The sequence below is a fragment of the Stecheria intestinalis genome, assembly GCF_009696165.1.
GTDB classification, from domain to species: domain Bacteria; phylum Bacillota_I; class Bacilli_A; order Erysipelotrichales; family Erysipelotrichaceae; genus Bulleidia; species Bulleidia intestinalis.
In genome coordinates this window covers 1-40,796 of record NZ_VUMN01000027.1, presented here as the reverse complement: position 1 = coordinate 40,796, position 40,796 = coordinate 1, and the positions used below count along the sequence as shown (strand labels likewise).

Annotated in this window: 36 protein-coding genes, 4 tRNA genes, 1 other RNA gene and 1 pseudogene; 26 read left to right on the top strand and 16 right to left on the bottom strand. The window is 48.6% G+C overall.

Annotated features, from left to right (window positions below):
- The first annotated feature begins 142 nt into the window (after nucleotides 1-142).
- The 5 genes from rnr (at nucleotide 143) to FYJ51_RS10500 (ending at nucleotide 5,616) form a co-directional block, all read left to right on the top strand.
- On the top strand, nucleotides 143-2,422 hold the full coding sequence (gene rnr / locus FYJ51_RS10520; protein WP_154505529.1) for a ribonuclease R: 2,280 nt from the start codon (nucleotides 143-145) through the stop codon (nucleotides 2,420-2,422).
- The gene (gene smpB / locus FYJ51_RS10515) at nucleotides 2,400-2,867 is read left to right on the top strand and encodes an SsrA-binding protein SmpB (protein ID WP_154505528.1); all 468 of its coding nucleotides are present in this window, start codon (nucleotides 2,400-2,402) and stop codon (nucleotides 2,865-2,867) included. Before rnr ends, smpB begins: the two co-directional genes overlap by 23 nt.
- 68 nt (nucleotides 2,868-2,935) lie before the next feature.
- Nucleotides 2,936-3,295, top strand: a transfer-messenger RNA (tmRNA) gene (gene ssrA, locus FYJ51_RS10510).
- Between the two features lie 150 nt (nucleotides 3,296-3,445).
- Nucleotides 3,446-4,921, top strand: a complete 1,476-nt coding sequence (locus FYJ51_RS10505) for a C69 family dipeptidase (RefSeq protein WP_154505526.1) — start codon at nucleotides 3,446-3,448, stop codon at nucleotides 4,919-4,921.
- 215 nt (nucleotides 4,922-5,136) lie between these two features.
- Nucleotides 5,137-5,616, top strand: a complete 480-nt coding sequence (locus FYJ51_RS10500; RefSeq protein ID WP_154505524.1) for a helix-turn-helix domain-containing protein — start codon at nucleotides 5,137-5,139, stop codon at nucleotides 5,614-5,616.
- Between the two features lie 27 nt (nucleotides 5,617-5,643).
- Here FYJ51_RS10500 and FYJ51_RS10495 read toward each other — a convergent pair whose 3' ends face one another.
- Nucleotides 5,644-6,816: an MFS transporter gene (locus FYJ51_RS10495; RefSeq protein WP_154505522.1), complete on the bottom strand. Its 1,173-nt coding sequence runs from the start codon at nucleotides 6,814-6,816 to the stop codon at nucleotides 5,644-5,646.
- 313 nt (nucleotides 6,817-7,129) lie between these two features.
- Between FYJ51_RS10495 and FYJ51_RS10490 the strand changes: the two genes are divergently transcribed.
- The 5 genes and pseudogenes from FYJ51_RS10490 (at nucleotide 7,130) to FYJ51_RS10465 (ending at nucleotide 10,768) form a co-directional block, all read left to right on the top strand.
- On the top strand, nucleotides 7,130-7,486 hold the full coding sequence (locus FYJ51_RS10490) for a ubiquinone biosynthesis protein COQ7 (RefSeq protein WP_154505520.1): 357 nt from the start codon (nucleotides 7,130-7,132) through the stop codon (nucleotides 7,484-7,486).
- Between the two features lie 5 nt (nucleotides 7,487-7,491).
- Entirely contained in the window at nucleotides 7,492-8,265 is a 774-nt protein-coding gene (locus tag FYJ51_RS10485; protein WP_154505518.1) for a family 1 encapsulin nanocompartment shell protein, read from the top strand.
- A gap of 58 nt (nucleotides 8,266-8,323) precedes the next feature.
- Nucleotides 8,324-8,734: pseudogene (locus FYJ51_RS13760) on the top strand (Mbeg1-like protein); the annotation flags it as partial.
- 236 nt (nucleotides 8,735-8,970) lie between these two features.
- Nucleotides 8,971-10,098 carry an alanyl-tRNA editing protein gene (locus tag FYJ51_RS10470; RefSeq protein WP_154505514.1) on the top strand — a complete coding sequence of 376 codons (1,128 nt, stop codon included), beginning with the start codon at nucleotides 8,971-8,973 and terminating at the stop codon, nucleotides 10,096-10,098.
- A 4-nt stretch (nucleotides 10,099-10,102) separates the two neighbouring features.
- Entirely contained in the window at nucleotides 10,103-10,768 is a 666-nt protein-coding gene (locus tag FYJ51_RS10465) for a class II aldolase/adducin family protein (RefSeq protein ID WP_154505512.1), read from the top strand.
- 178 nt (nucleotides 10,769-10,946) lie between these two features.
- Here the strand turns inward: FYJ51_RS10465 and FYJ51_RS10460 are convergent, their stop codons facing one another.
- The 3 genes from FYJ51_RS10460 to FYJ51_RS10450 form a co-directional block, all read right to left on the bottom strand.
- Complete coding sequence (locus tag FYJ51_RS10460; RefSeq protein ID WP_105302820.1) at nucleotides 10,947-11,408, bottom strand: GNAT family N-acetyltransferase; 462 nt, start codon at nucleotides 11,406-11,408, stop codon at nucleotides 10,947-10,949.
- 147 nt (nucleotides 11,409-11,555) lie between these two features.
- The gene (locus FYJ51_RS10455) at nucleotides 11,556-12,488 is read right to left on the bottom strand and encodes a carbohydrate kinase family protein (protein ID WP_105302821.1); all 933 of its coding nucleotides are present in this window, start codon (nucleotides 12,486-12,488) and stop codon (nucleotides 11,556-11,558) included.
- Between the two features lie 17 nt (nucleotides 12,489-12,505).
- Complete coding sequence (locus tag FYJ51_RS10450) at nucleotides 12,506-13,447, bottom strand: D-2-hydroxyacid dehydrogenase (protein WP_205946300.1); 942 nt, start codon at nucleotides 13,445-13,447, stop codon at nucleotides 12,506-12,508.
- A 41-nt stretch (nucleotides 13,448-13,488) separates the two neighbouring features.
- On the opposite strand from FYJ51_RS10450, the gene FYJ51_RS10445 reads away from it, so the two are divergent.
- The 4 genes from FYJ51_RS10445 to FYJ51_RS10430 all read left to right on the top strand — a co-directional run bounded on the left by FYJ51_RS10445 (nucleotide 13,489) and on the right by FYJ51_RS10430 (nucleotide 16,477).
- Nucleotides 13,489-14,250 (top strand): DUF308 domain-containing protein, encoded by a 762-nt coding sequence (locus FYJ51_RS10445; RefSeq protein WP_154505508.1) that lies wholly within the window; start codon nucleotides 13,489-13,491, stop codon nucleotides 14,248-14,250.
- A gap of 79 nt (nucleotides 14,251-14,329) precedes the next feature.
- Nucleotides 14,330-15,235: a prolipoprotein diacylglyceryl transferase gene (locus tag FYJ51_RS10440; protein WP_105302824.1), complete on the top strand. Its 906-nt coding sequence runs from the start codon at nucleotides 14,330-14,332 to the stop codon at nucleotides 15,233-15,235.
- Nucleotides 15,213-15,665 (top strand): ribose 5-phosphate isomerase B, encoded by a 453-nt coding sequence (gene rpiB / locus FYJ51_RS10435; RefSeq protein ID WP_105302825.1) that lies wholly within the window; start codon nucleotides 15,213-15,215, stop codon nucleotides 15,663-15,665. Before FYJ51_RS10440 ends, rpiB begins: the two co-directional genes overlap by 23 nt.
- Complete coding sequence (locus FYJ51_RS10430) at nucleotides 15,662-16,477, top strand: hypothetical protein (protein ID WP_154505506.1); 816 nt, start codon at nucleotides 15,662-15,664, stop codon at nucleotides 16,475-16,477. Before rpiB ends, FYJ51_RS10430 begins: the two co-directional genes overlap by 4 nt.
- Before the next feature lie 280 nt (nucleotides 16,478-16,757).
- Here FYJ51_RS10430 and ftsH read toward each other — a convergent pair whose 3' ends face one another.
- The 6 genes from ftsH to FYJ51_RS10400 form a co-directional block, all read right to left on the bottom strand.
- Complete coding sequence (gene ftsH / locus FYJ51_RS10425; protein WP_328597273.1) at nucleotides 16,758-18,749, bottom strand: ATP-dependent zinc metalloprotease FtsH; 1,992 nt, start codon at nucleotides 18,747-18,749, stop codon at nucleotides 16,758-16,760.
- Between the two features lie 92 nt (nucleotides 18,750-18,841).
- Nucleotides 18,842-19,501, bottom strand: a complete 660-nt coding sequence (locus tag FYJ51_RS10420; RefSeq protein WP_105302827.1) for a potassium channel family protein — start codon at nucleotides 19,499-19,501, stop codon at nucleotides 18,842-18,844.
- A 7-nt stretch (nucleotides 19,502-19,508) separates the two neighbouring features.
- Nucleotides 19,509-20,942 (bottom strand): TrkH family potassium uptake protein, encoded by a 1,434-nt coding sequence (locus tag FYJ51_RS10415; RefSeq protein ID WP_154505504.1) that lies wholly within the window; start codon nucleotides 20,940-20,942, stop codon nucleotides 19,509-19,511.
- A 242-nt stretch (nucleotides 20,943-21,184) separates the two neighbouring features.
- Nucleotides 21,185-21,261, bottom strand: a tRNA-Pro gene (locus tag FYJ51_RS10410).
- A gap of 3 nt (nucleotides 21,262-21,264) precedes the next feature.
- Nucleotides 21,265-21,339: transfer RNA gene (locus FYJ51_RS10405), tRNA-Arg, on the bottom strand.
- Between the two features lie 93 nt (nucleotides 21,340-21,432).
- Nucleotides 21,433-22,326 carry a DegV family protein gene (locus FYJ51_RS10400; protein WP_154505502.1) on the bottom strand — a complete coding sequence of 298 codons (894 nt, stop codon included), beginning with the start codon at nucleotides 22,324-22,326 and terminating at the stop codon, nucleotides 21,433-21,435.
- 424 nt (nucleotides 22,327-22,750) lie between these two features.
- Here FYJ51_RS10400 and FYJ51_RS10395 point away from each other — a divergent pair, with 424 nt between their 5' ends.
- From FYJ51_RS10395 to FYJ51_RS10350, 10 genes are all read left to right on the top strand, one after another.
- On the top strand, nucleotides 22,751-23,317 hold the full coding sequence (locus FYJ51_RS10395; RefSeq protein ID WP_205946298.1) for a manganese efflux pump MntP: 567 nt from the start codon (nucleotides 22,751-22,753) through the stop codon (nucleotides 23,315-23,317).
- An 18-nt stretch (nucleotides 23,318-23,335) separates the two neighbouring features.
- Nucleotides 23,336-23,899 carry a TetR/AcrR family transcriptional regulator C-terminal domain-containing protein gene (locus FYJ51_RS10390; RefSeq protein WP_154505498.1) on the top strand — a complete coding sequence of 188 codons (564 nt, stop codon included), beginning with the start codon at nucleotides 23,336-23,338 and terminating at the stop codon, nucleotides 23,897-23,899.
- Nucleotides 23,900-24,035: 136 nt separating this feature from the next.
- Nucleotides 24,036-24,112, top strand: a tRNA-Arg gene (locus tag FYJ51_RS10385).
- An 81-nt stretch (nucleotides 24,113-24,193) separates the two neighbouring features.
- Nucleotides 24,194-25,852 (top strand): arginine--tRNA ligase, encoded by a 1,659-nt coding sequence (gene argS / locus FYJ51_RS10380; RefSeq protein WP_154505496.1) that lies wholly within the window; start codon nucleotides 24,194-24,196, stop codon nucleotides 25,850-25,852.
- A 305-nt stretch (nucleotides 25,853-26,157) separates the two neighbouring features.
- Entirely contained in the window at nucleotides 26,158-27,387 is a 1,230-nt protein-coding gene (locus FYJ51_RS10375; protein WP_154505494.1) for an arginine deiminase, read from the top strand.
- A gap of 23 nt (nucleotides 27,388-27,410) precedes the next feature.
- Entirely contained in the window at nucleotides 27,411-28,403 is a 993-nt protein-coding gene (argF, locus tag FYJ51_RS10370; protein WP_154505492.1) for an ornithine carbamoyltransferase, read from the top strand.
- A 3-nt stretch (nucleotides 28,404-28,406) separates the two neighbouring features.
- The gene (arcC, locus tag FYJ51_RS10365; protein WP_154505490.1) at nucleotides 28,407-29,345 is read left to right on the top strand and encodes a carbamate kinase; all 939 of its coding nucleotides are present in this window, start codon (nucleotides 28,407-28,409) and stop codon (nucleotides 29,343-29,345) included.
- A gap of 30 nt (nucleotides 29,346-29,375) precedes the next feature.
- A complete protein-coding gene (locus tag FYJ51_RS10360) occupies nucleotides 29,376-30,821 on the top strand; it encodes a YfcC family protein (protein ID WP_154505488.1) in 1,446 nt (481 codons plus the stop codon).
- A gap of 94 nt (nucleotides 30,822-30,915) precedes the next feature.
- Nucleotides 30,916-32,223 (top strand): AraC family transcriptional regulator, encoded by a 1,308-nt coding sequence (locus FYJ51_RS10355; RefSeq protein WP_154505486.1) that lies wholly within the window; start codon nucleotides 30,916-30,918, stop codon nucleotides 32,221-32,223.
- Nucleotides 32,220-32,945: a B3/B4 domain-containing protein gene (locus FYJ51_RS10350; protein ID WP_154505484.1), complete on the top strand. Its 726-nt coding sequence runs from the start codon at nucleotides 32,220-32,222 to the stop codon at nucleotides 32,943-32,945. Before FYJ51_RS10355 ends, FYJ51_RS10350 begins: the two co-directional genes overlap by 4 nt.
- A gap of 267 nt (nucleotides 32,946-33,212) precedes the next feature.
- Here the strand turns inward: FYJ51_RS10350 and FYJ51_RS10345 are convergent, their stop codons facing one another.
- From FYJ51_RS10345 to FYJ51_RS10325, 5 genes are all read right to left on the bottom strand, one after another.
- Nucleotides 33,213-34,154, bottom strand: a complete 942-nt coding sequence (locus tag FYJ51_RS10345; RefSeq protein WP_154505482.1) for a TIGR03943 family putative permease subunit — start codon at nucleotides 34,152-34,154, stop codon at nucleotides 33,213-33,215.
- 4 nt (nucleotides 34,155-34,158) lie between these two features.
- Nucleotides 34,159-35,229 (bottom strand): CobW family GTP-binding protein, encoded by a 1,071-nt coding sequence (locus tag FYJ51_RS10340; RefSeq protein WP_154505480.1) that lies wholly within the window; start codon nucleotides 35,227-35,229, stop codon nucleotides 34,159-34,161.
- 66 nt (nucleotides 35,230-35,295) lie between these two features.
- A complete protein-coding gene (locus FYJ51_RS10335) occupies nucleotides 35,296-36,084 on the bottom strand; it encodes a hypothetical protein (RefSeq protein WP_154505478.1) in 789 nt (262 codons plus the stop codon).
- 9 nt (nucleotides 36,085-36,093) lie between these two features.
- Nucleotides 36,094-36,585: a GNAT family N-acetyltransferase gene (locus tag FYJ51_RS10330; RefSeq protein ID WP_154505476.1), complete on the bottom strand. Its 492-nt coding sequence runs from the start codon at nucleotides 36,583-36,585 to the stop codon at nucleotides 36,094-36,096.
- Nucleotides 36,586-36,663: 78 nt separating this feature from the next.
- A tRNA-Leu gene (locus FYJ51_RS10325) sits at nucleotides 36,664-36,747 on the bottom strand.
- 60 nt (nucleotides 36,748-36,807) lie between these two features.
- Here FYJ51_RS10325 and FYJ51_RS10320 point away from each other — a divergent pair.
- Nucleotides 36,808-38,121 carry a D-alanyl-D-alanine carboxypeptidase family protein gene (locus tag FYJ51_RS10320; protein WP_154505474.1) on the top strand — a complete coding sequence of 438 codons (1,314 nt, stop codon included), beginning with the start codon at nucleotides 36,808-36,810 and terminating at the stop codon, nucleotides 38,119-38,121.
- A gap of 66 nt (nucleotides 38,122-38,187) precedes the next feature.
- On the top strand, nucleotides 38,188-40,029 hold the full coding sequence (gene typA / locus FYJ51_RS10315; protein ID WP_408022621.1) for a translational GTPase TypA: 1,842 nt from the start codon (nucleotides 38,188-38,190) through the stop codon (nucleotides 40,027-40,029).
- Nucleotides 40,030-40,523: 494 nt separating this feature from the next.
- Here the strand turns inward: typA and FYJ51_RS13580 are convergent.
- Nucleotides 40,524-40,796 (bottom strand): hypothetical protein (locus FYJ51_RS13580; RefSeq protein ID WP_205946297.1); only part of this gene is annotated, 273 nt, incomplete at its 5' end.

Genomic DNA, 40,796 nt, shown 5'->3' with positions numbered 1-40,796 from the left:
TTTACCTTGGTACATGTAACAGTGATGTAATTTGTTGGTGCTTCGAACCGCCGGACGCCGAACGGCTTCTCCGGTGGTGTGAGAGGAAAAAAGATGAGAGCTCACGCTCTCATCCTCCTACTCGATTCTGCAGGAGTGAAAGATGGAAGAACTGAAGAAACAGATACTTGAACTGCTGGAATCTGCCAAGGGCGGTCTGGATCGGGAAAGACTGAAGAATGGCCTGAAGCTGACAGCATCAGCAGAGATTGTGGAACTCGGAAAGACTCTGGATCAGATGGAAGAAGACGATGATCTGATCCGGACTTCAAATAATCGTTACAAGACGCTGGAACAGGCTGGCTATGTAAAGGGCATTCTCAAGATCAACAAGCGCGGCACGGGGTTTGTGGACCGGCCGGATCAGCCATCCATTCTGATCCGTGTTCCGGATCAGAAAGATGCACTGAACGGCGATACGGTTCTGACAAAGCCGATTCCGGATCTGAATCCGGAAACCGGAGAAGTCAGCTATACCGGAACTGTAATCAAGGTTCTGAAGCGTGCGCATACGCATGTGATCGGGACCTATGTGGATACGGTTTACGGACTTCGTTTCCTGCCAGATGATATTCATCTGCAGAGTGTCAGAATGGATATCACTGCTCCTTCTGACTTTCGCCCGATTCCTGGCCTGAAAGTCATGATGCAGGTGGTGAAATACGGTTCACCGCTTCATCTGGAAGTGGTGAAGACTCTGGGCAATAAAGACGATCCGGGGGTAGATATCCTTTCGGTTCTTCTGGACTATGACATCGTCATGGAATTTCCGGAAGATGCGATGAAGCAGGCAGAAGCAATTCCTCAGGAAGTTCAGCCTTCTGAAATGGAAGGAAGAGTCAATCTGACAGAAGATACCATCGTCACCATCGATGGCAATGATTCCAAGGACTTCGATGATGCAGTGGGAGTTCAGGAGAATGAGAATGGCTGGCTGCTGAAAGTCAGCATCGCAGATGTTTCGCACTATGTGACAGAAGGAAGCCCGCTGGATCAGGAAGCCGAGAAGAGAGGCTGTTCTACTTATGTGACGGATCGGGTCGTGCCGATGCTGCCGCATATTCTGAGCAATGGCATCTGCAGCCTGAATCCGCATGTGGTTAGACTTACCAACACCTGTGAGATGCAGGTCAGGAAAGATGGCTCTATTGCATCCTATAAGCTCTATCCATCCTTCATGCGGTCTGCTGAGCGGATGACTTATGATCATGTCAATGAAATCCTGCAAGGAAATGCAGAGAGAAAAGCACAGTATGAACATCTTGGAAATCTCTTTGAGACTCTGGCAGCGTGTGCAGATGCGATCCGTGCTCACCGGAAGCAGAAGGGTGCGATTGATTTCGATACGACGGAATCCGAGATTCTCTGCGATGAAAAGGGACATCCGTATGAGATCCGCCCGAAGCATCATGGTCATGCCGAAGAGATGATCGAAGACTGCATGATTGCGGCAAATGTCTGTGTTGCTGACTTCATGCATAAACATGAATTTCCATGCGTGTACCGGATTCATGAGGAACCTCAGAAAAAGAAACTTCAGGATTTCATGAAGCTTTCGTACCTGCTTGGCGTTCCGTTCTCTTCTAAGGATCTGAGCCCGAAGAGTGTTCAGCAGTATCTTCTCGGCTGCAAAGATTCGGAGGAATATCCGGTTCTTTCCCAGCAGTTGCTGAGAACGATGGCGAAAGCTAGGTATGACAGTGTGTGTGCAGGACATTTCGGATTGGCAGAACCGGAGTATCTGCATTTCACTTCTCCGATCCGCCGTTATCCGGATCTGATCGTGCACCGCATGCTGCGGAAGTATGACTATGAACATTTCCAGGGAAATCCTTCAGCAGATCAGAAGAAGATGCAGGCCTATTCCGAGAGTTCCAGCGAACGGGAACGGGCAAGCCAGAATGCAGAATTCGACTGCGACGATATGAAGAAAGCAGAGTACATGATGGATCATATCGGCGAGACTGCCGAGGGTATCATCACGACGGTGACCAATTTCGGCTTCTTTGTGCAGCTTCCGAATACCGTGGAAGGCATGGTCCGCGTGAATACGATGTCTGATGACTTCTATCACTTTGACGAGAAAAAGATGTGTCTGCGCGGTGAGCGTACACGAGCCGAATATCGGGTAGGCCAGACGGTCAAGATCAAGGTGCTTGGTGCTTCTAAAGATGCGAAGACCGTAGACTTCGGCTTGCAGAATATGAAGGCTGTCAGAAAGCCTGCTCCGGTTTCTGCCGGCAAGAAATACACTGCCAGGTCCAGAGCGGCACGGAAGTCAGAACAGGTTGAGGAACCTTATTCCTCTTACGATTATGGCAAGCATTTCCGCTATGGCAGAGATGCGAGAAGGAAACAGAATGGCAGAAAAAAATACCGGTGAGAAAAATGTAGCGGTCAATCGCAGAGCAAGACATGATTATTTTCTCGAAGAGACCTATGAAACCGGCATTGAACTGACTGGAACGGAAATCAAATCCGTACGGGCAGGACATGTGCAGTTCAAGGATGCATATATCTCAATCTATAAAGGTGAAGCATGGATCAAGGGCATGCATATTTCTGCATACACGTATGGCAGCATCTTCAATGTTGACGAAGAGCGAGACCGGAAGCTGCTGCTGCATAAGTATGAGATCCGCAAGCTTTATGACAAGGTGCGTCTGAAGGGCTATACGTTAGTGCCGGTACGTATGTACCTGAAGAATGGCCGCGCAAAGATGGAGATTGCCCTAGCAAAGGGCAAGAATCTCTATGATAAGCGCCAGAACCAGAAGCTTCGCGATGCAAAACGGGAAATGGAAAAGGCTCTGAAGTTTCATCGCTAGTCCGCTTCTTGCAAAATCAAGATGCAGATGCTATAAAGATAACGCATCTTAGGATGCGTTTCTTACATGGGGCTGTCATGGTTTCGACAGGTTTATGTCTGATTCAGGATGCAGTGGAGCGGTGACCTAATCACTACTAAATTTAAACGCTAATAACAATAGCACAAGCTTTGCTTTCGCTGCTTAATTGACGCTAGACGCGTCTGCAGCGCCCGATCCGTGTATTAGCCGTTCTGCCCGGATTGTGTAATCAAAACGGATAAGGTGATCCTGATGCCTGTAGGGGGATCCCGACAATTTACAGGCAGATTCAGCAGATGATTCGTGTACTGTTCTGTCTGCTGTCTTATCTTACAGTGCAATAAACTGTAGATTCCTGAATGTGGGACTATTCTTGGACACGGGTTCGACTCCCGTCAGCTCCACTAACGAAAAAGAGGCTTAGAATCGTTTGGTTTCAAGCCTTTTTTATTTACTATGGCTTATATTCAGATCGGTTTAACGCTCAGAGTTCAGAAACCACGGTTCAGCACGGAATGGGAGTATGATGGTTGAGGAATAGGGAGGTAGATAAGATTATGTCATGTACTACAATTCTGGTTGGTAAAGACGCGAGCTATGATGGTTCAACAATGATTGCACGTAATGATGACGGAGGCTATACGCTGAAGCATCTGAAGATCTTTGAACCAAAGGACCTGCCTCAGGTCTATCATTCTGTTATTTCGAAGGTTTCGATTCCGCTTCCGGAAGAAGCGCTTCGCATCACGGCAATGCCGAATGCATCAAAAGAGTCTCTGAAGAAAGAAGGCCTCTGGGCAGCAAGCGGCGTGAATGCAGCGAATGTAGGAATCACTGCAACGGAGACGATCACCAGCAATCCGCGTGTTCTCGGTGCAGATCCTTATGTGGTCTATCAGCCTGCCAAGGGGAATCAGAAAGAAACTCCAGGTGGTATCGGCGAAGAAGATATCGTGATGCTGGTGCTGCCGTATATTCATTCTGCCCGGGAGGGTGTGCTTCGTCTTGGAAATCTTCTGGAGCAGTATGGTACCTATGAGCCGAATGGCATCAGTTTCAATGATGCGGATGAGGCTTGGTATATGGAGACCATCGGCGGTCATCATTGGATTGCTTCGAGGGTTCCGGATGATAAGGTGATTATCATGCCGAATCAGTTCGGCACGGATACGTTCGATCTGGATGATGCGCTGGGTGAGGGAAAGAATTTCCTGTGCTCCCGGGATCTGAAGGAATTCATTACGGATAATTTCCTGGATCTTTCCCGAGATGGCGTACTGAATCCCAGAAAGGCTTTCGGAAGTCATTCAGACGCGGATCATGTTTACAATACCCCGCGGGCGTGGTTTATGGGGAGATACCTCTGCCCGCATACGTACCGCTGGGATGGTGAGAATGCGCAGTTCACGCCGGAGTCCGATGATATTCCATTTGCTGTGATTCCGGAGAACAAGGTGACACCGGAGGATGTGAAGTATCTTCTGTCTTCACACTATCAGGGAACTCCTTATGATCCGTATGGAAGCTATGGTGATCCGGAGCAGAGGGGAAAGTATCGCTCCATCGGAATCTCACGTACGGACTTCATGTCCCTGATTCAGATCCGTCCTTATCTCCCGGAGTCTTACCGGGCATTAGAGTGGGTATGCTATGCCTCGAATGTGTTCAATGTCATGATTCCGCTGTATGCCAATGTCGATGCAGTTCCGAAGTATGTCGGCAGAGCAGATGACCGGGTGTCGACTGATAACTTCCACTGGACAAGCCGTCTGATTGCTGCGCTGGCAGATGCTTCTTTTGCGGGATCGGTGCAGGAGATTGAACGCTATCAGGGGAAGACAGATGCGAGAACTCGTGCACTGATTCATACCTTTGATGCAGAGTTCGGATCTGAAAAACCTGCTCATACGCGTGAGCAGGCCAATGAGGAAATCGCTAAGGCAGTGCAGAAAGAAGCTGATGATGTGCTTGCGAAAGTCCTCCGGATCCGTACGATGGATATGAAGAACAACTATTCCAGAGCGGATAATTAGGGATCACACCTGAGGAGAGGGTAGCATCACGTTTCTCACAATACGGCAGAAAGAGCAGAAATCAGCCTGCTTTCATCTCAAAATCAGATCATTGAATGGCCTGATTCCATGCTTGTAAAGCACTGCTTGCGTGGCATAATTCTCACTGCAAGCACGGCTTTCTTGAAGAGCCTGACTGTGTCGAGTAAACCGTAAGAGCCGGAAGGAGAAAAGGCATGGAATTTTCAGAACAGATCAGAGAAATCAGAAAAGAAAATCATCTGACTCAGGAAGAGATGGCTGCCCGGCTGCATGTGACTCGTCAGGCAATCTCCAACTGGGAGAACGGAAAGAATCTTCCTGATATTGAGATGCTGATGGAAATCTCTAGGACCTTTCAGGTCTCCCTGGACCGGCTCATATTCGGAGGAGAAGAAACGATGAATGACATGGCAGAAAAACTGATTGATGACGGCAGCGAGGGAAAACGTGCAAAAAGAAATATGGCAGCTTCTTTGTCGGGAGCAATACTTGTGATTGCCGGAGTACTGCTGTTCCTGATTAAAGGTGCTAGCGTGGAATATGTGGATGAAGCTGGCATCCTGCATGAGAATTTCTGGATGATCGGAATCGGCTGGCTGCTGATTTTCGCTGGAATCATTACCTTGGCGGTCAATCTGGTTCTGAATCTGCGCAGCAGAAAGAAAACTCATTGATGTGATGGGAAGCGAGGAAGCAGCGATTCAGGAAGCTGCTCCCTTTTTGCGTTCCAAGTTCAGAGAGCTGCTGATGATCAGTGTTCCTGCTGCTGCGTATCCGATGCAGAGCAGAATCATGCTGGAAAGGCCAAGGCCTTCATAGATCCATCCCGATGTCAGATTGCCAAGCACAGCCCCGATCATGGTGCAGGAAGTCATCATTGCCTGAGCACCGGAAAGATATCCTGGGGCAATCCGTTCATTGGCATAATATGGCGCTGCACCGGAATAGAATGCATAGGAGACGATTTCAAGCAGCTGGGAAAGATAGATGACAGCGACACTTCCTGCTGCTAGATACATGATTCCCTTGAAGAAGAATCCGAAGCCTGAAATCAGCAGCAGCTTATCTGCAGAAATCTTCTTCAGGATTTTTTCGATGAATATTTCCACCGGAACTTCCGTGATTGCCGAGATTGCAAAAGCAGTACCGAGTGACCGGGTATCTCCGCCGACCCGTTCCAGAATCGGCAGGAGATAGGTATTGGTTCCATTGTGGAATGCAAACAGCAGAACTAGGCCAATCGTCATCAGAAAGAATGCCGGATACCGCCTGCGAATCTCATTCACTCCGACTCTCTTTTCTGCTTTTTCTGAGGTTCTCTGCTGCCCAGATGCTTTCATCGTCATCAGTACCACTCCTTCGGCAATGCAGAGAATGATTCCGGAAACCGGCACCATGAGCGGGCCAGCTTTCTCGGTCAGAACGCCGATCAGATAGACTGCAATGGCATAGAACAAAGATCCGCCAGCTCTGGCTTTTCCATAATCGACCGGGAAGCCGCTGTTATAGTATTCGAAGCAGATGATGACTGTGAATGGCATCATGCCGTTTCCGGAAATCATTGCCAGGATGAATATCGTCCCTGCAATCACTGGCTGATGGATGATCGTCAGACATACGAGCAAGAGGATAGTAAGTCCCAGCATGAGACAGAAGATCCGCTTCCAGTTCCACCAGCCGCCTTTGTCATTCAGAGTTCCGAGAACGTTCTGCGTCAGAGCAGAAAGGATGCTTCCGATTGCGGTCATGATGCCGATCTGGGCACTGGAATACCCGATCGATCTCAGGTAATACGTTAAATATCCGTAGAAGATGGCCATGATTGCCCAGAACAGGCCATCCATCAGAAAACACTGGATTGTCTCTTTTTTCATAGAATCTTCTTTCTGAAGCTTAAGCGCTTTCTTATATTCTATTACCTAGAGATGATTCATGCGGGAAGAGGAAGGATTTTTTTCTCTGGTGCTGAGCAGGAAAATAAATTGCATAGAATCTGTTTCTGAGGAAGATCATGCATTAAAATCGGACAATAATTATCCTAAAATGAATTAATCAGGTAAATAAGATAAAAAATGAAGTAATTTTCGCAATTCATGGTCTGGCTTCCATGCTATAGTGTTATTGCAAGATAAGGAGAGCAGACTGGAATATTGCAGATCTGCTTCTCATTCTCAAAGGAGGTAATGAATGATGTTTGGCAATCCGTTTTCAGCAAATGTAGAGCGCAAGATGACAAAAGAGGAACTGGTGCAGGCAATTCGGGCAGATCTCTCCGGAGAACTGGAAGCGATCTATGGGTATGATGCACACGTTCAGGCAACCGATGATCCGGTTGCGAAAGCAGTGCTCTCTGACATTCGTGATGAAGAAAAGACACATATGGGAGAACTTCTGACTCTGCTGAAGTATCTGGATCCGAAAGAGGGAGACCTGTATGCGTCTGGTGAGAAGGAAGTATTAGAAATGCTGGAAGAACTTGGCATCAAGCCGGCAGAGATTCCCGGCGTGAGTCAGGTGACAGTAGGAAGCATGAAGGAGGAATAAATCATATGGAATTCCTGATGAGAAGTGACAGCAAGCTTTCAGAGGCACAATGGAAAGCAATTGATGAAAAAGTAGTAGCAGCAGCACGTTCTGTGCTGACAGGCAGAAGATTTCTGAATATCTATGGCCCGCTTGGGGCAGGGGTACCGGCAGCTGAGATCGTAAAAGATGGAAAAAAGCAGTTTGCAATGCTGACGGAGCTCTCTTCTGATTTCACGCTGGGCTGGAGAGAACTGGAGACTTCAGAACGGCTCAATGTGCCGATGTCTTATTCCGAGGCAGTTTCTGCGGCAGTGAATACGGCTCTGAATGAGGATAAGCTCATTTTCCTCGGAGACGAAGAGACGGGTGCGGCTGGTCTTGTCAGCAAGCCTGGCAAGACGATCAAGATGCAGAATTGGGATAAAGATGAACATGCATTTGCGGCAGTCTCTGCCGGCCTGCAGTTCATGCTGGAACATCGTACCTATGGTTCAAAGGTTCTGGTGGTGAGTCCGGATGTCTTTGCAATGCTGCAGCGGATTCAGCCTGGCACCGGTACCCTGGAAAGTCAGAGAATCAGTGCGCTGATTGAAGGAAAGATTTATCAGTCACCGGTACTTCCGGCAAAGACTGCTCTGCTGGCAGCGCCGGATGAGCAGAACATGGATCTTGCGATCGGACAGGATCTTGTGACCGGATACCTCGGATCTTCAGAAATGAATCATGATTTCCGGGTATTCGAGACGGTTCTCCTGAGACTGAAAAATCCGAATGCAGTAGTTGTTTATCAGGGATAGAAGACACGGATCGGTCTATGACAAAAGGACTGCGGGAAGCAGTCCTTTTCATGTTAAGATGGTCCTGGGCGAAAGAAGGGCTATTATGGATACGCTGAAGGATTACCTGCTCTGGCACCGGAATATTCCGCTTGCAGAAGATACATTCAGCGATACTGATCATTTCATGCTTGCAGCTGATACGGAAAGGTCCGGAAGACTGGTTCTCAGAAACTATGAGGATCATTTTGATGAGAAGCATGCATGTCAGTTCGGAGCAGTTGAAATAGTTCTGAATGAGCGGTGCCCTTATCTTTCTTTCCGGGGAACAGATACTTCTATAGCGGAGTGAATGGAAGATTTCATGATTCCCTTTGCAAAGACCATTTCCCAGCAGTACGCCCTGAGCTATGCAGAACATGTGATGAAACCGGAACGGCGATATCTGATCGGAGGACATTCCGAAGGCGCAAATCTGGTGCTGTACTGTTCTGCAATGCTAGGCAGGGAAAAACAGAATCAGATTGTCAGAATCTGTATGAACGATGGCAGGCAGAGCAATTCTGATCCTGGCTGCAGGGATTCTGTTCGGTGTTTCCGGAGGGGATATTCTGGCTGCTATGGACCGGGGAATCGACTGATATATGGTTTCGCTCGGATCAATTCTGATTGCAGATGGCGGAGTTCGGATGATCCAGATTGCAAGATCAGCAAAGGAGGATATGAATGCAGGGAAGGTATGATCATTATGAGCGTGTTTCCTGTGTAACGGAAATCGCTGACGAGAAGGATGGGTGGTATCGCTTTGCCGATACGGTGTTTTATGGCGAAAAAGGCGGGATGCCTGATGATCGTGGAACGATCAATGGCTTGAACGTGGATGGACTTTACTGGGAGGGAGAGGAGCTCTGGCATCATGTGAATGGAATTCTGCATAATCCGATTGTCATGGAATTGGATGCAGAATACCGGCTGGCGGTAACTGCTCCCCAGACAGCGCTTCATATTCTGGATACGTATTACCGAAAGAAAGGAATTCTGATTTCATCCACAAATGTGAATCCGGAGAATTCCTACTATGACATCAATACAAGAGATCTGCCTCCATCTCATCTGGAAGAAGTGCAGAGCTATATCAATCACGCAATCGAAATGGATGTGCCGGTGACCTTTTCGTATGTGAAGGGAAGAGAGTATCCGGATCCTGAATATGCGAAATATGACCAGGTGCGGATCGTTACGATCAAAGGGCTGGATCAGCAGCCATGCGGAACGCCGCATGTAAATCATACGGGAGAGATCGGAAGCTTTGTGCTGCTTCACAGCGAGCATATCAGCTCAGGTACCAGAATCTATTTTGCCTGCAGCAGAGCAGCTGACTGGATGCTGGTCAGGGAAGACCGTCTTCTGCATGAGCTTGCCGGAATTCTGAATACCGGCATCAGTGAGCTGCCAGAGAAACTGGAGAAGCTCTTTGAAAACAATAAGAAGCAGAAGGCAGAGCTTCAGGATCTGACCAGGAGTCTCTGCAGATATGAAGCAGCTGAATATGCAGAGAAAGAGCCTCTGATCATTGACCTCGGAAAGAATCAGAGTCAGAAGCTGAGAGTGTTCTCACAGGAATATGGAAGGGTGGCAAAGTACACGACGATGATCTATTCCGCAGGTAGTCTGATTGACTTTGCTATCGTGTCACCAGACCAGAAAGCACGTGACTTTCTGGAAATTCTGAAGCAGAAGACAGGATGTTCAGGAGGCGGAAGCCCGAAGATCGTAAGCGGAAGAAGCGAACTCAGCAAAGCGGATTTTGCGGCTGCGGCAGAAGCAATTATGAAAGAAAAGAGAGGACAGTAACAGGATGCTGGAAGAACTGAAAGAACAGGTGATGGAGGTCGCAAAGACGGCTCAGAGAGATGGACTATGCAGGCATAAGTCTGGGAATTTCTCTGCCAGAGACCTGGAGAGCGGCCTGGTTGTGATCACGCCGACCGGAGTGGATCGGGAGAAGATGGTGCTTCAGGATATGGTAGTCATGAATATGGATGCAGAAGTGGTGGAATCGGTCAATGGACTTAAACCGACCAGCGAAGCGATGATGCACCTGGCGATCTACCGCACAAGGAAGGATGTAACCGCAATCGTGCATACGCATTCCAAATTTGCTACGGTATTTGCAGTGCTGAATAAGCCGATTCCTGCATTGGTGTATGAGATGTTCCATCTTGGCAATGCGGATGAAATCATCCCGGTCGCTCCCTATGCAAGACCGGGGACTATGGCATTAGCAGAATCGGTCATTGAGCCGGTGAAGCATCATGATGCGTTCCTGCTGCAGGCTCATGGTGATGTGACGGTCGATGAAGCAAGTATTGAAGAGGCATATCTCAAGGCATGCTATGTAGAAGAGATTGCAGAATTGTATGAACATGCCCTGCTGCTGAATCAGGGAAAAGAACCTGAGGTGCTTCCTGCAGAGGAACTGCAGAAGTGGGGCTATCCTGCAGAAATCCATCTTGGAAAGTAAAAAAAGAGGCTGCAGATTTGGCAGGTGTCCATAAAACAGTAAATCGACCTATGATTACGATCATAGGTCGGTTTTTCGTGTTATGCACCGGCGCAGTGCATAATCGTACTCAACGCACTACACCGGGCGGCGTATAGAAGTGCACCCTTTATCTGTTCAACAAATTGGAATTGGCTGCTCACAATTCCTTTTTTACTAAAACGTACTCGGTGGTTCGCAGAACTTCCACAAACCCACATTTAAGGAATAGTGCAACAGAAGAATTGTCTATAGCAATATCGTCATAGAGTTCCATGATGCCGTTGTCTTTTGCCGTTTCACATAAAAGCAATAGTCCGTTGCGGCCGTATCCCTTTCCTCGGTACGGGGCATAAATGATCACGTCAGCAATATAAATCTGCCGTTCTTCGTCAAAATGATATGCTGCCTCGCCAATAAAAGTGCCATTATCTTTAATGTATCTGTAAAAGCGTTTGTTATTGTGGTTTATGATCCATCTGTCATGCCAATCTGCCCAATATTCTTTAGGGAATGGAATTGTGCCTCCGCAGGCATGGTTGTAAGCCATCGTCTGCTCATCACTCATCATTTTTTCCTTAAACCACAAGTCCTCAATATGAGGCTTATATAATTCAAGCATTTCCCTATCTCGTCAAATTTAAGCTTGTCGAATTGTTAAGTCTTTTCTATCAAATCGATGAAATATACACAATATACATGAACATTCCCGTCAGAAACATCTGCCGGGAATGCAACTGTTTTATGAATCCCTGCCCTTCCGCAGCCTCTAGCAGTTTCTTCCCGGGAACAGGCCGAATTCTTCAGGCCGGAATCTCGGACAGACATTTTCTTTTGTTGCGATGACGGAGGAAGCAAGTCTTGTTCCGATCTCACATGCTTCTTTCAGCTTCTTGCCATAGGTGAGTCCTATCGTGACTCCGGCAAAGAATGCGTCCCCGCATCCGGCAGTATCGATGACAGCTGTTTCCTGAGCAGGACATACTCCGCATCCGATATCGGGCTCTGCATAGACTGCTCCGCTTTTTCCCATCGTCACGACAACTCTGCGATATTGCGCAGTGCATGCTTTACGGTAGATGATCGGAGCAAGTTCTTCTGGAGTCATGCCGGTGAAATCGTCGGAAAACAGGAGCCCGGCTTCTTCCTGATTGCATACAACGCAGCCGGTGCGCATCATAAGATCTCTGCGCTCCAATGCAATGGACATATTGGAAACGACTGCATAGACGACTTTATGATACCTGTCGGCAAGATCGAAAATCTGCTTGAGGAGGGAGGAAGCCATATCGATCTCGACTACTACACTGTCGCAATCGCGGAAGATCTCATCGCCATGTTCCGCAAGGACGTCACTGAGCACGGAAAGATCCGGACGCTGAGAGATGGATCCGACAACATCGCCATCCTGATCGAAGATTGCAAGCCAGGTGCCAAGACCTCCTGGGACTTTCTGAATATAATCTGTCACGACTTTATGCCGCTGAAGTTTATGAATGACGTCTTCGCCGGTTCCGGTATCATCGACGACGCTCAGAAAGGTCGGCCTGAGTTCGACGTTTGCGATGTCTTCAGCGACATTGCGGCTGACACCGCCATGAACCTGGACAACCCGGCCGGCGTTTCTTCCGTCCGGTACGTATTTGCCGAGCGGATATCCTTTGATATCCACGAATACTGCTCCTATTACGACAATTCCCATCTGTCCCCTCCTGTGTTTCAGTAGCCCTTCTTGAGGTCAATGACATGCTTCAGAGGCTCACCGGCCGCTGCATGTTTCAGGTTCTCGAGAATCACTGCACTGACCCGGTCATAATTGAGCGGATTATGATATCTTCCGCTGATGTGAGGCGTGATGATGACATCTTCTTCATTCCAGAGCGGGTTGTTCTTCGGCAGCGGTTCCGGTTCGGTAACATCGAGAATCACTGCCGAAAACCAGTGCTGGCGGGTGAAGCTGAGAAGAGCAGTCTGATCAATCGCAGTGCCTCTGCCGACATTCATGAGGATGCTGCCGCGTTTCGTGCAGGAAAGCATTTCCCTGTCAAACAGGTGAATCGTGTCGGGCGTTTCCGGAAGGCTGAGAGCAACAGCATCCATTTCCGGAAGAATCTGTTTCAGATCGCTGGTCTGATATACGGCTTCCGCAAATTCCGGAACTTCATGAACAGATCGGCGGACGCCATAGCACTTAGCTCCGAGTGCATGCATGCGTTTCAGAAACTCAGAACCAATTGAGCCCATGCCAACCGAAAGAACCTTCATGTTCTCGATGCCGATCCCGTAGCCGAGATTCTTCCAGGAGTGATCTGCCTGTGCTTTGACATAGCGATTCAGCTTCTTATCTGTCATCAGAATGCAGGCAGTCATGAATTCTGCAATGCCTGGACCATAAGCTCCATAGGCATTCGACAAGACGATCTGCGGGTCCAGACTGCGATAGCGGTCGACTCCGGCAGAATCTGTCTGGATCCATTCCAGATGCTCAGCCATGCGAATCTGCTCCATGGTCGGATCTCCGACAATGATTTCTGCCCAGGAAAGGTCATCGGCAGTGACCTCCTCTGGTTTTCTGAACCGGTATTCATAGCCATCAATGCCATTCATGGCATCGATGGTTTTCTGCTCAAGCAGAAGGGTTACTAGAGTATGCTTTTTCATAGGCATTATTCTAACACAGGCGATTAGACGCAAATCGTCATATGTTGATTGAAATCTATCCGGAAACTCTTATGATTCAAAGGGAGGATGTTATTATGAGAAAACTGAAACACTTCAAGTGGCAGTCGATGATTGCTGCTGTGCTCTACCTGATTGCCGGTCTTCTTCTGCTGTTCTATCCGCAGAATGTTGCAGACTTGGTCTGCAATCTGGTCGGCATCGGCATGATGGTCTATGGTGCAGTGCTGATGATCAGCTATTTCATGATGGATCTGCAGGATTCGCTGTTCCGCAATGATTTCGTGTTCGGCATTGTATGGATTCTGCTTGGTATTCTGATCGTTAAGGAGAAGACGATATTCCAGACGATGATTCCGTTCATCATGGGCATCATGATCATCAGCAGCGGTTTCCTGAAGCTGCAGGATGGCATTGATGCCATCCGGATGGGGTATCCGAAGAGCTGGGTCTATCTCATTATGGCATCGATTTCCATCGTGCTTGGGCTGGTGATTCTCTTCAACCTGCTTTNTGCGAATACCTTGCTCTATCAGATCATCGGTGCATGTCTGATCTACTGCGGGATTACTGATCTCTATTTCACGATTACACTTTCTTCCAAGATCAGAAAATTCATCGGCAAAGCAGAGCAGGCAGCTAAGGTGCTGAATGGAGATGTGATGGACTCTGAAACCGGTGCTCCTCTTCACCAGCCGGAAGATATTCCGGTTTCTGACGATTCTGAATCAGATTCCGGTACGATTGACGCTGAGTACGAAGAAAAGGATTCTCGCAGAGATTGATCTGGATGCCGGCAGGAATGCCGGCGTTTTTCTTTGCTTTAGCAGGCAAATATCATAAAATGAAGAACGGAGGTTATGAATGTACAATAACTGGTTAACGATTGGAAATTTCACTATTCACGGATACGGAGTCATGATCGCAATCGGAATCCTGCTGGCATTCTGGCTTGGCGAAAAACAGGCGAAGAAGTACGGTTTGAATCCGAATGAAGTGGATAATCTGGTATTTGTCTGTCTGATTTCCGGTTACTTCTTCTCCAAGCTTCTGTTCTGTCTGACTAACTGGAACGATTTCATCCAGGATCCTCTGACCTATCTGGGTTCCAGCGGCTGGGTTGTATACGGCGGCATTCTCGGCGGTATTTTCGGCGCATGGCTTTGGTGCAGATATAAGAAGCTGGATTTCATGGGCTATGTGAATCTTCTGTTTCCGGAGGTTGCACTTGCACAGGCATTCGGCCGTATCGGCTGCTTCTTTGCGGGGTGCTGCTATGGAAAAGTGACGGATTCGAAATTCAGCCTGGTGTTTCCGGCTGGTTCGGAAGCCCCGGCAGGGGTCAGGCTGATTCCGACGCAGCTGATTTCTTCTTTCGGAGACTTTGTGCTGTTCTATATTCTGTATACGATTTACAAGGACAGCAGCCGCAGGAATGAAACTGCAGCGTGGTATCTGATTCTGTATAGTGCCGGAAGGTTTGTGGTTGAATTCTTCCGCGGCGATACGATCCGCGGGTTCATCGGAGTGCTTTCTACGTCTCAGTTCATCAGCATCTTTACTGCTGCTGCGGGGGTCATTCTCCTGCTTATGAGCCGCACTCGGACAAAGAATCAGAAGAAGACGGTTCTGATGGAAGGAACTCTGGATAAGTCTGTTACGGAAGAAAAAAAACAGGAAGTTCATGATGCAATCAATGCGCAGGTAGAAGAAATCTCTGCCGGCCGGAAGGAAGGAGAATCATCTAATGAAAATCGGAATTGCGAATGACCACTCTGGTGTTGAGATGAAGAATGAAGTCGTGGAGTATCTGAAGTCGAAAGGCTATGAAGTGGTGAACTACGGAACTGACAGCACAGAATCTACAGACTATCCGATCTGGGGGGAAAAGCTTGCAAATGCAGTAGCAGCAGGTGAAGTTGACCGCGGGATCGGTATCTGCGGGACTGGTGTCGGCATCGGCCTTGCCTGCAATAAAGTTGCAGGAATCCGTGCATGCATCTGCAGCGAGCCTTATTCTGCAAAGTATTCCCGCCTGCATAATAACTGTCAGATTCTCTGCTTCGGCGATCGAGTCATCGGGATCGAATTGGCAAAGATGATCATTGATGAATTCATGACGACTGAGTTCGAGGGCGGACGCCATGAACGCAGAGTCAATGAAATCATGGATATCGAGCGCAGAAATCGTGAGAAATGAATAAACCTGTCAGATGGATCTGCATCATCCTGGCAGCTATGACGGCACTGTATTTCATGCCCTTTATCACTGTGGAGAGCAGGGATGGAGAAGGCCGGAAGTGGCGGATTCCGTTTGCCTCATGGTTTGTCTCAGATGATGGTTCTTCGCTTACGTTCGCAAGCATCCGCAGTGCATATGCAGCAGGAAAAGATTCTGCGAATGCCATGCATTCCTATGAAGAAGTAACCTGCCGCGGCAATACTTACTACTACGATGCAGATAACGATGTGTCTTTCAGCGGATATGATGCTTCATCCGGTATTCCTTCTTCCGTGCAGTACCACTATGTTTCCGGAAATGCCTGCAGAGGATGGACAGATGATGACGAAGTAGCGTGGGCGATCGGAGATATTTCAGAAGCAGATCTCTCCATTTCTGCAGAAGATGCAGAAGAGAAAGGCTGGTTTGTGATTCAGAATGGAATTGCTCTGAACGAACCGGCATACAATGACTTCTCACGTATGGCAAAGCAAGGTGTTTACAGCATATTGCGGACATTGGTGATCGATGGCCCTGACCGGAAGCTCATCGATGTGCAGCTGCTGGAAAATCCTGCAACGGTAGAACAGAAGAATTCTGAAGGCGTATCGGTTAAGGCGGAGGCTTTCTTCAAGGTAGTCACCAGGTCTGCAGAAGGCTCAGAAACGAATTATTATACGAATTTCAGCGATACAAAGTCAGATGGCACGTATCCGGTTCAGGTGAAAGCATCTGTCGGTTCGTTTGACAACCTGGAAGAAACCATCCTGTTTGAGTATTCTCTTCATTGAATAGGTTTCCGACAACTCGAGTTTCTGAAGCTCACATGCATTCATACAGAAAGAAGACAGCTGAATCCTGACTGTCTTCTTTCTGTATTCGGCAGTGTTCGGATGAGGTGTTTCCGTTTTGCAAGACATGAGAATGCCTGGATCGTTTCATCTGAGCATTGGGACGCCTGCATACAGAAAGAATAATCCGGGCTATTCTGAAACAGTGAATGGATAAGACAAATGAAAAGGCTGCTGGAGCTTGCTTGATCAGCTCTGGCAGCCTTTCAGAAGTTAAAGATTATGCCTGAGCAGATGGAGTATCTGCAGGCTTTTCCGCGGGGACAGGAAGCGGAATTGCTTTGTCTGGCTCCGGACGCTGGGCTCCGCAATTTGAGCAGAACTTTCCGGTATTTTCGTGTCCGCACTTCGGGCAGGTCCATTCAATAGGTTCTTCCGGAGTTTCCGCATCCTTGTGCTCGAGGATGTTCATGAATTCTTCGCCGGTAATAGTCTCTTTTCTATACAGATACATTGCCAGACGATCCAGGTCATCACGATGCTCCATGAGCAGTTTCTTTGCTTTCTCATGCTCTGCTTTGACCAGAGCAACGACACGAGCATCGATATCAGCAGCAGTAGTTTCGCTGCAGGACAGTGACGTATCTCCGCCGAGATACTGGTTCTGCACGGTTTCCATGGCAACCATATCGAAGTCATCATCCATGCCATAGCGTGTAATCATCGCTCTGGCAAGCTTTGTTGCCTGTTCGATATCGTTGCTGGCACCGGTTGTGACAGTTCCGAACTTCACTTCTTCTGCGGCTCTTCCGGCAGTGAAGGTAGCGATCTTGTTGCGCAGCTCTTCTTTGCTGTAGAGATAGTGATTGCCTTCCTCAACCTGCATCGTATAGCCGAGGGCACCGCTGGTACGAGGAATGATGGTGATCTTCTGAACTGGTGCACTGTGCGTCTGCAAAGCTGCGACTAATGCATGCCCGGTTTCATGATATGCAACTGTAAGCTTTTCTTCATCCGTGAGAATTGCATTCTTTTTCTGATAGCCGGCGAATACGACTTCAATGCTTTCCTCAAGATCTCTCTGTGTGACGACCTTTCGCTTTTCACGCACGGCTCTGAGGGCACCTTCATTGATGATGTTTGCAAGCTCAGCACCGGATGCACCGGAAGCCATTCTTGCGATCGCGTTATAATCCACATTCGGATCCATCCTGACCTTAGCAGCATGAACCTTGAGGATTTCCTCACGTCCTTTGAGATCCGGCAGCTCTACCGGTACACGGCGGTCAAACCGGCCAGGACGAAGCAGCGCAGGGTCCAGAGATTCCGGACGGTTGGTAGCCGCAAGAATCACGACACCATTATTGGACTCGAAGCCATCCATTTCGGTCAGCAGCTGATTCAGTGTCTGCTCCCGTTCATCATTGCCGCCGATATTTCCTGATACACGCTTTCCGCCGATTGCATCGATTTCATCGATAAAGACAATACACGGTGCTTTTTCCTTGGCCTGCTTGAAGAGATCGCGGACCTTGGAGGCACCCATGCCGACAAACATCTCAACGAATTCAGAACCGCTCATTGAGAAGAATGGAACATTTGCCTCGCCGGCAACTGCTTTTGCAAGCATGGTTTTTCCGGTTCCCGGAGGGCCGACCAGAAGAATTCCCTTCGGCATGCTGGCACCGATTTCACTATATGCTTTCGGATCGTGCAGATAATTGACAATTTCCTGAAGAGACTCCTTGGCTTCATCTTCACCCGCAACATCCTTGAAACGGATGCCGTTCTGAGACTTGATGTAGACACGAGCATTGGACTTTCCCATGTTGAACATCATGGAGTTTCCGCCGCCTTCGCTCTTGATGATCCTGCGCATGAGCATCTGCCCGAGGAAATAGAAGAACGCAATCGGAATTACCCAGCTCAGCAGAAAATCAACCCAGGGAGACTGTTTTTCCTGAATCTCCTTTGTGAATTCCACTCCGTTTTCATACAGACGTTCGGTCAGCCCCGGATCGTCCATGAGACCGGTCTTGTAGATTTTGCTATCTCCACCTGTCTTAGTCGTGAAGAGAATTTCTTCAGAAGTGATCTGAACTTCCTTGATTTCCTTATCTTCCGTCTCCTGAATAAATGTACTATAGCTGACTTCTTCGATCTTTGCCTGGTTGTAGGCAGGAACGAACAGCAGATTGAGCAATGCAAGTACGAGCATCACAACTGCATAATAGTAAATTAGCGGTTTTTTCGGCTTATTAACCTGGTCCACTTGAGATCACCTCGTTTTCTTCAGTATGTACAGTTTAGCACACAAGGATATAGAGTGCTAAACAATTTTGTGTGAAATGATGGGAGAAACGGTTAATTCAGGTCCAGCTGCTGCAGGCGTTTGCTGTCGGCGACAATGATCAGGGAATCATCAGGTCTGATCACATAGTCCGGTGTGAAGCTCATGGTGAGTTTTTTCGAATCCCCGCTGCGGATGCCAATGATATTGACTGCATAATTCTTCCGGAGTTCCAGTTCAATCAGCGAATGATTCTGCCAGAGGGAAGGAGCTTTGATCTCGAGGATGGAATATTCGTTATCCACATTGAACATATCGACGATATTCGGATTGAGCAGCCGTTCGGCAAGACGCTGGCCTGCTTCTTTCTCCGGCTGGATCACGCGGTCGGCACCGACGCGTTCGAGGACATACATGTAATTGTGGTTGTTTGCTTTCGCAATGATTTCCTTCACATGAAGTTCTCTCAGGTGGATGATTGCCATGATGCTTTCTTCCAGATGAGAGCCCATGGCGACAATCGCGATATCCGCATCCTGCACCCCGGCTTCTTTCAGCTGATCAAGGTCACAGCAGTCTGCCTGCACGGCATTGCTGACGACGTCTGCAACGTTCTCGACGCAGCTCATGCTGCTGTCGATGGCAATCACATCAGCCCCGGATCTGGCGATCGTCTTAGCTACGGCGCTGCCGAAGATACCGAGTCCGATTACTACATAAGTTTTGCTATTCATATGCCTCCTATCCGATCATCAGATCTGCATCTGGGTATTCCACATGCTTGCGGACCAGCCCGCTGCGGCGATTCTGGAATACTTCGATAATTGCGAGCGGTCCGACCCTGCCAATGAACATCAGCAGAATGATCACGATTTTTCCGCCCGGAGAAAGCAGCGGTGTGAGTCCTGCTGAAAGACCGACGGTTGCAATTGCTGAGACCTCTTCATAGATGAGGTCGAGGGTATCCATGGTCCTGCCATCGGTGCAGAGCATGATTGCAGTGGCTGCAAACAGAAATCCGATATATACCGAGAAAATGATGAATGCATGGATGAAATCAGAATCCTGGATTCTGCGTTTCCAGATATGGATCGTGTTTCCTTCATCATGAAGCAGGTTCTTCACCGCCACAGCAAGAATTGCAGCAGTTGTGGTTTTCATGCCTCCGGCAGTGCCGCCTGGCGAACCGCCGATCAGCATGAATACGCACATGATAAGCAGTGTCACCCGGCGGCAGGCGCCGATGTTAACCGTATAGAAACCAGCAGTACGGAGCGTGACGGACTGAAACATCGAGATCAGAATTCTGGAAGAAACCGGAAGGCTTGCCAGGGTGCTTGGATTGCCCATCTCAGCCAGGCAGAAGAAAACGGTTCCGGAAACAAACAGAATCAGAGAGATTGAAAGCACTACTTTTGTGTGCGTGCTGAGACTGATCCAGAAGCTGTGAAGGCTTTGCTTTCGTTTTCCTTCATGTAGTTTCCGGCTGAGGTCAAACCAGACCATGAAGCCAAGGCCGCCCATGGTGATCAGTCCCATGACGGTCAGAGACACCAGAGGATCAGAAGCGTAATTCATGAGACTGTTGCTTGCAAAGCAGTCAAAACCTGCATTCGTGAAGGCACTGACGCAGAGGAACAGACTGTTGAAGATTCCTTCTCCGATTCCGAAGTCGCGGATCAGATGAGGCAGAAGAAGAAGAAATCCGATACTCTGGAAGAAAAAGGTATACTTGATGATCTTCTTCAGATAATCGGCAATGTTTGAAACATCTCCTTTGCCTGCTGCTGAAGCAAACATGACTCGTTCGGTCAGAGACATGCTTTTCTTCTGGAGAATGATTGCAGCAGCGACGAACGTCATCAGTCCCAGACCGCCGATTTCCATCAGAAGGATCATGACGGTTTTTCCGAAAAAGGTATAAGTATCTGCTACGGTAAGCGGGCTTAATCCCGTTACGCATACAGCTGAAGTGGAGATGAACAGGCTGTCCAGATAAGATGGGGCTTTACCCTGGACGCTGACCGGCAGCGAAAGCAGCAGTGATCCGATCAGAATAACACTGGCGAAGCTCATTGCCAGAACCCGGGCAATGCCGAATCGGGTAATAAAGCTCACAAACCATTTCGGCCGTTTCTTTCTGAGATCCAGAATTTTCTGTTTTGTTTCCTGCATATGTCCTATTATAAAGTCCGCTGTAATTCCTGCAAATGTCCTTCGAACTGCTCACTCAGAATCAGCAGACGTGCCTGAAGAGATGATCACTTCTTCACCTTCGTATAGTTTCTTTCATCCAGGTTTTCCGCAGGAACTGCAGACGGAAGAAATGGATCGGATCCTGCGAGAAGGATCTGAAGTCAGTCCCGATTCTGTGCTGAATAAAGGAAAGCCGCATTGCTATGCGGCTTTCACACATATGGTCGGGATGACCTGATTTGAACAGGCGACCACTTCGTCCCTAACGAAGTGCGCTACCAAACTGCGCTACATCCCGAAGTGGCACCCCCAGTAGGAATCGAACCTACAACTAACCCTTAGGAGGGGTTTGTAATATCCGTTTTACTATAGGGGCGTGCCTAGTTATTATACACAATTATTCTGTGTTCGGAATTGAATTTCGCGCTTGGGCAAGAGAGGGATTTGAATTATCCTGATTGCCTGAAGTTTATTTCAGGCCGCCGCGATGATCGCAGAAATAGAACAGGGTAAGACCGCTCGGGCCGAGATGAGTTCCGACTACTGGTCCGACTCTTCCCATGACAACTTCCTTTGCAAGACCGGATTCGAGAATCTTCTTCTTCAGGAGTTCTGCATCTTCCGGGCATCCGCATGGGCAGATCAAGACCGGCTTGTCAGCACTCTTGTCAATGCGGGCAGCCATGATGTCGAAGAGACGCTTGATGGATGCCTTGCGGCCATGAACGGTGCCGAGACCGACAAGATGACCGGTGTCATCGATATCGCCGACCGGCTTAAGCTGCAGCAGAGTGCCCGCGAATGCAGCAATATTGGAAAGACGTCCGCCTCTTCTCAGATGATTGAGGTCGGATACAGTCCAGGTGTAGTTGATGTGGAGTTTGGTGTCTTCAAGCCACTTTGCGTTATCTTCAATGCTCATGCCGTTGTCACGGTTTTCTGCTGCGAAATAGGCATGATAGCCCATGCCTCCGGTTGCACCGAGGGAATCGACGATGATGAGCTTGCGGTCCGGGAATTCTTCCTTGAGCTGCTGCTGAGCCAGCAGAGAATTGCTGTACGTGGAAGACATGNCGGAAGTGAAGCAGTAATATAGAATATCTTTTCCCTGGGCAAGCAGCGGGCGGAAGACGTCCAGGTAAGCTTGAGGAGTGATGGCAGTAGTAGAAGACATCAGTCCGCTTTCTACCTTCTTGTAGAACTCATCCAGAGGCAGCTCGGAACAATCATAGGTTGCGTTGAATTTAAAACCGTCGGTCATGACGACTTCCATCGGAATGACAAGAATTCCTTTCTGATCAGCATATTCCGGGATGATATCAGAACATGCGTCGGTGACAATCAAATAATTCTGAGCAGTCATAGTAACCCCCTATATTTTTACAGAGGTAATAATATCAGACACATGTCTTTTTACAAGTGACGAATTCGGGAGTGTGTATGGGCAGAAGTACAGCGTTTCACGCAGTTTTCACGAATTCTGCATGAATAGAACACAACCGGTGAATATGATGACAATGTCAATAATCATGATTGACGACATTATTTCTTCCCCCCTATCTGAAAAGGAACCTGATGCGGCAGGTCCTTTTTCAGTTTGGAAGGAAGCACGAAATGCATCGGATCTGGATCATAGATCATTTCAGCGGGTTCATGGAGAGAGTCATGATTCTGAAAGCTGAATCAAAGATTCATGGTGGCCTGCATTTACAGAAAAGGAGTTTTGTATAGTCGCTTTACTTTGGCTACACGGTAAAATGAGCGGGATTGAAGGGAGATTTTTCTTTATGCGAGGATATCAGGCAGTCCTGCTTTTCATCGGCTTGTCACTGGATTCTTTTGTGGTGATGATGAATAAAGCTGCAACGCTGCGCAATCTCACGTTCCGGAAATCTCTGCTTTTTTCTCTCATTTTTTCTCTGATGAATGCAGTTGCCGTGCTCTGCGGGTATGGCCTTTCCAGCATTTTCATGCGCATGATGAATGATCGCGTAGAGATGGCAGTTGCGTGCTTGATTGTGTTTGCAATCGGTATTTTTCTTACTACTCGCTCCTACCGGCTGAAGGATATCGAAGAGAAGTGCGATCCGGACTTCGGCTATCGTGAGTGCTTCCGCCTGGCAGCAGGCACCAGTATCGATACCCTGTTTCTGGCTACGAGCTTTTCATTTCTCGATATTTCACTTTCTGCAGGCTTATGTTATGCGTTTTTAGTGACTTTTGTTACAATACTTGTGGCACTTTATGTCGGGTACTCTCTTGGAAGCCGGTACAGCAGGACGCTGGGCATGAGCGGAGGTGCCTTGATGATCATACTTAGTATTTATCTGATGAGCGTTTATGTTCTAAGGTGACGGTGGGAGGAACCTGCGATGGAGAACCGCAAGGGAATGATGCGGACATTCCTGTATGAGAATCTTCGGGATCTCATGCTGCGGAATGTATTTGAGAAAATAACCATCAAGCAGATCTGCGATCAGACCGGAGTCATCCGGGCTACTTTTTATAATTACTTTGAAGATAAATATGACTGCCTGAACGCCATTGTCTACCATGATCTGGTAGAAAGTGCAGAGCAGAATCATAAAGATTCATTTGATGACCAGAAATATCTGGAAATCGTTCTGACGAATGTAGATCAGAATCGTTCGTTCTATCGGGTTGCCTACAATGTGACTGGCCAGAACAGTTTTGAGGACATGGTCCGTGCGAATCTGACACTGGTATTCCGGAACTATCTGAACCGGCAGCGTAAACCGGGAGTCATGGAGAAATATGATAATGATGTGGTTGCCAGATATTTCGGGGAATGTCTGGCGTTTCATGTGAAGAACTTTGTGTTCCGGAAGGATCCATCGTTCGGAGTGAAGGAGTCAAAACAGATGGTGGTTGACTTCATGGCGGTTTCGTTCCAGGACTTCATTCAGTCGAAGTAAGCTCTGAAATGGAAAAATATCTGTTCTGAAATTGTATATTTCCATCAGGAAAAACCCGTCTTGTTGAAAAAGGATAAGAAGTATTGTATAAAAGAATAGCGGATCTTACGGATACCCGTAAAAGCCGTGATCTGAAGCGCCGATAGCTCAACTGGATAGAGCATTTGACTACGAATCAAAAGGTTGCGGGTTCGACTCCTGTTCGGCGCACCATTGCATTCTCAGAAGCCCGCTTAGGGCTTTTTTCGAGAATAGCAGAGACTGGCATAATCTGTCAGTGAAGGGAGAATAATAATGAGTGATTTTTCTGCTAAGATTCTGGACGCTTCCAGAGCTGCCGTCAGAACTGTGTTTGGGATTGACCCGGATGACAGACAACTGATGGTGGAAACTCCCAAGGATCCGAAGATGGGAGACTATTCCACAAGTGTAGCAATGCGGCTTGCAAAGGTGCTGCACAAGAGCCCGATGGAGATTGCTGCTCCGATTGTGGAAGAACTGAAGAAGACACTGCCGGAGGCGCGGAGCATTGAAGCGGTGAAGCCTGGCTTCATCAACTTCCGGATCGCGGAAGCTTCGCTTTCTGACTGCATCAATAAAGTAATCGAGGCAGGATACCAGTATGGTCATAATGAAACCGGCAAGGGAGAGAGAATCCTGGTAGAGTGGGTTTCTGCAAATCCGACCGGCGATCTGCATTGCGGCCATGCGAGAAATGCAGCTTGGGGCGACAGCATCTGCAGACTGCTTGAAGCAAGCGGATATGACACGCTGAGAGAATACTATATCAATGATGCCGGCAACCAGATTGTCATGCTTGGCGAATCACTCATTTCCAGATATTTTGAGCATTTCGGAAAGAGCTACCCGCTTCCGGAAGATGGCTATCACGCTCAGGATATTATCGATATTGCCAACGATATCGCAGAACATGATGGCGAAAAGTGGCTTGAAGCTGATCCGAAGGAAAGGCTGGAATACTTCAAGAAAGAAGGCGTCCGCAGAGAACTGGCAAAGATCCAGAAGGATCTGGATCTGTACGGGGTTCATTTTGATTCCTGGATGCATGAAACGTTCTTCTATGAGCATGACAGCGAACGGATCCGGAAAGTGCTTGAGCGTATGAAGGATATGGGGCTGACGTATGAAAAAGACGGAGCTCTCTGGTTCAGAAGCACGGAGTATGGAGACGATAAGGATCGCGTGCTCCGCAAGAGTGATGGCACGCTGTCATATCTGACTCCGGATATTGCAAATCATGTTTATAAAGTAGAACGCGGATATCCGAAACTGGTTGACCTCTGGGGTGCAGATCATCATAGCTATGTGACCCGTATGCAGTGTGCGCTGACTGCACTTGGCTATCCGAAGGGAACACTTGAAGTGGATCTGATTCAGATGGTCCGCATGGTGGAAGATGGAAAAGAAGTCAAGATGTCCAAGCGTACCGGCAATGCGATCACCCTGCGGGAACTCTGCGAAGATGTAGGAACCGATGCGGCAAGATGGTTCTTTGTCTCGAAAGATGTTGCCACGCATATGGATTTCGACATGAAGCTGGCAAGAACCAAGGACAATAACAATCCGGTGTATTATGCGCAGTATGCATACAGCCGCATGCATTCCATCCTGCATAACCCGGATATTCCTGCATATACTCCGACGGATGATTACGGCCGTCTGACGGATCCGAAGGAACTTCAGATTATGAAGCTGATCAATGAATTCCCGGCTGAAGTCGCAAACGCTGCTGCAATTCGCAAGCCGAACAAGATCACGGAGTATATCCTGAATCTCGTCAAGATCTATCACAGCTACTACAATAGCTGCAAGGTCAACAATCCGGATGATCCGGAGCTGACCAATGAGCGTCTCGGACTGGTGAAAGCTGCTTCCATCACGCTGAAGAATGCGCTGGATCTGATCGGTGTCAGTGCACCGGAAAAGATGTAAGGTTTCCGGAAAACATACAATATTTCTGAAGAGGGCCATGTGCTTCATGCATGGCTCTTTTTTATTCATGTCGTGAAAATCCTTTTGTCATATACGCTTTTTTTTGTGAAATAAGTAATTTCTTTCAGGAAACAAATGACGGAAAAACGGAAGACAAATCCCGAAATGTACAATTTCATATCTGGTTTCTTACCTGATTGATCTCCTGGAAAAAGCTACAGTAACAGTGTAATGAAACCGGATGCAGCGCCTGGCGCGCGGGTCTGCATCCCCTCATACAATTTCATACCATTCAGGAGGTTTTTATGAAGGGAATTAATGTACGGAGCGAAATCAAGCCGCTGAAGAAAGTGCTTCTTCATCGGCCTGGAAATGAGCTCCTGATGCTGACACCAGATCGTCTGCAGGAATTGCTGTTTGATGACATTCCGTATCTCAAAGTTGCTCAGGCGGAGCATGATGAATTCGCACAGATCTTAAGAGGCAATGGAGCCGAAGTAGTTTATCTCGAAGATCTCATGACGGAAGTTCTGAAGCTTCATCCGGAGCTCGTAGAACCATTTCTCTATCAGTGGCTGGAAGAAGGAAATATCCGGACGAAGAAGTGGCAGAAGAAACTTTATGATTATATGATTTCCAATTTCCATGGCAAGGATCTTGTGCTCAAGACCATGGAAGGAATCTCGCTCAAGGAACTCGGAACTGATTATTCTTCCTACTCTCTGCAGGACATGATCACGCCGCCTGACAGTTTGATCATTGATCCGATGCCGAATCTCTACTTCACGAGAGATCCGTTTGCGTCGGTAGGAAACGGCGTCTTCCTGCATCGGATGCGCTTCCCGACCAGAAATCGCGAAACGATTTATGCAGACTATATCTTCCGCTATCATCCGGATTTCGAAGGACTGGTCACCAGATACTATGATCGGACCATGCCTCGCAATATCGAAGGAGGCGACGTTCTGAATCTGACCGAATCGGTTCTCGCAATCGGTATTTCGCAGCGTACTTCTCCGGATGCCATTGAGACTGTATCGCGCAATCTGTTCTCCGATCCGAATGCAAAGATCAGGACCGTGCTTGCCTTCGATATTCCGGTATCGCGTGCATTCATGCATCTGGATACGGTATTCACACAGATTGATACAAATAAATATACCGTTCATCCTGCAATTCTCGGCCCGCTCACCGTTTATGAAATCACCCCGGGAGAAGATCCGGCAAATCTCAGAATCCGCCGCGTAGATGGAACACTGGAAAGCATTCTCGAAAAATACACAGAGACAGATCATGTTGAACTGATCAAGTGCGGCGGAGATGACTTGATTGCGGCTGCACGGGAACAGTGGAATGATGGTTCCAATACGCTTGCAATTGCACCTGGAAAGATCGTTGTCTATCAGCGGAATGAAGTGACGAATGATATTCTCCGCTCTCATGGCATCACTGTGATTGAGATGAGTTCTGCAGAGCTTTCCAGAGGAAGAGGCGGCCCAAGATGCATGTCTATGCCGCTGATCCGCGCAGACTGAAAAAACGAAAGGAAAACAATAATATGGGTGTGAATATCAGAGGAAGAAGCTTCCTGACACTTCTGGATTTTACTCCGGAGGAAATCAATTATCTTCTTGATCTTGCTTCAGAATTCAAGAAGCTGAAAGCAAATGGAGTTGACCATAGTTTCCTGAAAGGAAAGCAGGTTGTGCTTCTGTTTGAAAAGACATCTACTCGTACTCGCTGCGCATTTGAGGTCGGAGCACGGGACCTTGGCATGGGAGTAACCTTCCTGGATTCCAAGTCTTCACAGATGGGCAAGAAGGAATCACTGGAAGATACTGCCAAAGTACTCGGCAAAATGTTTGACGGCATCGAATACCGCGGCTACAAGCAGTCGGTCGTGGAAGACCTTGCAAAGTATTCCGGTGTTCCGGTATGGAATGGTCTCACAGATGAGTTCCATCCGACTCAGATGCTGGCAGATGTCATGACGGCACGGGAAGAATTCGGGGATATGCGCGGCCGCAAGCTGACATTCTTCGGCGATGCCCGCAACAACGTAGCAAATTCTCTGATGGTGGTCAGTGCAAAGCTCGGCATGCATTTCTGCGCCTGCGGACCGAAGGAGCTGATGCCGGATCAGAAACTGATCGAACGCTGCGAGAAGATCGCTGCCGAGACCGGAGCGAAACTGGAATTCACAGAAGATCCTGCTGCAGGGGCAGCTGATGCGGATGTTCTGTATACCGATATCTGGCTGTCCATGGGCGAACCGGAAGAACTCTGGGCAGACAGAATCAATCTGCTCCGTCCGTATCAGGTCAATAAAGAACTGATGGCAAAGGCGAAGCCTACGGCAATCTTCGAGCATTGCCTGCCGTCTTTCCATGACCGCAATACGACGATCGGAGAAGATATCTACCAGAAATACGGACTTGAAGCGATGGAAGTCACAGATGATGTATTCCTCGGTCATCAGGCGCGTCAGTTCCAGGAGGCAGAGAACCGCATGCATACCATCAAAGCAGTCATGTATGCAACTCTGAAATAATGCATGGCAGAACGCATCGTAGTTGCCCTTGGGGGCAATGCTCTCGGAAAAAATCCTGAGGAGCAGCTTGAGCTTGTCAGGCATACCGCGAAAACCATCGTTGATCTGTCTGCGGCCGGCTATGAAGTAATTATCGGCCACGGCAACGGACCGCAGGTCGGAATGATCAATCTGGCAATGGAATTCTCTGCGAGTCATGGTGGTAAAACTCCATACATGCCATTTCCGGAATGCGGTGCAATGTCGCAGGGATATATCGGATATCATCTGCAGCAGGCAATTCAGGCAGAGCTGAGCAGGCGCGGGATCAGAAAGCAGTGTGCAACAATCGTTACCCAGGTCGTTGTCGATGAGAAAGATCCTGGATTTGCACACCCGACAAAACCAGTCGGAAGCTTTTACAGCAAAGAGGAAGCAGAAGCAATCGCTGCTGAAAAAGGATTCACGTTCGTGGAAGATGCGGGAAGAGGATACCGGAGAGTAGTCCCTTCCCCCATCCCGAAACGGATTGTGGAACTGGATATGGTAGAGCAGCTTGTGAATGCCGGCGATATCGTGATCACAGTCGGCGGCGGCGGAATCCCGGTAGTTGAAACACCTGATGGCTTGAAAGGAGTGGCAGCAGTCATTGATAAGGATCGTTCCAGTGCCCTGCTTGCATGTGATATTCATGCGGACAAGCTGATCATCCTCACGGCTGTGGATCGCGTCTGTGTGCATTTCAATCAGCCGGATCAGAAAGAACTTTCTGCGATGACGGTTTCTGAAGCAGAAAAACTGATCAGCGAAAAGGAATTCGCTCCCGGATCCATGCTTCCGAAAGTAGAATCGTGCATCGAGTTTGTGAGAAAAAGTCAGACCGGCGGAACTGCTCTGATTACTTCACTTGCCCGGGCTGCGGAAGCTCTCGAAGGGAAAACAGGCACAGTTATCACGAAATAGCTGTCCGGATTAAAAGGGGAAAACATAATTATGAGTCAGAAAAAAGAGAAGAGATCACTGAATACTTTTACTATACTCTTAATCGTTCTGTTGCTGGTTTCGGCAATGACCTGGCTTGCTGCTGGAAAACCGTATATAGATGCAGATGGAAATGAAGGAACCGTTGCGGCAGCTACGTTCTCACAGATTCTCATGGCACCAATTGCCGGCTTCCATGATGCGGGCGATGTCATCGGCTTTGTATTCTGCCTTGGTGCCTTCCTCGGTCTTGTCAATTCGACCGGCGCTCTGGAAACCGGAATTCATGTTCTGGTCCGGAAGATGCATGGCAATGAACTTCGTCTGATCCCGATTCTGATGGCTCTGTTCTGCATCGGCGGAACTACCTATGGCATGGGAGAAGAAACGGTCGGCTTCTATATTCTCCTTGCCGCGACCATGACGGCAGCAGGCATGGATCCGATTGTCGGTGCAGCAACAGTGCTGCTCGGTGCCGGGTCCGGAGTTCTCGGTTCCACGATCAATCCGTTTGCGACTGGTGCTGCAGTAGCTGCAGCCGGAGTTCCTGTCAACATGGGAATCGTCTATGCAGAAGGTCTGATTCTCTGCCTCGGAACTTATGGTCTGTCGGTCTGGTTTGTTCTGAACTATGCCAAGAAAGTCATCAAGAATAAGGGCTCGATTCTGACAGCAGATCAGCTTGCTGCCTGCAAAGCTGCTTATGGCGGTGCAACTGAGATCGAAGAGAATCCGGTGCTTTCTTCCAAGCAGAAGGTCTGCCTGAGATTATTCGCAATTACCTTCATCGTGATGATCCTCGGGTTTATTCCATGGGGTTCTTTCGGAGAAGGCGGCGCATATAATTTCTTCAGCTGGTCTGCATTCCTGACCGGGAATCAGTTCGGCGACTGGTGGTTTGACGATGCGGCGACCTGGTTCCTTCTGATGGGCATCATCATCGGCCTGATCGGAATGAAAGACAGAAAGCACATGGTCAATGTAATCATGAGCGGCTTCGGAGACATGATCAGCGTTAATGTTGTCATCGCCCTGGCTCGTGCAACTTCAGTGCTCATGGCAGAGACCGGACTCGGCGCATGGCTGGTTCAGATCTCGGTTACAGGTCTGACCAACAGCGGCATGTCCAGTGGACTGTTCGCTTTCCTGGATTATCTGCTCCATGTAGGCCTCAGCTTCCTGGTTCCGTCTTCTTCTGGTCTGGCAGCACTTTCTTCCCCGATCGTATCTCCGATTGTGGCAGGAATGAACTGGTCGGTTGAAACTTCAATCATGATCACGGTTGCAGCTAATGGACTGGTCAATCTGTTCACGCCGACCTGCGGATTCATCATGGGCGGTCTCGCTCTGGCAAGAATCCCGTATGAGACCTGGGTGAAGTGGGCAGGAAAACTCCTGATGATCATAGCAATCTTCAGTGCTGTGATTCTCACCGGTTCAATGATTATCCTGAGCTGAATGTTCCATACGAACTGACTGAAAGGACCGGAAATATTTCCGGTCCTCTTCGTATATCGGTTATAATGAGACTGCGGGATTCAGGAATAAGATAATGAATAAAACATGTAAGCAGGTAACCCTGCAGGATAATCTGACTTCAGAAGCAGACCCTACTTCCGTATGTTCCTTCGATTATGAAGCCATTGAAGAACCGACAAAAGCACTGATGCATCAGGCAGCCAGGTTTCTGTATTTCAAACGCGGCAGAGGGACGATCGTGATAGACGGAGAAACTTATGAGATCCGTCCGAACATGCTCGTCTCGATCACGCCATGGAAGATCTCGGATGTGACGGAAGTGGAGGAGACACTTCAGCTGATCAAAGTGGTCTATGATTATCAGTATATCAATACGGTGCTCAAGACTACAGTTGGCTTTGAGGAAGACAGCGTGGAACTGCTTCGGTTCATCACGGCAGAGCCGGTGATCTATCTGGATTCCGTGCAGGCAGAGGCAATTGACGGAATCATGGACCAGCTGAAGGAAGAACTCGGCGTGGAATCGGTCAGAATGACGCCTCCGAATAATCCTCTGACTTTTCTGTACACGACCAATAAGATCCTTGAACTGATGATCATGTACCGCAGGTATATCATGTCGCTGCGCGGAGAAAGACATGAGGTGAATCGGATCACTCAGGAACCGATCATGAGTTACATCTATGCCCATTCTTCTGAGAAGCTGACGCTGGAGCAGACTGCAAAAGCTCTGTTCATGTCTGAGTCCTCGGTTGCCAAGCAGCTGCAGGAACTGACCGGGACTTCTTTCTCGAAGCTGCTCAGCAGCATCCGCATCGAAAAAGCATCTGATTATCTGATTTACACCAGCCTGACCCTGAATGAAATTGCCGATCTGCTTGGCTTTGTTGATGCTTCGCATCTGACGAAGCATTTTGTGGCAAGAGTCGGAATCACTCCGATCCGCTATCGCAAAATCTACAGCAAGGTGAAGACAAACTGCAATAAGACAGATAAGGATGTGGCATTCCGGATCACGGATTATCTGTATCAGAACTATGATCAAGAACATCTCACCCCGGAAGAGGTGGCAAGCAAAGTCGGTGTATCAATCCCGCAGATGAATCGTGCGCTGCTGTTCTATTCAGAGCGGAACTTTGAATGCCTGCTAACGTTCATCCGGATCAATGAAGCATGCAAGCTGCTGGCGGAAACAGATATTCCGATCTTCGATATCGCAATCCGGGTCGGTTACAGCAATATCAAGACCTTCAATCTGAACTTCTTCAAGCTGAAGGAAATGACTCCTTCTGTCTTCCGCAATTCCATCACCTTTCAGAAGACGGATGGATCAGAAGCTTCAGAACGGCTGAAACCAAAAAAAGAAAGGAAAGCAAGATGAAACAATTCATAGTGGATGAGAGCTTCTGGGAGCTGTTCCCGGATGTGGAGATTGCTGTGCTCTCTGTGAAAAATGCTGAGACATCCAGAGAACTTTCAGAAGATCAGAGGGAAGAAATCCGGATTCTCCTTGAACAGGCAAATCAGGCAGCGCGGAGGTTCCTGACCAGCGATGTGATCAGTGAGAATCATGTGCCGGCAGTATGGCGTGCCGCATATCAGAAGTTCCCTGGCAAAAAGGGGGCGAGATGCTCCATCGAGAATCTCCTGAAACGCATCCTTCACGGAAAGCCGGTCGGTACGATTGCACCTGCCGTTGACATCACCAATGCGATTTCTCTGAAATATGCATTTCCGATCGGCGTGGAGAATCTTGATCAGATCAGAGGAGATCTTCATCTTGGCGCGATGAAGGGAGGGGAAGATTTCATTCCGATCGGATCGGAAGAACAGGATCCTCCGCTTCCCGGAGAGATTGCTTACTACGACGAAGCAGGAGCAGTATGCCGCTGCTTCAACTGGCGGGATGGCCGCCGGACCGAAGTGACAGATGATACGCACAATGAGATCATCCTGATGGAAAACGTGGAACCGGAACGTACTGCCGATCTTCAGAACGCACTGGAAGAATTGCAGGATCTGATGCGTAAGTATCTTGGCGTGAAGATTGTTCATGCTGGCATGGTGTCTCGCTGCCATTCTTCGATCCCGATTGAAGATTGACATATTCTCGGCTTGTGCGGCGGACTGCATGGTCTGAGGATCAATCTCATCATGGGAAGCTGCAGGGATGAGAACGAAGATCTGCACTGAGATTAGCACTGGCTTTGAAAGCAAGCACTGATACGAAAAAAAGCTGAATGTCCATTCGAGCGATAATGCTCTGGTTCAGCTTTTTTCTTTCTCTGCTCGGAAATTCCAGATCCTATTGTCAGCGCTTCTGCAGCTGCAACTTCTGCTGCAGGGCCCAGCAGTGCTTATGCTTTGGGATCAGCTGAAATAGACGTACGGATCAGCAGGCTCTTTGTAGTGCTGAATCCGCTTTGCATAGAGAACCACGGTTTCGCCGCCGTTTTCCATATTGACAAGCTTGAAGGTTCCTTCAACTTCAACCCAGTCGCCGAGGTTCATTTCTTCAATTTTCACACCGGTGACGGTGACCCCGCAGAGACTGGTATCTGCATTGCAGCAGACCATAGCTCTGCGGCCGAGCACGAAGGACTGGTGATATCCAGGAATGTTTTCTGCATACATGCCGCGCAGGATGACGGTCTTGCCATCATACTTTGCCGGACCTTCCATGCAGTCCATATACCAGAGGCCGTAGTCATCATCTTTGATGTCGATGACCGGTGCATTGAGATCAAATGGCAGAGTGCCGCTTTTCAGCTCCACAGGTTCTCCGAAATTTCCTTCGTAGTAGATCTGCGCCCTGCGGTTGATTGCCTTGATGTTGCCTCTCAGCATGCGGCCGTTGGTATCCGGCGTGCAGCGGTTAATAATAACTGTATCGCTGTAGCGCAGTTGCTCGAACATCATGGAACGCATGTTATTGATGTAGGACTCGAAGGTCGTTGCGTCGACTGTCGTCAGAATCTGCACCAGCGGCCAGAAATCCGGCATTTCCGAGAGCAGGGTATCCGTGATCGGAATGCTGCCATTGTATTCGATGAAGACAAACGACGGATGATAGATCGTATCAAGCTCTCTCATCCGCTCTTTTGTGAGCTGATCCGGAGAATCAAAATATTCCACAAATGCATTGTGCGAATCAAGAAATTTCTCGTCGTATTCGGTTTCTCCCTGTTCAAAGCAGAGAATCAGGGAACGCTGAACGCCTTCCATGAACTGAGGGTCATCCATGGTCTCTTTGATCAGTGTGGTTTTTCCGCTGTCGAGGAAACCGGTGAAAAGATATACAGGAGTCGGCATCGGCTTACTTTACCTGGAATATTTCTTTGATCTGTTTCAGATCAACGTGTTCTCCGATGATGGTGATCAGGCCTGTATATGCGGGGCTTCCTTTGCGCACATCGATATCGCCCGGAACGAAGTCGAAGAAGATCCATCCATTCTGATGATCCGGAACAATTCCCTTTGCACGGACGATGTTGTCACCAAGCTTGCTGAGAGCAGTGCGGATTTCTTCTTCGGAGTAATGATTGATGGTTTCTATTCCGATGGAATCGAAGACTTCATCTGCGTCATGTTCTCCATGATGATGATGATGGTGGTGATGATGCTCATGCTCCTCTTCTCCGAGATGAATCCGGTTGCCTTCCGAGAGTCCTTCATTCGGATCCGCTTCATGTTCGTGATGATGTTCAGGTTCGTCATGATCATGATGATGCTCATGCTCTTCATGCTCCTCGTCTTCGTCATCATCGTCATCTTCGCCGAGACCTGCCGGGAAGCCGCTGGAAGCACCTGTCATAGCATCAAAGATTGCCTGTCCGGAGAGCTCATCCCATGGCGTGGTGATGACTCTTGCATCGGGGTTCAGCTCACGGATGATTTCAGTATCCGCTGCGAGCTTTGCTTCATCCACGTTCTGAGTCTTGGAAAGAATAACACAGGATGCGGTTGCGATCTGATCATCGAAGAACTCTTTGAAATTGCGATGATATACTTTGCAGCGAGCGGCGTCGACAACGGTGCTGTAGCTGTCCAGTTCAACCCCGCTGACTGTTTTCACTGCCCGCAGGATATCGGAAAGCTTTCCGACTCCAGAGGGCTCAATGATGATCCGATCCGGATGATATGTATCGATGACCTGCTGCAGAGACTTCTCGAAATCGCCTTTCAGCGTGCAGCAGATGCAGCCGCTGTTGATTTCGCGGATCTCAATGCCGGAGTCTTTCAGGAATCCTCCGTCAATACCAATTTCACCGAATTCATTTTCTACAAGGACTACCTTCTGGCCATGGAAGACATCTTTGATCAGTTTTGAGATCAAGGTTGTTTTTCCGGCTCCGAGGAACCCGGAGATAACATCTACTTTTGTCATAGCTACCTTCTTTCTTATTCGCTTCCTTATTATAAGCAGGTTTTCTGAATTGTCATGATTCCTGCTTCACTGGCCGAGTCTGCGCAGATCTGCTCCGCAAAATGGACAGAACTCTGTCAGCAGAGGCTTTCCATCTCTGATCAGTGCTGGCTTTCTGCAGCAGGGACATACGATCGTTCCGTCCGGACCTGCTGACCAGGTGAATCTTCCCTCTTTTCTTGCAACATACTGGCTGCGTTCCGCCTTGGCCTGACGCTCGATGGAAAAGGAAGGATCCTGGTGATTGCGGCGAACAAAGGATTCATAATCCTGATAGGTCCACCGCATGCGATCTGTTTCCTGACGGAATGCTTCATATTCCTGCTGCAGGGCTTCGAGCGAGTGCTTCAGTTCCTGCATGGCTTTCAGGTTCTCGGCATTGCGATACTGGTCCATCTTCCAGAACACGCTGCGGATCAGACTGTCTTTCAGCATTTCACGCTGCTGATCCGGGATATTGCGCTTCTGAGCCTTGCGTTTGACAATCAGATCAGGACCGGCAAGAATTCCCGCATACGGAGGAATATAGTTCTCGAATGCGGGCTGCTGATTCCAGAGATCCATGCCGCAGACCAGATAGTTGTAGTCTCCGTACCAGCTCTTTCTGGCATCGGATTTCAGATCAGAAACACTGACCTTCAGCTCGTAGCACCGGAAAACGCTGCGGCTGTCCATGGACATATAATCGACGATCTCGTCTCCATGGGAATCATGGGCAAAGCCGATCGTCACTTCTTTGCAGCCGTATTCCCGTCTTTCTCTGCTTCTCTGATCCAGTGCGTTTTCCAGATCCAGAGTTTCCTGTGTCTTTGCCATATCTGTATTCTAAATCTTTTCAAAGGCGATCCGGGGATCGTCATCTTCTTCTACGTGAATCATACCGGTTTTATGGAATCCGAGTTTCAGCAAGGTCTTCTGCATGATGAGGTTGTCCGGATGCGTATCCATTCTGAGATGCCTTGACCGTTCAAACATCTGCTGAATGCACCAGGACCCTGCTCCTGGAACAATTCCTGCAGAAGCGATGCGATGCACGACACCATAAGGGGCATCTGACAGCCAGGCCCCTTCGATGTCCCTGTAGGTCGGGTCGATGTCTTTTCCGAAGTCATAATAGAAGACAGCAGCAATCTTCTGGCCTTCCATGCATACATAGCTTTTAGAGGCTGCGATATCTTTTCGGATTCTTTCTTCCGGCGGCCAGTTTGAAAGTCCCCATTGGCGGGGATTCCCGGTTTCTTTCATGAAATCTCTTGCCCTGGCATAGATATTCATGACTGTTTCAAGATCTTCCGGCTTTGTAAGTCTTAATTCCATGGAACTGCTCCTTCCTGCAGGAATCACTGGGCGATGAAAAGAAAAACCGCATCATCCTGCGGCTTGTTCTTATTGATATGGTGCACCAGACAGGACTTGAACCTGCACGGGTCTCCCCATACGCCCCTCAAGCGTACGTGTCTGCCATTCCACCACTGGTGCGTGCTTTGATATTATATACACCGTCGACGAAAAGGTCAAAGGATTGATATAATTTTTCCAATGAAAAAGATATGGAAGATCATGACTGCCGGAATGCTGGTGCTTGCTATGACAGGCTGCAGGCAGGACACAGCTGTCTTAGAGCCGGAAGAAACCTATGCTGCTCCGGAAGATTTTCCGGATCTTTTCTGTGACTATTACTACCTGAAGGATTCTGAGACAGGACAGGTGATTCTGGACCATCGCAGCGAAGAACAGATTTTCCCTGCTTCGATGACCAAGATGATGACCGCCATCCTCGCGATTGAGCGGATTCCTGATCCTGAGAATACCGTGATTCCGTTTACAGAAGAAATGCTTGCAGGTCTGGTAGAAGCCAACGCAAACCGGGCTGGATTCGTTCCGGGGGATGAGCCGACCGCCCTGGACTATATCTATGGAGATCTGCTTCCTTCCGGCGCTGATTGTTCGAGAGCGCTTGCGTTCTATCTGGCAGGAAGTGAAGAAGCCTTCGTGGAACAGATGAATGCGAAGGCGGCAGAACTGGGCATGCAGGATACGCATTTTGTGAATACAACCGGTCTGCATGAGGATGATCATTACAGCACCTGCCGCGATATGGCAGTGCTGCTGAATTACTGCATGCAGAATGAACTCTTCCGGACCGTGATCACCACCGAAATCTGGAGAACAGAACCGCTTGCTCATTACCGCCGTGGTCTCTTGATGCAGAACTATGTGCTGCTGTACATCAACCAGGAAGATCCTCCGTTCAGCTATGAGTTTGACATTCCGGGATTCATCGGCGGAAAGTCCGGATATACGATTGAGGGACAGTATACGCTTGCCAGCTGTGCAGAGATCAATGACATTCCTCTGACGATGGTCAACGCCCATGGTTACCATATTGAGCACTATCCGGCTTCGATTTCGGATGCGGCGGCTCTCTATCACTGGTTCTCAGAACATTATGAACGGAAAGAAGCAGTCTCTGCCGGGCAGGACTTCGGACCTCTGAAGGTCCGGGAAAGCACGGAAGGCGATATCCGGGTTCTTGTTTCAGATTCCATGACCCTGGATCTTCCGGAAGAGGAGAATGTTCATTACAAGGTAATCCTTCCGGATTCCGTCACTGCTCCGGTTGCAGAAGGAGAAACGGTCGGAACGCTTGAGATCTATGCCTATGATACGCTGGCAGGAACTGCGGACCTGGTTTCTGCAGAGAGCAGGACGAGAACTGCCGGAGGGGTTCTGTATACCTTTGCGGAAGAACGGATCATTCCGGAACTGCCTGGCATCCTGGCTGTTCTGGCATTGATGATCGGGGTGATATTCATGCTGAAGCGCGAACATCCTGGCAAACCGCATAGCTGAGAGGTTGCTTATTGCAGAAAAAAAGCTCGCATCATATAATAGGGAACGTTTCGAGGAAGAATGAATATGGATTATCAGAAGATTATCAACATTGCGGTGATCGCACATGTCGATGCCGGAAAATCTACGCTTGTAAATGCATTCCTGAAGCAGAGCCATGTCTTCAAGGATAACGAGAAGGTTGTGGACTGCATCATGGACAGCAATGACCTCGAACGGGAGAGAGGAATCACCATCTATTCCAAGAACTGCTCTGTCCAGTACAAGGATTACAAGATCAATATCGTCGACACTCCGGGGCATGCGGATTTCTCCTCGGAAGTGGAACGCATCATCAAGACGGTCGATACCGTAATCCTGCTGGTAGACTCTGCGGAAGGACCGATGCCTCAGACCCGTTTCGTCCTCCAGAAGTCTCTTGAAATCGGCTTGCGTCCGATTCTGCTCATCAATAAGATGGACAAGCCTGATGCACGCGCAAATGAAGTCATTGATGAAGTCTATGATCTGTTCCTGGAGCTCAATGCGACAGATGATCAGCTCGACTTCCCGATTCTTTATGGTGTCGCAAGAGAAGGAATCGTGCGCTACAACTGGGACACGGATACGAACAATGACATCACGCCGCTGTTTGAGACGATTCTGCATCATACCCAGGCTTATCCGGATCTGACGAAGGAACCGGTTCAAATGCAGGTATGTGCACTTGCGTATGATGACTATATCGGCAGACTCGGCATCGGCCGGATTTACTCCGGCACGCTCAAAGCTGCTACCCAGTATGAAGTCTGCAACGCTGAAGGAAAGACCGGCAAAGGAAAAACCAATCAGATCTTTGTCTACAAAGGACTTTCCAGAATCCCGGTCAATGAGATTCAGTGCGGTGAGATCTGCATGATTTCGGGGATTCCTGATATCTCGATCGGCGATACGCTCTGCCCGGATGGAGCTCCGGATCCGCTGCCGATGATCAAGATCGAAGAGCCGACGCTGTCCATGAACTTCATGGTCAACGATTCTCCGTTTGCTGGACAGTCCGGCAAGTATGTGACTTCCCGCAATATCCGCGAACGTCTGGAAAAGGAACTTGAAGTCAATGTCGGTCTCAAGGTAGAAGAAACCGGATCCACTGATACCTTCAAGGTATCCGGACGCGGCGAACTTCATCTGACGGTTCTTCTGGAGCAGATGCGCCGTGAAGGCTATGAAGTTGCTGTTTCCAGACCGGAAGTCATTCTGAAGAAGATTAACGGACAGACTTGCGAACCGGTTGAAGAAGTTGTCTGCGATGTGCCGAATGAATATTCCGGAACGGTTATCAGCGTGCTGAACAAGAGAAAAGGCATGCTGCAGAACATGGAAGACAATGGCTCTTATACCCGTGTGACTTATCTGGTCCCGACCAGAGGCCTGATCGGCTACCGCACTGCGTTCATCAATACGACACATGGCGAAGGCACGATGGTCCGCAGACTTGCCGGCTATGAGCCGTGGAAGGGAGATATCCCACAGCGTGAGAATGGTGCGCTGATTTCCACGGAAACCGGAAGTGCCATGACCTATGCACTCTGGAACATCCAGGAGCGCGGCCAGCTGTTCATCGGTGCGCAGACTCCGGTCTATGAGGGAATGATCATCGGTGTTTCCAGCAAGAACAAGGATATGACGGTCAATCCGATCAAGAACAAGAAGATGACGGCTGTCCGTTCGACCGGCAATGATGAAGCCATGAAGCTTGTTCCGCCGAAGATCCTGACTCTGGAAGAAGCAATTGAATTCATCAATGATGATGAGCTCGTTGAAATCACGCCGACCGATATCCGTGTGCGCAAGAAGTATCTGACGATCATCGACCGCCGCAGACACGCTCGTGAACTGGGCAAGATTGATGACGAGGAAGACGAATAGGAAATGGAAGAGGAACTCGCAGTTCCTCTTTTGTTTTGAAAAATGCCGGTTTTCTCTTCTTCCTGTACTGCCGGAAAATAAAAAAACCGCCGCAGATCAGAAAAGATTCTGATCTGGCGGACTGTATTTTCCCGACTTTCTTATTATAGCAGAAAAGTCAGCAAATGTAAGGGCTTTCAAAATTGCTGGAAAGGGATTATATAGAAAGTGCAAAGGGAACCGGCAGGAATGAGAATCCTGACAGATCGTTCCCGGGAGGTCAGAAATATGAGAAGACCAGGAATTCATGGAGGCAGCGCCATCTGAAAAGGTGAGCCTGCGTTAACAATTGCTTCAGATCTGCTGATCTGCCGGAGAACAGGTGATCCAGGAATCTGAAACAGAAAACAGCCGGAAGATGGTGTTAAAACAGAAGGAAAAGAGGACGGATTCGATATCCGGACAAGTACTTCTGGGTATGAATGGAAATGTATCGATGCTGTACCGATTGAGAATTACAATTCAACACGCAGTAAGTTCCAGAATGGATTGAAAAATGGTTTGATCTCCGGACTGTCACGATTGACGGATGGGCACAAAGATCCGGTGTCAACGGCAGCAGGTCGCATAAAGAGGGCTCGCAGGAAATGCGAGCCTTTTATTCGTCCTAGTGGACTGGTGAGCACAAAGATAAACAGTTGACTAGCTATGGGTGTAAAGATTGTGCGAACCGGAGAACCACCTGCTTGGCAGGTGGATGATTGGGTGCTCTTATAGTAAAGAGCACC

Coding starts and splice junctions, on each gene's coding strand:
- FYJ51_RS10430 (WP_154505506.1), top strand. CDS start 15,662: ATGAATAAACCTGTCAGATGGATCTGCATCATCCTGGCAGCTATGACG.
- FYJ51_RS10485 (WP_154505518.1), top strand. CDS start 7,492: ATGGAATTCCTGATGAGAAGTGACAGCAAGCTTTCAGAGGCACAATGG.
- FYJ51_RS10460 (WP_105302820.1), bottom strand. CDS start 11,408: ATGCTTGAATTATATAAGCCTCATATTGAGGACTTGTGGTTTAAGGAA.
- FYJ51_RS10375 (WP_154505494.1), top strand. CDS start 26,158: ATGAAGGGAATTAATGTACGGAGCGAAATCAAGCCGCTGAAGAAAGTG.
- rpiB (WP_105302825.1), top strand. CDS start 15,213: ATGAAAATCGGAATTGCGAATGACCACTCTGGTGTTGAGATGAAGAAT.
- FYJ51_RS10360 (WP_154505488.1), top strand. CDS start 29,376: ATGAGTCAGAAAAAAGAGAAGAGATCACTGAATACTTTTACTATACTC.
- typA (WP_408022621.1), top strand. CDS start 38,188: ATGGATTATCAGAAGATTATCAACATTGCGGTGATCGCACATGTCGAT.
- FYJ51_RS10355 (WP_154505486.1), top strand. CDS start 30,916: ATGAATAAAACATGTAAGCAGGTAACCCTGCAGGATAATCTGACTTCA.
- FYJ51_RS10395 (WP_205946298.1), top strand. CDS start 22,751: ATGCGAGGATATCAGGCAGTCCTGCTTTTCATCGGCTTGTCACTGGAT.
- FYJ51_RS10390 (WP_154505498.1), top strand. CDS start 23,336: ATGGAGAACCGCAAGGGAATGATGCGGACATTCCTGTATGAGAATCTT.
- FYJ51_RS10495 (WP_154505522.1), bottom strand. CDS start 6,816: ATGAAAAAAGAGACAATCCAGTGTTTTCTGATGGATGGCCTGTTCTGG.
- FYJ51_RS10320 (WP_154505474.1), top strand. CDS start 36,808: ATGAAAAAGATATGGAAGATCATGACTGCCGGAATGCTGGTGCTTGCT.
- FYJ51_RS10415 (WP_154505504.1), bottom strand. CDS start 20,942: ATGCAGGAAACAAAACAGAAAATTCTGGATCTCAGAAAGAAACGGCCG.
- FYJ51_RS10340 (WP_154505480.1), bottom strand. CDS start 35,229: ATGACAAAAGTAGATGTTATCTCCGGGTTCCTCGGAGCCGGAAAAACA.
- rnr (WP_154505529.1), top strand. CDS start 143: ATGGAAGAACTGAAGAAACAGATACTTGAACTGCTGGAATCTGCCAAG.
- argS (WP_154505496.1), top strand. CDS start 24,194: ATGAGTGATTTTTCTGCTAAGATTCTGGACGCTTCCAGAGCTGCCGTC.
- FYJ51_RS10500 (WP_154505524.1), top strand. CDS start 5,137: ATGGAATTTTCAGAACAGATCAGAGAAATCAGAAAAGAAAATCATCTG.
- FYJ51_RS10335 (WP_154505478.1), bottom strand. CDS start 36,084: ATGGCAAAGACACAGGAAACTCTGGATCTGGAAAACGCACTGGATCAG.
- FYJ51_RS10420 (WP_105302827.1), bottom strand. CDS start 19,501: ATGAATAGCAAAACTTATGTAGTAATCGGACTCGGTATCTTCGGCAGC.
- argF (WP_154505492.1), top strand. CDS start 27,411: ATGGGTGTGAATATCAGAGGAAGAAGCTTCCTGACACTTCTGGATTTT.
- FYJ51_RS10350 (WP_154505484.1), top strand. CDS start 32,220: ATGAAACAATTCATAGTGGATGAGAGCTTCTGGGAGCTGTTCCCGGAT.
- FYJ51_RS10455 (WP_105302821.1), bottom strand. CDS start 12,488: ATGGGAATTGTCGTAATAGGAGCAGTATTCGTGGATATCAAAGGATAT.
- FYJ51_RS10470 (WP_154505514.1), top strand. CDS start 8,971: ATGCAGGGAAGGTATGATCATTATGAGCGTGTTTCCTGTGTAACGGAA.
- FYJ51_RS10505 (WP_154505526.1), top strand. CDS start 3,446: ATGTCATGTACTACAATTCTGGTTGGTAAAGACGCGAGCTATGATGGT.
- FYJ51_RS10440 (WP_105302824.1), top strand. CDS start 14,330: ATGTACAATAACTGGTTAACGATTGGAAATTTCACTATTCACGGATAC.
- FYJ51_RS10490 (WP_154505520.1), top strand. CDS start 7,130: ATGATGTTTGGCAATCCGTTTTCAGCAAATGTAGAGCGCAAGATGACA.
- arcC (WP_154505490.1), top strand. CDS start 28,407: ATGGCAGAACGCATCGTAGTTGCCCTTGGGGGCAATGCTCTCGGAAAA.
- FYJ51_RS10450 (WP_205946300.1), bottom strand. CDS start 13,447: ATGAAAAAGCATACTCTAGTAACCCTTCTGCTTGAGCAGAAAACCATC.
- FYJ51_RS10465 (WP_154505512.1), top strand. CDS start 10,103: ATGCTGGAAGAACTGAAAGAACAGGTGATGGAGGTCGCAAAGACGGCT.
- FYJ51_RS10330 (WP_154505476.1), bottom strand. CDS start 36,585: ATGGAATTAAGACTTACAAAGCCGGAAGATCTTGAAACAGTCATGAAT.
- smpB (WP_154505528.1), top strand. CDS start 2,400: ATGGCAGAAAAAAATACCGGTGAGAAAAATGTAGCGGTCAATCGCAGA.
- FYJ51_RS10345 (WP_154505482.1), bottom strand. CDS start 34,154: ATGCCGACTCCTGTATATCTTTTCACCGGTTTCCTCGACAGCGGAAAA.